General features: G+C 72.1%; 48 protein-coding genes and 1 pseudogene (2 of these 49 running past the window's edge). 20 read left to right on the top strand and 29 right to left on the bottom strand.

Features of this window, described 5'->3' with window-relative positions; genetic code table 11:
• The 3 genes from IF67_RS0103145 to IF67_RS0103135 form a co-directional block, all read right to left on the bottom strand.
• On the bottom strand, nt 1-372 hold the 5' portion of the coding sequence (locus tag IF67_RS0103145) for a DUF742 domain-containing protein (protein WP_030081174.1). It extends 30 nt beyond the left edge of the window; 372 of the gene's 402 nt are visible here — the first part of the coding sequence; it begins with the start codon at nt 370-372; its stop codon lies beyond the left edge, outside the window.
• Nucleotides 373-445: 73 nt separating this feature from the next.
• Nucleotides 446-940: a roadblock/LC7 domain-containing protein gene (locus IF67_RS0103140; protein ID WP_030981823.1), complete on the bottom strand. Its 495-nt coding sequence runs from the start codon at nt 938-940 to the stop codon at nt 446-448.
• Nucleotides 937-3,984, bottom strand: a complete 3,048-nt coding sequence (locus IF67_RS0103135) for a nitrate- and nitrite sensing domain-containing protein (protein ID WP_234340954.1) — start codon at nt 3,982-3,984, stop codon at nt 937-939. The genes IF67_RS0103140 and IF67_RS0103135 overlap by 4 nt, the downstream gene beginning before the upstream one ends.
• Nucleotides 3,985-4,558: 574 nt before the next feature.
• Here IF67_RS0103135 and IF67_RS0103130 point away from each other — a divergent pair.
• The gene (locus IF67_RS0103130; RefSeq protein ID WP_030981820.1) at nt 4,559-5,404 is read left to right on the top strand and encodes a hypothetical protein; all 846 of its coding nucleotides are present in this window, start codon (nt 4,559-4,561) and stop codon (nt 5,402-5,404) included.
• A 108-nt stretch (nt 5,405-5,512) separates the two neighbouring features.
• On the opposite strand, the gene IF67_RS0103125 is transcribed toward IF67_RS0103130, so the two are convergent.
• Nucleotides 5,513-6,016, bottom strand: a complete 504-nt coding sequence (locus IF67_RS0103125) for a MarR family winged helix-turn-helix transcriptional regulator (RefSeq protein ID WP_030981819.1) — start codon at nt 6,014-6,016, stop codon at nt 5,513-5,515.
• A gap of 277 nt (nt 6,017-6,293) precedes the next feature.
• Between IF67_RS0103125 and IF67_RS0103120 the strand changes: the two genes are divergently transcribed.
• Nucleotides 6,294-7,154, top strand: a complete 861-nt coding sequence (locus IF67_RS0103120) for a lysozyme (protein ID WP_030981818.1) — start codon at nt 6,294-6,296, stop codon at nt 7,152-7,154.
• A 79-nt stretch (nt 7,155-7,233) separates the two neighbouring features.
• On the opposite strand, the gene lon is transcribed toward IF67_RS0103120, so the two are convergent.
• Entirely contained in the window at nt 7,234-9,642 is a 2,409-nt protein-coding gene (gene lon, locus IF67_RS0103115) for an endopeptidase La (RefSeq protein ID WP_030981817.1), read from the bottom strand.
• 115 nt (nt 9,643-9,757) lie between these two features.
• On the bottom strand, nt 9,758-10,591 hold the full coding sequence (locus IF67_RS0103110; protein ID WP_051817502.1) for a pentapeptide repeat-containing protein: 834 nt from the start codon (nt 10,589-10,591) through the stop codon (nt 9,758-9,760).
• A 469-nt stretch (nt 10,592-11,060) separates the two neighbouring features.
• Between IF67_RS0103110 and IF67_RS0103105 the strand changes: the two genes are divergently transcribed.
• On the top strand, nt 11,061-11,615 hold the full coding sequence (locus tag IF67_RS0103105) for a hypothetical protein (RefSeq protein ID WP_030981813.1): 555 nt from the start codon (nt 11,061-11,063) through the stop codon (nt 11,613-11,615).
• Between the two features lie 19 nt (nt 11,616-11,634).
• On the opposite strand, the gene IF67_RS0103100 is transcribed toward IF67_RS0103105, so the two are convergent.
• Nucleotides 11,635-12,495, bottom strand: coding sequence for a rhomboid-like protein (locus tag IF67_RS0103100; RefSeq protein ID WP_030981812.1), 861 nt, complete (start codon nt 12,493-12,495; stop codon nt 11,635-11,637).
• 242 nt (nt 12,496-12,737) lie between these two features.
• Here IF67_RS0103100 and IF67_RS0103095 point away from each other — a divergent pair, with 242 nt between their 5' ends.
• From IF67_RS0103095 to IF67_RS0103080, 4 genes are all read left to right on the top strand, one after another.
• Entirely contained in the window at nt 12,738-13,502 is a 765-nt protein-coding gene (locus IF67_RS0103095; protein WP_030981811.1) for a spermidine synthase, read from the top strand.
• 72 nt (nt 13,503-13,574) lie between these two features.
• On the top strand, nt 13,575-14,312 hold the full coding sequence (locus IF67_RS0103090) for a response regulator transcription factor (RefSeq protein ID WP_030981810.1): 738 nt from the start codon (nt 13,575-13,577) through the stop codon (nt 14,310-14,312).
• Nucleotides 14,309-15,436, top strand: coding sequence for an ATP-binding protein (locus tag IF67_RS0103085; RefSeq protein ID WP_030981809.1), 1,128 nt, complete (start codon nt 14,309-14,311; stop codon nt 15,434-15,436). The genes IF67_RS0103090 and IF67_RS0103085 overlap by 4 nt, the downstream gene beginning before the upstream one ends.
• Before the next feature lie 238 nt (nt 15,437-15,674).
• The gene (locus IF67_RS0103080; RefSeq protein ID WP_030981808.1) at nt 15,675-19,478 is read left to right on the top strand and encodes a multifunctional oxoglutarate decarboxylase/oxoglutarate dehydrogenase thiamine pyrophosphate-binding subunit/dihydrolipoyllysine-residue succinyltransferase subunit; all 3,804 of its coding nucleotides are present in this window, start codon (nt 15,675-15,677) and stop codon (nt 19,476-19,478) included.
• A gap of 92 nt (nt 19,479-19,570) precedes the next feature.
• Here the strand turns inward: IF67_RS0103080 and fxsT are convergent, their stop codons facing one another.
• The 7 genes from fxsT to IF67_RS0103045 form a co-directional block, all read right to left on the bottom strand.
• A complete protein-coding gene (fxsT, locus tag IF67_RS0103075) occupies nt 19,571-22,606 on the bottom strand; it encodes an FxSxx-COOH system tetratricopeptide repeat protein (protein WP_030981807.1) in 3,036 nt (1,011 codons plus the stop codon).
• 101 nt (nt 22,607-22,707) lie between these two features.
• Nucleotides 22,708-23,877 (bottom strand): FxsB family cyclophane-forming radical SAM/SPASM peptide maturase, encoded by a 1,170-nt coding sequence (locus IF67_RS0103070; RefSeq protein ID WP_030981806.1) that lies wholly within the window; start codon nt 23,875-23,877, stop codon nt 22,708-22,710.
• Between the two features lie 140 nt (nt 23,878-24,017).
• Complete coding sequence (locus IF67_RS0103065) at nt 24,018-24,248, bottom strand: YxD-tail cyclophane-containing RiPP peptide (RefSeq protein WP_030981805.1); 231 nt, start codon at nt 24,246-24,248, stop codon at nt 24,018-24,020.
• Nucleotides 24,249-24,352: 104 nt separating this feature from the next.
• Nucleotides 24,353-27,718 (bottom strand): SAV_2336 N-terminal domain-related protein, encoded by a 3,366-nt coding sequence (locus IF67_RS0103060; protein ID WP_063754290.1) that lies wholly within the window; start codon nt 27,716-27,718, stop codon nt 24,353-24,355.
• A 5-nt stretch (nt 27,719-27,723) separates the two neighbouring features.
• Nucleotides 27,724-28,779 carry an AAA family ATPase gene (locus tag IF67_RS0103055; RefSeq protein ID WP_030981803.1) on the bottom strand — a complete coding sequence of 352 codons (1,056 nt, stop codon included), beginning with the start codon at nt 28,777-28,779 and terminating at the stop codon, nt 27,724-27,726.
• 352 nt (nt 28,780-29,131) lie between these two features.
• Complete coding sequence (locus IF67_RS0103050; protein WP_030981802.1) at nt 29,132-31,552, bottom strand: trypsin-like peptidase domain-containing protein; 2,421 nt, start codon at nt 31,550-31,552, stop codon at nt 29,132-29,134.
• Entirely contained in the window at nt 31,552-31,980 is a 429-nt protein-coding gene (locus IF67_RS0103045) for a CU044_2847 family protein (RefSeq protein WP_030981801.1), read from the bottom strand. The genes IF67_RS0103050 and IF67_RS0103045 overlap by 1 nt, the downstream gene beginning before the upstream one ends.
• A 153-nt stretch (nt 31,981-32,133) precedes the next feature.
• Between IF67_RS0103045 and IF67_RS0103040 the strand changes: the two genes are divergently transcribed.
• Complete coding sequence (locus IF67_RS0103040) at nt 32,134-32,316, top strand: DUF6104 family protein (protein ID WP_030981799.1); 183 nt, start codon at nt 32,134-32,136, stop codon at nt 32,314-32,316.
• Between the two features lie 156 nt (nt 32,317-32,472).
• On the opposite strand, the gene IF67_RS0103035 is transcribed toward IF67_RS0103040, so the two are convergent.
• Nucleotides 32,473-32,904: a hypothetical protein gene (locus IF67_RS0103035; protein WP_158713030.1), complete on the bottom strand. Its 432-nt coding sequence runs from the start codon at nt 32,902-32,904 to the stop codon at nt 32,473-32,475.
• A gap of 229 nt (nt 32,905-33,133) precedes the next feature.
• On the opposite strand from IF67_RS0103035, the gene IF67_RS0103030 reads away from it, so the two are divergent.
• Both IF67_RS0103030 and IF67_RS0103025 read left to right on the top strand, forming a co-directional pair.
• Nucleotides 33,134-34,066, top strand: a complete 933-nt coding sequence (locus tag IF67_RS0103030; RefSeq protein WP_030981796.1) for a DUF4097 family beta strand repeat-containing protein — start codon at nt 33,134-33,136, stop codon at nt 34,064-34,066.
• A gap of 2 nt (nt 34,067-34,068) precedes the next feature.
• A complete protein-coding gene (locus IF67_RS0103025; RefSeq protein ID WP_030981795.1) occupies nt 34,069-35,226 on the top strand; it encodes a PadR family transcriptional regulator in 1,158 nt (385 codons plus the stop codon).
• A 100-nt stretch (nt 35,227-35,326) separates the two neighbouring features.
• On the opposite strand, the gene IF67_RS0103020 is transcribed toward IF67_RS0103025, so the two are convergent.
• Nucleotides 35,327-36,493, bottom strand: a complete 1,167-nt coding sequence (locus IF67_RS0103020; RefSeq protein ID WP_030981793.1) for a serine hydrolase domain-containing protein — start codon at nt 36,491-36,493, stop codon at nt 35,327-35,329.
• Between the two features lie 352 nt (nt 36,494-36,845).
• On the opposite strand from IF67_RS0103020, the gene IF67_RS0103015 reads away from it, so the two are divergent.
• Nucleotides 36,846-37,727 carry an SCO6745 family protein gene (locus tag IF67_RS0103015; RefSeq protein WP_030981791.1) on the top strand — a complete coding sequence of 294 codons (882 nt, stop codon included), beginning with the start codon at nt 36,846-36,848 and terminating at the stop codon, nt 37,725-37,727.
• Nucleotides 37,728-37,867: 140 nt separating this feature from the next.
• Here IF67_RS0103015 and IF67_RS0103010 read toward each other — a convergent pair whose 3' ends face one another.
• Nucleotides 37,868-38,155, bottom strand: coding sequence for a Clp protease N-terminal domain-containing protein (locus tag IF67_RS0103010; RefSeq protein WP_420708589.1), 288 nt, complete (start codon nt 38,153-38,155; stop codon nt 37,868-37,870).
• 143 nt (nt 38,156-38,298) lie between these two features.
• On the opposite strand from IF67_RS0103010, the gene IF67_RS0103005 reads away from it, so the two are divergent.
• Nucleotides 38,299-38,583 carry a hypothetical protein gene (locus tag IF67_RS0103005; protein ID WP_030981786.1) on the top strand — a complete coding sequence of 95 codons (285 nt, stop codon included), beginning with the start codon at nt 38,299-38,301 and terminating at the stop codon, nt 38,581-38,583.
• A gap of 38 nt (nt 38,584-38,621) precedes the next feature.
• Here IF67_RS0103005 and IF67_RS0103000 read toward each other — a convergent pair whose 3' ends face one another.
• From IF67_RS0103000 to IF67_RS0102990, 3 genes are all read right to left on the bottom strand, one after another.
• Nucleotides 38,622-39,212 (bottom strand): HutD family protein, encoded by a 591-nt coding sequence (locus IF67_RS0103000; protein WP_078889267.1) that lies wholly within the window; start codon nt 39,210-39,212, stop codon nt 38,622-38,624.
• 91 nt (nt 39,213-39,303) lie between these two features.
• Nucleotides 39,304-40,266: a zinc-binding dehydrogenase gene (locus IF67_RS0102995; protein ID WP_030981782.1), complete on the bottom strand. Its 963-nt coding sequence runs from the start codon at nt 40,264-40,266 to the stop codon at nt 39,304-39,306.
• 200 nt (nt 40,267-40,466) lie between these two features.
• Nucleotides 40,467-41,687 carry an NAD(P)-dependent malic enzyme gene (locus IF67_RS0102990; RefSeq protein ID WP_030981781.1) on the bottom strand — a complete coding sequence of 407 codons (1,221 nt, stop codon included), beginning with the start codon at nt 41,685-41,687 and terminating at the stop codon, nt 40,467-40,469.
• 540 nt (nt 41,688-42,227) lie between these two features.
• On the opposite strand from IF67_RS0102990, the gene IF67_RS0102985 reads away from it, so the two are divergent.
• From IF67_RS0102985 to IF67_RS0102975, 3 genes are all read left to right on the top strand, one after another.
• The gene (locus IF67_RS0102985; RefSeq protein WP_030981779.1) at nt 42,228-43,202 is read left to right on the top strand and encodes an ABC transporter substrate-binding protein; all 975 of its coding nucleotides are present in this window, start codon (nt 42,228-42,230) and stop codon (nt 43,200-43,202) included.
• A 62-nt stretch (nt 43,203-43,264) separates the two neighbouring features.
• Nucleotides 43,265-44,197 carry an amino acid ABC transporter permease gene (locus IF67_RS0102980; protein WP_030981776.1) on the top strand — a complete coding sequence of 311 codons (933 nt, stop codon included), beginning with the start codon at nt 43,265-43,267 and terminating at the stop codon, nt 44,195-44,197.
• A 47-nt stretch (nt 44,198-44,244) separates the two neighbouring features.
• Nucleotides 44,245-44,997: an amino acid ABC transporter ATP-binding protein gene (locus IF67_RS0102975; protein ID WP_030981774.1), complete on the top strand. Its 753-nt coding sequence runs from the start codon at nt 44,245-44,247 to the stop codon at nt 44,995-44,997.
• 203 nt (nt 44,998-45,200) lie between these two features.
• On the opposite strand, the gene IF67_RS0102970 is transcribed toward IF67_RS0102975, so the two are convergent.
• Nucleotides 45,201-45,962 (bottom strand): class I SAM-dependent methyltransferase, encoded by a 762-nt coding sequence (locus IF67_RS0102970; RefSeq protein ID WP_030981773.1) that lies wholly within the window; start codon nt 45,960-45,962, stop codon nt 45,201-45,203.
• Between the two features lie 94 nt (nt 45,963-46,056).
• Between IF67_RS0102970 and IF67_RS0102965 the strand changes: the two genes are divergently transcribed.
• A complete protein-coding gene (locus IF67_RS0102965) occupies nt 46,057-46,686 on the top strand; it encodes a CGNR zinc finger domain-containing protein (RefSeq protein WP_030981772.1) in 630 nt (209 codons plus the stop codon).
• Here the strand turns inward: IF67_RS0102965 and sodX are convergent.
• Nucleotides 46,590-47,060 (bottom strand): nickel-type superoxide dismutase maturation protease, encoded by a 471-nt coding sequence (sodX, locus tag IF67_RS0102960; protein ID WP_037838622.1) that lies wholly within the window; start codon nt 47,058-47,060, stop codon nt 46,590-46,592. The two genes, IF67_RS0102965 and sodX, sit on opposite strands and share 97 nt — an antisense overlap.
• Nucleotides 47,061-47,228: 168 nt before the next feature.
• Here sodX and sodN point away from each other — a divergent pair, with 168 nt between their 5' ends.
• Nucleotides 47,229-47,624 (top strand): superoxide dismutase, Ni, encoded by a 396-nt coding sequence (gene sodN / locus IF67_RS0102955; protein ID WP_018087486.1) that lies wholly within the window; start codon nt 47,229-47,231, stop codon nt 47,622-47,624.
• 1,160 nt (nt 47,625-48,784) lie between these two features.
• On the opposite strand, the gene IF67_RS0102940 is transcribed toward sodN, so the two are convergent.
• Both IF67_RS0102940 and IF67_RS0102935 read right to left on the bottom strand, forming a co-directional pair.
• Nucleotides 48,785-50,080 carry a cation:proton antiporter gene (locus IF67_RS0102940; protein ID WP_030981762.1) on the bottom strand — a complete coding sequence of 432 codons (1,296 nt, stop codon included), beginning with the start codon at nt 50,078-50,080 and terminating at the stop codon, nt 48,785-48,787.
• A 274-nt stretch (nt 50,081-50,354) separates the two neighbouring features.
• Nucleotides 50,355-51,314 carry a LysR family transcriptional regulator gene (locus IF67_RS0102935; RefSeq protein WP_030085978.1) on the bottom strand — a complete coding sequence of 320 codons (960 nt, stop codon included), beginning with the start codon at nt 51,312-51,314 and terminating at the stop codon, nt 50,355-50,357.
• Nucleotides 51,315-51,532: 218 nt separating this feature from the next.
• Here IF67_RS0102935 and snpA point away from each other — a divergent pair, with 218 nt between their 5' ends.
• A complete protein-coding gene (gene snpA, locus IF67_RS0102930; RefSeq protein WP_030981759.1) occupies nt 51,533-52,201 on the top strand; it encodes a snapalysin in 669 nt (222 codons plus the stop codon).
• A 245-nt stretch (nt 52,202-52,446) separates the two neighbouring features.
• Here the strand turns inward: snpA and crcB (IF67_RS0102925) are convergent, their stop codons facing one another.
• From crcB (IF67_RS0102925) to crcB (IF67_RS0102915), 3 genes are read right to left on the bottom strand one after another with little or no spacing between them, the layout of a single operon-like run.
• Nucleotides 52,447-52,821, bottom strand: a complete 375-nt coding sequence (crcB, locus tag IF67_RS0102925; RefSeq protein WP_030981756.1) for a fluoride efflux transporter CrcB — start codon at nt 52,819-52,821, stop codon at nt 52,447-52,449.
• Nucleotides 52,818-53,204, bottom strand: coding sequence for a DUF190 domain-containing protein (locus IF67_RS0102920; RefSeq protein ID WP_030981754.1), 387 nt, complete (start codon nt 53,202-53,204; stop codon nt 52,818-52,820). The genes crcB (IF67_RS0102925) and IF67_RS0102920 overlap by 4 nt, the downstream gene beginning before the upstream one ends.
• On the bottom strand, nt 53,201-53,638 hold the full coding sequence (gene crcB, locus IF67_RS0102915) for a fluoride efflux transporter CrcB (RefSeq protein ID WP_030981751.1): 438 nt from the start codon (nt 53,636-53,638) through the stop codon (nt 53,201-53,203). Before crcB (IF67_RS0102915) ends, IF67_RS0102920 begins: the two co-directional genes overlap by 4 nt.
• Before the next feature lie 155 nt (nt 53,639-53,793).
• Between crcB (IF67_RS0102915) and IF67_RS0102910 the strand changes: the two genes are divergently transcribed.
• The gene (locus IF67_RS0102910) at nt 53,794-54,540 is read left to right on the top strand and encodes a FadR/GntR family transcriptional regulator (protein ID WP_051817500.1); all 747 of its coding nucleotides are present in this window, start codon (nt 53,794-53,796) and stop codon (nt 54,538-54,540) included.
• A 73-nt stretch (nt 54,541-54,613) separates the two neighbouring features.
• A complete protein-coding gene (locus tag IF67_RS0102905; protein WP_234340953.1) occupies nt 54,614-55,912 on the top strand; it encodes a CynX/NimT family MFS transporter in 1,299 nt (432 codons plus the stop codon).
• A 136-nt stretch (nt 55,913-56,048) separates the two neighbouring features.
• On the opposite strand, the pseudogene IF67_RS38730 reads toward IF67_RS0102905, so the two are convergent.
• Both IF67_RS38730 and IF67_RS0102895 read right to left on the bottom strand, forming a co-directional pair.
• Nucleotides 56,049-56,555: pseudogene (locus IF67_RS38730) on the bottom strand (isocitrate lyase/phosphoenolpyruvate mutase family protein); the annotation flags it as partial.
• Nucleotides 56,556-56,745: 190 nt separating this feature from the next.
• Nucleotides 56,746-56,780, bottom strand: the 3' portion of a protein-coding gene (locus IF67_RS0102895) for a magnesium and cobalt transport protein CorA (RefSeq protein WP_030981746.1). It continues 1,051 nt past the right edge of the window; the window shows 35 of its 1,086 coding nt (coding positions 1,052-1,086); its start codon lies beyond the right edge, outside the window; its stop codon occupies nt 56,746-56,748.

The following is a 56,780-nucleotide window of genomic DNA, read 5'->3' as shown; positions in this document are numbered from 1 at the left end:
TTCGAGCAGCGCGCGGTCGGGCCGGCCGGAGCCGTGCCCGGTGCCGTAGACGCGAATCTTTCCCTGGTCGGCGAGGTCGCTGAGCAGTACGCGGACCACACCCAGCGGCATCTTGAGGAGCGCGGAGATCTCCGCGACCGAGCGCATCCGGCGGCACAGCTCGACGATCGCGCGCATCTCCGGCATCACGCGGTCGCCCCAGCCGCCGGACGTCAGCTCACGCCGCTCCTCGGGCGCCTCCAGCGCGGCCACGAACGTCTCGACGAGCAGGACATGGCCGAATCGCGTGCGGCCGCCGGTGAGCGAGTACGGCCGCACGCGCGAGGGTTTCCGGTCCCCGCCGCGTACCGGGAGTTTGCGGGTGCTGCTCATGCCGAAACCTCGCTTCGCCCGCCCTCGCACGCGCGCGACGCGCACCTCTCAAGGGCTCGCTCACTACGTTCGTTCACTGGGCGCTCTCCATCGACTTGCGCAATTCACTGCGGAGTTCGGGGGTGAGGACGTGGCCGGCCCGGCCGACGAACAGCGCCATGTGGTAGGCGATGACGCTCATATCGCAATCCGGAGTGGCATGCACCCCGAGCAGCGAGCCGTCGCTGATCGACATGACGAACAGACTGCCCTCGTCCATCGTGATCATCGTCTGCTTGACCGCTCCGCCGTCCATCAGCTTCGCGGCACCGTTGGTGAGGCTGCCCAGCCCGGAGACGATGGTGGCCAGGTCGGCGCTGGAGCCGCGCGGACCGTCACTCCCGCCCGCCCGTGCCGCTTCTTCCGCCCGGTCCGGGTCGGAGGACAGCAGCAGCAGGCCGTCGGAGGAGACCACCGCGACCGAGCGGATGCCGGGCACCTCTTCGACCAGGTTGGTCAGCAGCCAATGCAGATTTTGAGCCTGACTGCTCAGTCCTTGACCGTAAGCAGTGGGCGCTTGCGCCTTCAATCGCGTGCCTCCTCGACAACGTGGCTCTCTCCCGGGGCCCCCGCTCCGTCGGTGTCCGTCTGTGGGATGGTCAGCTCCGCTGTACGTTCCGCGATCTCGGCTTCGACCTCGCGCCGGCCGTCTCGCGCTCCCGACTGAAATCCGCCGAGCCTGCGCCGCAGCGCCTCGGCGTTGGCCGCACCGCTCTTGCGCGGAGCGGCCGGCGCCTCTTGCTGCGCCACGACCTTGGGGGTGCGCTTGGGCAGCCCCATGGAGGTCGTCCGCCGCTCCCCCGCGGACGGGGCGGCGGCGGTCTGTGGGTCGGCCGGTGCCTCGGCCGGGGACGCGTCGGTGGGTGCCGCGTCGGTGGGTGCCGCGTCGGTGGGTGCCGCGTCCGTCCCGGCGTGCGTGTGCGCGTCCGGGCCGATGGCGTACGGGTCGGACGAGGACGCGCCGGCGGGCTCGGGGTCCGGAGCGGCAGGCCGGCCGCTGCCGGCGGGCGCCGGGTCCGGGGCCGGGCGGACGTCGTCCTCGGTCCTGAGGTGCTCGCCGGTGCCGCTGGTGGTGGCGGCGTAGGGGCCGGGCGACTGCGGGCCGTACGGGCTCGGTTCGGACGCGGAGTGCGTGGTGGGGCCGGCCGGCTGCGCGTCGCCCGGTGCCGGAACGCCGAGGCCGGCCGCGTCGATCGCGCGCTCCGCGGCGGCGACGAGCGGGTCGGCGGCGGGTGCCGGGTCCGCGTCCGCGTCCGGGGTGCCGTCGGGTGCGGGACCCGGTGCGGCTCCGTGGCCGGCGGGCGGCCCGGCGGGCGCGGGGGTGTCCTGGGACGGGCCCTGGCCGGTCTCCTGGGCCGGGATCGCGGCGGGGGCGGGGGTGCCGCCCACCGCTGCCGGGTCCCTGCGGGCGGCCCGCGTCGGCAGTGCGTTGGAGTTCGCCTCGGCGACCGAGCCGGGCAGGACCGGGGTGTGCGCCGCGCTCTGGGGCGCACTGGCCGGGGAGCCCGTCGGGGCGGGGCGGGTGGGCAGGATCGAGCCGGGCAGCACGATGACGGCGGTGACGCCGCCCTGCTTGGCGTCCCGCAGCTGGACCCGGACACCGTGCCGGGCGGCCAGCCGCACCACCACGTACAGCCCCAGCCCCAGCGCCTCGTCGACGGTCTCGGAGAAGGAGGCGGCTTCGACGTCCGTCAGCCGCTCGTTGAGCTCGGCCATCCGCTCCGAGGTCATTCCTATGCCCTCGTCCTGGACCGAGAGCATGACCTCGCCGCTCTCCAGCAGCCAGCCGGACAGCTCGACATGGGCGTCCGGCGGCGAGAACGCGGTGGCGTTCTCCAGGAGTTCGGCGACGAGGTGGCTGATGTCGTCGGCGGCGAACCCGGCGACCTGGGAGTGCGGCGGCAGCGACTGGATGCGCACCCGCTCGTAGCGCTCGATCTCACTGATCGCGGCGCGCATCACGTCCAGCAGCGGTACCGGACCCTGGTGGTTGGTGCCGTACTGTTCCGCGCCCGCCAGGACGAGGAGGTTCTCGCTGTTGCGGCGCATCCGCGCGGCGAAGTGGTCCAGCTTGAAGAAGGTTTCCAGCCGCTCCGGGTCGTGCTCGCTCTCCTCCAGCGACTCGATGACCCCGAGCTGCCGCTCCACGAGGCCGAGGGTGCGCAGCGAGAGGTTGACGAACCGGCCGTGCACACCGGCGTGCAGGGCGGCCAGCCGCTCGGTGAGATCGGCGATCTCCTCCTTGAGCGCCTCGCCCTGCTCCTGGAGCACCTCGCGCTCGGCGACCAGCCGCTGGCGGCCGCCGACCAGCCGCTTGCGCTCGCCCTCCAGTTCGGCGGTGCGCCGCGCCAGCTCGCCGACCTGGGTGTGCAGTGCGTTGACCGACTGCACGGCGGTGGCGAATTCGTCGTTGCGGCCCTTGTAGGTGATGGGCTCCTCGTGCGCGGGGTCGGCGGCCAGCCGCCTGGCGCCGATCCGCAGCGCGGCGAGCGGCTGGGTCATGGAGCGGGCGGCCCAGATGCCGGCGCCGACGGCCAGCAGCAGGCACAGCCCCTCCAGGCCGATGCGGATCTCCAGCTCCGTGACCTCGTCGTCGCGCAGCACGCCGAGGCGCTGGATGTCGGCGGTGGCCATGGCGGATTCGACGCCGCGCATCAGCGAGATGCGGCTGGTGAGGGTTTCCTGGACCCGCCGGCGGTTGAGCCGCAGATCGGTGGCGTCCAGACGGGGCTGGTCGGTCAGCCGGGTCAGATAACGCTCGGCGGTGTTGACGTCCGCGCCGTTGACGGTGCGGACATAACGGTCCCGGGCGCCCTGGCTCGCGGCCTGCTGGAAGTCGCCCAGCGCGCCCTGTTCGCGCAGATGGGAGACCTGGGCGAGGGCCGTCAGCCGGGGCTGGCTGCCGCCCGCCCTGAGCCCGGCGAGCAGCAGGGCGCGGGTGCCGGCGGCCTGTTCGATGGCGCGGCCGAGGGCGGGCAGCGCGCGGGTGTCGGCTCCGGTGGACTCCGCGCGGGCGGGCAGTCCACGGGCGATGTCGTCGCCGATCGCACCGAGTGCCTGGAGGGCCTGGGTGTAGGCGCTATGGATCTGCTCGGCCGATCCGGCCCCGGACAGCGCCTTTTGACGGGTTTGCGGGAGGGTGTCCAGGAGTTTGGCTGCGGCCTTGTACGCGGTGGTGCCGCCCGAGCCGTCCCGGGCCTCGGTGTGCAGCTCGTCGATCTGCCGGTCCACGCGGGCGCGCTGGGCCTTGGAGGCCGTGGCGTCGTCGGCCCGCGCGGCGTTGGTGGCGGCGTTGCCCAGCCCCGCGGCCGTATGACTGCCGCGCCCCGTGGCGACGTATGCGGTCATACCGTCGCGTTCGTCGGCGAGCGAGTGCGCCAGTGCGATGGCGCGGGCGTTCAGCTCGGCGAGACCGACCAGTTGCTGGCTGTTGGTGGCGTTGTCGGCCGTGGCCATCAGTCCGGGGGCACCGGCACCCAGCACGGCGGCGGCGACAACGGCCACCGCCCCGACGAGTCGGTTGCGCACCCGCGCGGGGCGCCCTCCCGGGCGGTCCTCGCCGCCCTCCGTCATGCCCGGTCCCTTACCAGGACCCGAGCCCGTGGTCGGTCCCGCGACCGAACCGGCCGGTGATCCCGGCTTCCTTGCGCCGCCTCGAAGCCGCATCTTCCGCACCGCTGCTCGCATTCCTGTCTCGCCTGTCCACGCCATCTGGCGTCGCGGACCCGGCTCGCTCTCCGCTCACGGGGCGGACCTGCGCGAAGACCGCAGCAGCACACACTTCCGCGAGGGGAAACAGCCCGGCTCTGCGCGTCGCGACGAACGTCCTGGCCTCACCCCATGATCCGGGCAACGACCATTCCACCGGCGCCGCGCAGTGGCTCGGCAACACATGCCCGGCCACCTGAAGGAGTGAACATCAATCGGAGTTTGGCCATCAACTTCCGTGCGCCGACGTTTTCGGCCGCAACCGTGCGCAGCCCCGAACGGGTTTGGAGATGCGGACGGCTCCTGGAAGGATGCGCGCCCGCATGCCGTCGGCCCCGCGGTCCTTACCTCCGGTACGCCGCCGCCCGGCCACCCTCCGGCGCCACCGCGGCCTCCCTCCACCGGGGGCGGGAGCGGTGCCTCCGGCAGACTTGCGGCCATGCGCATCGAACTCGCCACCGAGCCGGGCGACCCCCAACGCCCAAACGAGGACTACGCATCGGTCGCTCTGCCGGCCTCCGGCCAGGGCGGCGCCCTCGTTCTGCTGGACGGCGTGACGCCTCCCGAGGGGGACTACGGCTGCGTCCACTCGGTGCCGTGGTTCACCGCACGGCTCGGGGGCGCAATGCTGGAACTGTCGGTTTCACACCGGGATATGACACTCCCTGAGGTTCTCGCCGCGGCCATCTCCCGGACGGCTGATATCCATCGGGCCACCTGTGACCTTTCTCACCCTCGCACTCCGCAGGCAACCGTGGTCGCCGCACGGTGGTCCGGGGCCACGGTCGAACACCTCGTCCTGTCCGATTCGGTGCTGCTCCTGGAACGGCCGGACGGCTCGGTGCACCCGGTGCTCGACCCGCGGCTGGACGACATGCCCCCCGCGGTCCGGGAACGGCGCGCCGCCGTACGGGCGCTGCCGCGCGGCTCGGCGGAACGGGCCGCCGCGGTCCGGAAGTACGTCCGCGCGGTCGAGGCGCTGCGCAATGCGGAGGGCGGGTTCTTCACCGCGGCCGCCGACCCGGCGGTGGCCGCCCGTGCGGTGTCCGGCAGCACCCCGCGCTCCGGTCTGCGCTCCCTGACGGCGCTCAGCGACGGGGCGGGCCGCTGGGCGGAGGTCTTCCACGAGGGCTCCTGGGCCGACTGCGTGGCCCTGGTGACCGCACAGGGCCCCCAGGCGCTGATCGACCGGGTGCGGGCGTCGGAGGCGGCGGACCCGGAGGGTGCGGAGTATCCGCGCGGCAAGGCGCGGGATGACGCGGCGGTGATCTTTGTGGCTCCGTGACAATCGCCGGCGGGCGGAGAAATTCTCCCGCCGCGACGGAACGGCACCACGACGGCGGCGGTCCGGGGCCATGACGGCGCCGGCCGCTGCGCCCTGCCCGGACACCCCCTACACCTCGTCCCCCTCCTGCTCCGCGTTCAGCCGGTGCAGCAGACGGGCCAGTTCGGCGACCTCGGCGCGGTCCCAGGAGGCGAGACGGCGGGCGTACTGGGCGCGGCGGCCGGTGCGGACGCGGGTGAAGCGCTCGCGGCCCTCGTCGGTGATGCGGACCAGGACCGCGCGGCCGTCCGCCGGGTCCGGCTCACGGGCGACGAGTCCGAGCTTCTCCAGGGCGTGCAGCTGACGGCTCATCGTGGCCTTGCCGACGCCGAAGAAGCCGGCGAGGGCGGTGGCCCGCTGGGTGCCGGCGTCGGCCAGCCGGACGAGGAGGCCGTATGCGGCGGGCTCCAGATCGGGATGCACCTCTCGTGCCAATTCGCCGGAAGAGGCACGGGCCCGGCGGAGAAATACCGCCAATTCGCGTTCCAGGGCGAGAAATACGTGGTCCACACCAATCGGTTCGCCGTCCGCCGTCGAACCGTCGGCTCCGGTGTCGTGCACGTCAGCGCCCATTCCCGCTTTCCCTCACCTGAAAGTTTCCGCCATCGGCGGCCGAAGCCGCAGCTCGGCCAGTATTTCGCAGGATTAGACCAACGGCAGCCCCGTGACCCTCTTTTGTCACGTCGTTCTACGCGCGTATCGTCATTTCTGGCATGGCCATACCAAGCGGCCCCCGCTGTCAGCAGTTCCGCCGCGCGTCATGCACGTCGCACTTCCGTGCCCACACGCCTGCGTCATGCCGTCAGCTCCTCCCCCCTCAGGTCATCCACCGAGATCTTCGGAGGCACGTATGTCCGTGCTCAGATCCGGCTCCCCCCACCGACCCGCACGCTCACTCGCGAGCGTGGCCGGGGTCCTTCTCGCGGTCCTCTCCCTCCTCCTCGGGCTGGCGGGCACCGCCGGCGCCGCGGCCACGCGGTACGCACCGGAGCCCAGCCACCCCGGCCAGGACTGGGCCGGTTCCCAGATCGCCCGGCACGAAGGCACCGCGGCCGGCATCGCACCGCCGGCGTCCTCGCTCGCCGCGTCCGTCGAGGGCGTGGACGTCAGCAGTCACAACGGCAATGTGGCCTGGCCGACACTCTGGAACAGCGGCGTCCGCTTCGCCTATGTGAAGGCGACGGAGTCCACCAGCTACACCAACCCGTACTTCGCGCAGCAGTACAACGGCTCGTACAGCGCAGGGATGATCCGCGGCGCGTACCACTTCGCCACGCCCAACACCTCCAGCGGTGCCGCCCAGGCCAGGTACTTCGTCGACCACGGCGGCGGCTGGTCCAAGGACGGCAGGACCCTGCCCGGCGCACTCGACATGGAGTACAACCCCTACGGGGCGACCTGTTACGGGCTGAGCGCGGCGGGGCTGGTCAACTGGATGAAGGACTGGTTCGCCACCTACAAGGCCCGTACCGGCCGGGATGCCGTCCTCTACACCTCCACGAGCTGGTGGAAGCAGTGCACCGGCAACTCCGCCGCCTTCGGCTCCGTCAACCCGCTGTGGATACCGCGCTACGGCTCCTCGGCCGGCGAACTCCCGGCCGGCTGGGGCTTCCACACCATCTGGCAGTACACCTCGACCGGCCCGACGGTCGGTGACCACAACCGCTTCAACGGCGCGATGGACCGCCTGCGGGCGCTCGCCAACGGCTAGGGGCTGTCTTCGAAGTCGCCTCTGCCACGCGGCGGCCGGCCCGGCCCCTCTGCGGGAGCCGGACCGGCCGCCGTTGCCCTCACGCCGCGACCGGTACCTCGGGAGCGGCCCCGTTCGACGCCGGGGTCAGCGCCAGCTCCAGCACCTGGCGGACATCCGCGACGGGGTGGACCTCCAGGGCTTCGAGGATCTCGGCCGGCACATCGTCCAGGTCCGGTTCATTGCGCTGGGGGATGACCACTGTGGTGATCCCCGCCCGGTGTGCCGCCAGCAGCTTCTGCTTGACGCCGCCGATCGGCAGCACCCGCCCGGTCAGCGAGACCTCGCCGGTCATCGCCACGTCCGGCCGGACCTGGCGGCCCGACAGCAGCGAGGCCAGTGCCGTCGTCATCGTCACGCCCGCGCTCGGCCCGTCCTTGGGGACGGCGCCCGCCGGTACGTGCAGATGCACTCCGCGCTCCTTCAGGTCGGCGACCGGAAGTTCCAGTTCCGCGCCGTGCGAGCGCAGGAAGGACAGCGCGATGTGTGCGGACTCCTTCATGACGTCGCCGAGCTGGCCGGTCAGCCGGAGCCCGGACGCCCCGGTCTCCGGATCGGCGAGCGAGGCCTCCACGTAGAGCACATCGCCGCCGGCGCCGGTGACCGCGAGGCCGGTGACCACACCGGGCACCGCGGTGCGCCGCTCGGCCGGATCCTGCGCCGACTCGGGGGTGTGGTGCGGCCGCCCGATCAGCGGGCGCAGCTGCTCCGCACCGACCGTGAACGGCAGCTCCTGCTGCCCCAGTTCGTGCTGTGCGGCGACCTTGCGCAGCAGCCTGGCGACCGCACGCTCCAGATTCCGTACGCCCGCCTCGCGGGTGTACTCGCCCGCCAGCCTGCGCAGCGCGTCGTCTTCCAGGGTCACCTCGCCGGGCTCCAGACCGGCCCGCTCCAGCTGGCGCGGCAGCAGGTGGTCCCGGGCGATGACGACCTTCTCGTCCTCGGTGTAGCCGTCCAGCCGGACCAGCTCCATCCGGTCGAGCAGCGGCTCGGGGATGGCTTCGAGGACGTTGGCGGTGGCCAGGAAGACCACATCGCTGAGGTCGAGTTCGACCTCCAGGTAGTGGTCGCGGAAGGTGTGGTTCTGCGCCGGGTCCAGGACCTCCAGGAGGGCGGCGGCCGGGTCGCCCCGGAAGTCGGAGCCCACCTTGTCGATCTCGTCGAGCAGCACCACCGGGTTCATCGACCCGGCCTCCTTGACGGCCCGGACGATCCGGCCGGGCAGCGCGCCGACGTACGTCCGGCGGTGGCCGCGGATCTCCGCCTCGTCCCGGACGCCGCCGAGCGCGACGCGGACGAACTTGCGTCCCATGGCCCGCGCGACGGACTCACCGAGCGAGGTCTTGCCGACACCGGGCGGTCCGACGAGCGCCAGCACGGCTCCCCCGCGGCGGCCGCCGACCAGGCCGAGCCCGCGCTCGCCCCGCCGCTTGCGGACGGCCAGGTATTCGGTGATCCGCTCCTTGACGTCCTCCAGGCCGGAGTGGTCGGCGTCCAGGATCTCCTTGGCGCCGGCGATGTCGTAGGCGTCCTCGGTCCGTTCGTTCCACGGCAGTTCCAGGACGGTGTCCAGCCAGGTGCGGATCCAGGAGCCCTCGGGGTTCTGGTCGCTGGACCGCTCCAGCTTGTCGACCTCCTTGAGGGCGGCCTTGCGGACGTCCTCGGGCAGATCGGCGGCCTCGACCCGGGCGCGGTAGTCGTCGCCCTCGTCCTCCGGATCGCCGTTGAGCCCGGCGAGTTCCTTGCGGACCGCCTCCAGCTGCCGCCGCAGCAGGAACTCCCGCTGCTGCTTGTCGACGCCTTCCTGGACGTCCTTGGCGATGGATTCGGCGACATCCTGCTCGGCGAGGTGCTCGCGCAGCGCCTCGGTGGCGGCCTTCAGCCGGGCGACCGGGTCGACGGTCTCCAGCAGCTGGACCTTCTGTTCGGTGGTCAGGAACGGCGAGTAGCCGGAGTTGTCGGCCAGCGTCGGTACGTCCTCGATCTGCTGGACGCGGTCGACGACCTGCCAGGCACCCCGCTTGCGCAGCCAGCTGGTGGCCAGCGCCTTGTACTCCGTGACGAGTTCGGCCACCGCGCCGGGCAGCGGATCGGGGACCGTCTCCTCGACGGTCGTGCCCTCCACCCAGAGCGCGGCACCGGGCCCGGTCGTGCCGGAACCGATCCGTACCCGGCCCAGGCCCCGGATCAGCGCCCCGGGGTCGCCGTCGGACAGCCGCCCGACCTGCTCGATCCGCCCTAGCGTGCCGATACCGGCGTACGTCCCGTCGACGCGGGGAACGAGCAGCACCCGCGGCTTGTTACCCGTGGTGGCGGCGGCCTGCGCGGCCTCCACCGCGGCCCGGACGTCCGTGTCGGACAGGTCCAGGGGCACCACCATGCCGGGGAGCACGACCTCGTCATCGAGGGGCAGCACGGGCAGAGTGAGCGATGTGGACGTCGAAGCCATGATCTCCCCTTCGGCAAACAAGTTGAGCTTTACCCACTCAATGCAGCCGGGCCGGAAGATGTTCCCCCACGTGCGTTCGCTGTCAGCGATCGGCTGGCAGCGAGCGAAGGCGGCGCTACCAGTGGGCGGGTCGGGACAGGGCCTCCGGCAGCCTGGTGGCGGCGTCGCCCTTGGCCGCGTTGAGCTGTGACTGGGTGAGGAAGAGGGCGCCGGTGAGGTCGGCGCCGCGCAGGTCCGCGTCCCGCAGATCGGCACCGATCAGGTCCGCCGTGCGCAGATCGGCGCCCTTGAGGTCGGCGGCGATGAGGCAGGCCCCGCGGAGGTTGGCGCCCCGGAGGCCGGCGCCCTTGAGGCGGGCCCCCATGAGATCGGCGCCCCGCCGCTCCTTCTTGCGGCCCGGCACCGCGGCCCGTACGAGTTCGCTGGTGCGCAGCAGCAGGGCGTTGACCTCGCCCCGGTGGGCCGGAACGTCGAGTTCCGTGAGCTCCTGGGCGCTGCCGCGGGTGAAGCGCTCGGTCTTCTCCAGCGCGGTGCGCAGGTCGGCGTGCACCGGGCGGGCCGCCGGCAGGGTCAGCGCCTCGGCCAGGTACCAGAGGAGTTCGTGCAGCTGCCGCATGACGGGAAAGACGTCGAACATCTGCCGGGCGGTCCCCGGGGCCTGCCGCCAGTCCTGTCCGCCGAAGGTGACCTGGGAGACCTTCTGTCCGGCGCCGAAGCAGTCGAAGACGGTGCAGCCGGGGAAGCCCCGCGTGCGGAGGTCGCTGTGGATGCCGCAGCGGAAGTCCGTCCGAAGGTTCGGGCAGGGGCGCCCGGCATCCTTGTCGAGCGCGAAGTCCGCCGAGGCCGCGAACGGCAGCGCGACACAGCAGAGCCCGAAACAGCTGCCGCAGTCGGACTGGAGCCCGAGATCGACGGTGTCCGGAATCGATTGCTTGCGGTCTGAGGACAAGATGCGTGCACTCCTGCGGCCGGCGAGCACCGCACCAGGCCGCACTCGGAACGAGCCCCCATTCTCCCAGGCGGCCGAGGCCCCCCCGCCCCTGGCCGGATCCGCTCGCCGCGGGAGGGCATCGGGCCGTCGGGCGCCGGGAGTTGTCAGTGCCCGCCCCTGAGGGCTGTCCCGTAATCCCTGGCGGGGCGCCGGCGGAGATCTCCGGTGAACGCCTGACGGCAGCGTCGGCCCGGAAGACCTCGCCGAGGCGGAGGTGCACCCGACGGTCGTCTGGGAGCGGGGCGAGCCCCTGGACTGCGTGAGCGGGCATGACGAGCTGCTGCGGCCGTTCTTCCGCGCGGCGGCGGACGAGGGGGACGGCGTGCCGATATGGCTCGGACAGCGGCGCGACGCGGTCCGGCGAGCCGGGCGGAAAAGCCCTGCCGCTTCCCCCCTCACGCCTCGTCATGACTGCTACCTTCACGGCATGTTGCAGCGGATGTCCGGAGTTTTCATCGGCGCTCTCTTCGGGACGATCTTCGTGGTCGCCAACGCGCACGACCCGCTGAATCCCGGCGTCGGTATCGCCCTGCGGGTGCTCGCGGTGCTCACCTTCGCCGGGCTGCTGGCGCTCGCGCTGCGGGCCGGGCGCCACGGCCGGCCCGCCGAGGCGGACGCCGAGGGTCCGCAAGCCGACTGGTTCCGGGGGCGGTTCGCGTTCGTCGTAGGGGCCGAGGTGGTGCTGCTGATCGGCGGCAATCTCGCGCTGCGGGCGGCGGGCGCCCCGCAGGAGACCGCCGTGGCCTGGATCGCGCTGATCGTCGGCCTGCACTTCGTCGCACTGATGGCGGTCTGGAAGCGGCGCAGCATCGCCGTCCCCGGCGTCGCGCTGACCGCGCTCGGCGTGATCGGGCTGGGCATGGCGGCGACCTCCGCCGTGGCCTGGGTGCCGTTCGTCAGCGGCGTGCTGTCCGGTGTGGCGCTGCTGGGCGGCTGCGCCTACGCCGTCGCCCATACATACCGGGCGACCGTCCGGCCGTAGGCGCGCGGCCCCGGAACGCTCAGTAGGTCCGCACGCCCCGCAGCGCCGGGTGGCCCAGGTCGCCCAGGAGCGGGGCGGGGCGGGCACGGCGGGCGCGCCAGTGGCGCAGCAGCGGCCAGCTCGCCGCGCCCAGGGCGAGCGAGAGCAGATGGCCCCAGTCGGTCACCGGGTCGACGTAGGCGAGCAGATCGGTCACGGCCAGGTAGCCGGCGCCGGCCAGCAGCGGCCAGCGCAACCAGGCCGGCAGCAGGCCCGCAAGGGCTCCGATGCAGGTCATCACGCCGAAGCTGATGCCGTAGTCGAGGCGGTGCAGCGAGCTCTCCGGCAGCCGTCCTGCGGCGACCGAGAAGGCGACGGGCAGTTCGGTGGCGAGGGTCGCCAGCGCATGGCCGCCGAAGAAGACGGCGGCGGTCCACAGCCCGCCGATCCGCCGTTCCAGCGCCGTCAGGACGAAGAGAAAGCCGATGGCGTACGCGGAGGTCATGCCGCCCGCGATCCACAGGGCGCTGGCGACCAGCACCAGCAGCGGGGCCTGGGCGAGATGGACGACGTCCGTACTGGAGCCCTGGAGCAGTTCGGAGACCAGTGCCGGGTCGGCGTACTCGGTGACGAGCGAGGTGGCCACGAGAAGGAGGGCGTAGCCGAAGGTGAAGGGGGTGCCGGCGGGAGTGGGCAGCAGCCGCCACGGCCGCACCCGGGGGGACATCCGAGGGCCTCTGGGCACCGCCTCCGCCGCGACACCCCCGGCCTGCCGGGGCTCACGCGGCCGCGGAATCCCCGGCAGCAGGTCCGGCACCGCGCCCGTCCCGTTACCCGGCCCCGGTATGACGGACGGCGCACGGCCGGCCCGTCCCTTCTCGGCGGTTCCCAGCCAGCTCACTTGTCCGAGACCCCTTCCGTCCATGGCACATCCGGTCAGCCACGCCCGTCCCCCCGGCCGTGATTCCTCTGCCTCGCCCTACGTTCCGGACCACCCTGCATGCTCAACCCATGAAGAAGCTGTGTGAGTGACATCCCTCACACCAGGCAACCGTCGTCACAGGAGACACGTCCGTGCCACCGGCAGCGGAATCCTGCCCAAAGCGTTGGACCGGCACGGCCCGTATTGGCCACCATGACGCCATGGCTCCCGTTACTCCGACGCAGGCAACGACCGGGCTCTCCGAGGCCCCGCGCACGCTCGACCGCCGCGAGGGCCCGTACGGCGAGGTGGTGCTGCGACAACGGGGCGGACCCCTCGAAGGCCCGGGAACGGACGGCTCCGGGACCCCCGGCGCGCCCGTGGTCTACGAGATCATCGCCAACGGCTGCTTCCTGATGGACACCTCCGACGGCCGCTCCGAACGGCTGCTGGTCGACGCCGCGCTGGCCGCGCTGCCGCCCGGCCGCGCACGGCCTTCCGTACTGATCGGGGGCCTCGGCGTCGGCTTCTCGCTGGCCCGAGCGGCCGGGCAGCCGCGCTGGGGCCGGATCGTCGTCGTCGAGCGCGAGGAAGCCGTCATCGACTGGCACCGCACGGGCCCGCTGTCGGCGGTCTCGGCGGCCGCGCTGGCCGATCCGCGCAGCGAGATCCTGCACACCGACCTGGTCGCGCACCTGCGGACGGACGCGGGCCAAGTCGCCTACGACGCCCTGTGCCTGGACATCGACAACGGCCCCGACTGGACCGTCACCGAGGACAACGACAGCCTCTACTCCCCCACCGGACTCGCCGCCTGCCGTGACCGTCTGACACCCGGCGGAGTGCTCGCCGTCTGGTCCGCGCAGCCCTCGCCGGCATTCGAGGAAGCACTGCGAAATGCCGGTTTCAACGGGGTACATACGGAAGAGATCCCCGTTGTCCGAGGCGTCCCTGACGTGGTCCATCTTGCGCGGAAGGGCGCGTAGCCGACAGTCACACCATGCCCGTACGCTGCTGCCCAGCAATACGCGACCACGCAGGGGATGCAGGGGCGGGCGATGGACCAGACTCAGACAACGCAGGGCGGCACCGCCGCCACGCCGGGCGCCCAGCGCCGGGTACTGGTCGTGGAGGACGACCCGACGATCGTCGAGGCCATCGCGGCCCGGCTACGCGCCGAGGGCTTCCAGGTGCAGACGGCCACCGACGGCCCGGCCGCGGTGGAGACCGCCGAGGCCTGGCAGCCGGATCTGCTGGTCCTCGATGTGATGCTGCCGGGCTTCGACGGCCTGGAGGTGTGCCGCCGGGTCCAGGCCCAGCGGCCGGTGCCGGTGATGATGCTCACCGCCCGGGACGACGAGACCGACATGCTGGTCGGCCTCGGCGTCGGCGCGGACGACTACATGACCAAGCCGTTCTCGATGCGGGAGCTGGCCGCCCGGGTGCATGTGCTGCTGCGCCGGGTCGAGCGCGCCGCGCTGGCCGCGCACACCCCGCGCACCGGCATTCTGCGGCTGGGCGAGCTGGAGATCGACCACGCCCAGCGCCGGGTGCGGGTGCGCGGCTCGGACGTCCATCTGACCCCCACCGAGTTCGATCTGCTGGTCTGCCTGGCGAACACCCCGCGCGCGGTGCTCTCCCGTGAGCAGCTGCTGGCCGAGGTGTGGGACTGGGCGGACGCCTCCGGGACCCGTACGGTCGACAGCCACATCAAGGCGCTGCGCCGCAAGATCGGCGCCGAGCGCATCCGTACGGTCCATGGTGTCGGCTACGCCCTGGAGACCCCGGCCGCATGACGCGGCGGTGGTGGCGGACGCCCGCGAAGGCACTGTGGCAGCGGGTCTGGGAGGGCCTGCGCCCGCTGGACCCGTACCGCTCGGTGAAGGCCGCGCTCGGGGCGCTGGTCAGCGTCTCGGTGATCATCACCACGCTGCTGGTGTTCGTCGCCATGCACTCGGCGACCGAGCTGCGGGTGATCACGATCTTCTCGATCATCGCCTCGCTGCTGATCACCCAGTTCGTGGCCAACAGCCTGACCGCTCCGCTCGACGAGATGACGGATGTCACCCGCTCGATGGCGCACGGCAACTACAGCCGCCGGGTCCGCTCGGAGCGCCGTGACGAGTTCGGTGACCTGGCGAACGCCTTCAACCGGATGGCGGCCGACCTGGAGGCGGTGGACACCCACCGCAAGGAGCTGGTCGCCAATGTCTCGCACGAGCTGCGCACCCCGATCGCGGCGCTCCGGGCCGTCCTGGAGAACGTCGTCGACGGGGTCAGCGAGCCGGACCCGGAGACGATGCGGACGGCGCTGAAGCAGACGGAGCGGCTGGGCCGGCTCGTCGAGCATCTCCTGGACCTGTCCCGGCTGGACAACGGGGTGGTGCCGCTGCACGCCCGGCGCTTCGAGGTCTGGCCGTACCTGTCCGGGGTGCTCAAGGAGGCCAATATGAGCCGCGGCGCCTCCACGCTGGCCGGGGTGGCCGGCTCCGGCACCCACACCCGTACGGACGTCCACCTCCACCTCGACGTCTCGCCGCCGGAGCTGACCGCGCACGCGGACGCGGAGCGGCTGCACCAGGTCGTGGCCAATCTCATCGACAACGCGATCAAGCACAGTCCGCGGCACGGCCGGGTCACGGTGCATGCGCGGCGCGGCGAGGGTCCCGAGAGCCTGGAGCTGGACGTACAGGACGAGGGGCCCGGCATCCCCGAGTCGGAGCGCTACCGGGTCTTCGAACGGTTCAACCGCGGCGGCCCGGCCCCCTCGGGCCCTGGCTCCGACGGCGGGACGGGTCTGGGCCTGGCCATCGCGCGCTGGGCGGTGGATCTGCACGGCGGACGCATCGGCGTGGCCGAATCTGCACGTGGTTGCCGGATCCGGGTCACTCTTCCGGGGCTGGAGTCAGCTCGAAGCTGACGGCCGCTGACGTAGGGTCGGTAGTGGAAGCACTCACTCCGCGGGTGCCACGGCGATGCCCCGTACCCGCGTGCAGGCAAACATCGTGTGTTTCCCGCCAAGTCATGCCCCGAAACCCCTCCGGGAATGTGACGTACACGACGAGTGCCCCTCCCGGCCTGCATCCGGGGTCACAACAGGCGTAGCCTTTATTCCCGCTGTCCACCACCTTAGGAAGCGGAAGAGGGCGGTTGCCGCCGTGTCGCTACAGTCCCCCAACAGCTCGAGCATCTCGACCGACCAAGAGGGGCAGGGAAAGAACCCTGCTGCCGCGTTCGGTCCCAATGAGTGGCTCGTCGACGAGATCTACCAGCAGTACCTCCAGGACCCGAACTCGGTAGACCGAGCCTGGTGGGACTTCTTCGCCGACTACAAGCCGGGCGGCGCCACCGCGCCGAGCCAGCCGGCGGAGGGCTCCGCCCCCGCTCCGGCCGCGCCGGCACAGTCGTCCCCGGCGGCGCCCGCCGCCGCCGAGCCGAAGCCGTCCTCCGCCGCCGAGCCGGCCACCCCGGCGAAGCCGGCCGCGAGCGCCCCGGCTCCGGCCAAGGCCGCGCCGGCGAAGTCCGCGCCGGCCAAGCCGGCCGCCAAGGCCCCTCAGAAGGCCGACGGCGAGGTCACTGCCGGTCCTGAGTTCGTCACCCTGCGCGGCCCCTCGGCCGCTGTTGCGAAGAACATGAACGCCTCCCTGGAGCTGCCGACGGCCACGTCCGTCCGCGCGGTGCCGGTGAAGCTGCTCTTCGACAACCGCATCGTGATCAACAACCACCTCAAGCGGGCCCGTGGCGGGAAGGTCTCCTTCACCCACCTCATCGGGTACGCGATGGTGCAGGCCCTCAAGGCCATGCCGTCGATGAACCACTCCTTCGCGGAGAAGGACGGCAAGCCGACGCTGGTCAAGCCCGAGCACATCAACCTCGGTCTGGCCATCGACCTGGTGAAGCCGAACGGCGACCGCCAGCTCGTCGTCGCCGCCATCAAGAAGGCCGAGACGCTGACCTTCTTCGAGTTCTGGCAGGCCTACGAGGACATCGTCCGCCGGGCCCGCGACAACAAGCTGACGATGGACGACTTCACCGGAGTCACCGCGTCGCTGACGAACCCGGGCGGCATCGGCACCGTGCACTCCGTGCCGCGTCTGATGCCGGGCCAGTCCATGATCATGGGCGTCGGCGCGATGGACTACCCCGCGGAGTTCCAGGGCACCTCCCAGGACGCCCTGAACAAGCTGGGTGTCTCCAAGGTCATGACGCTGACCAGCACCTACGACCACCGCGTGATCCAGGGCGCCGCCTCCGGCGAGTTCCTGCGCATCATGAGCCAGCTGCTGCTCGGCGGCAACGAATTCTTCGACGACATCTTCAAGTCGCTGCGGATTCCGTACGAGCCGGTCCGCTGGCTGCGCGACATCGACGCCTCGCACGACGACGACGTCACCAAGGCCGCGCGGGTCTTCGAGCTGATCCACTCCTACCGGGTCCGCGGCCACGTCATGGCCGACACCGACCCGCTGGAGTACCACCAGCGCAAGCACCCCGACCTCGACATCACCGAGCACGGGCTCACCCTGTGGGACCTGGAGCGCGAGTTCGCGGTCGGCGGCTTCTCCGGCAAGTCCATGATGAAGCTGCGCGACATCCTGGGCGTGCTGCGCGACTCGTACTGCCGCACCACCGGCATCGAGTTCATGCACATCCAGGACCCCAAGCAGCGCCAGTGGATCCAGGACCGGGTCGAGCGCTCGCACAAGTCGCCCGAGCGCGAGGAGCAGCTGCGCATCCTGCGCCGGCTGAACTCCGCCGAGGCGTTCGAGACGTTCCTCCAGACGAAGTACGTCGGCCAGAAGCGTTTCTCGCTGGAGGGCGGCGAGTCCGTCATCCCGCTGCTGGACGCGGTCATCGACTCCGCGGCCGAGTCGCGCCTGGACGAGGTCGTCATCGGCATGGCCCACCGCGGCCGCCTCAACGTCCTCGCCAACATCGTCGGCAAGTCGTACGCGCAGATCTTCCGCGAGTTCGAGGGCAACCTCGACCCGAAGTCGATGCACGGCTCCGGCGACGTGAAGTACCACCTGGGCGCCGAGGGCACCTTCACCGGTCTCGACGGCGAGCAGATCAAGGTCTCGCTGGCCGCGAACCCCTCCCACCTGGAGGCCGTCGACCCGATCGTCGAGGGCATCGCGCGCGCCAAGCAGGACATCATCAACAAGGGCGGCACGGACTTCACGGTCCTGCCGATCCAGCTGCACGGTGACGCGGCGTTCGCCGGCCAGGGCGTGGTCGCGGAGACGCTGAACATGTCCCAGCTGCGCGGCTACCGCACCGGCGGCACGGTGCACGTCGTCATCAACAACCAGGTCGGCTTCACCGCCGCCCCGGAGTCGTCGCGTTCGTCCATGTACGCCACCGACGTGGCCCGCATGATCGAGGCGCCGATCTTCCACGTGAACGGCGACGACCCCGAGGCCGTCGTCCGCGTTGCCCGTCTGGCCTTCGAGTTCCGCCAGGCGTTCAACAAGGACGTCGTCATCGACCTGATCTGCTACCGCCGCCGCGGTCACAACGAGTCCGACAACCCGGCCTTCACCCAGCCGTTGATGTACGACCTGATCGACAAGAAGCGCTCGGTGCGCAAGCTCTACACCGAGTCCCTCATCGGTCGCGGCGACATCACGCTGGAGGAGGCCGAGCAGGCGCTCCAGGACTTCCAGGGCCAGCTGGAGAAGGTCTTCACCGAGGTCCGCGACGCCACGACGGCCCCGGTGGCCCCCGAGGTGCCGCAGCCCAAGGCCGAGTTCCCGGTCTACGTGGACACCGCGATCTCCCAGGAGGTCGTCAAGCGGATCGCCGAGTCGCAGGTCAACATCCCCGAGCGGGTCACCGTCCACCCGCGGCTGCTGCCCCAGCTCCAGCGCCGCGCCGCCCAGGTCGAGGACAACACCATCGACTGGGGCATGGGCGAGACCCTCGCCGTCGGCTCGCTGCTGATGGAGGGCACCCCGGTCCGGCTCGCCGGCCAGGACTCCCGCCGCGGCACGTTCGGCCAGCGCCACGCGGTCCTCATCGACCGCGCGACCGGCGACGACTACACCCCGCTGCTCTACCTCTCCGAGGACCAGGCCCGCTTCAACGTCTACGACTCGCTGCTCAGCGAGTACGCGGCGATGGGCTTCGAGTACGGCTACTCGCTGGCCCGCCCGGAGGCGCTGGTCATGTGGGAGGCGCAGTTCGGTGACTTCGTCAACGGCGCCCAGACGGTCGTCGACGAGTTCATCTCCTCGGCGGAGCAGAAGTGGGGCCAGACGTCCGGCGTCACCCTGCTGCTCCCGCACGGCTACGAGGGCCAGGGCCCGGACCACTCCTCGGCCCGGATCGAGCGCTTCCTCCAGCTGTGCGCGCAGAACAACATGACGGTCGCCGCGCCGACCCTGCCGTCGAACTACTTCCACCTGCTGCGCTGGCAGGTCCACAACCCGCACCACAAGCCGCTGGTCGTCTTCACCCCGAAGTCGATGCTGCGTCTGAAGGCCGCGGCGTCGAAGACGGAAGAGTTCACGACGGGCGGCTTCCGCCCCGTCATCGGCGACTCCACGGTCAAGGCCGAGGATGTCCGCAAGGTCATCTTCTGCTCCGGCAAGGTCTACTACGACCTGGAGGCCGAGCGCGAGAAGCGCGGCGCGAACGACGCTGCGGCTGCTGCCACAGCGATTGTCCGCATCGAGCGCCTCTACCCCCTTCCCGGCAAGGAGCTCCAGGCGGAGATCGCCAAGTTCCCGAACGCCGAGAAGTACCTGTGGACCCAGGAAGAGCCGGCGAACCAGGGTGCGTGGCCGTTCCTCGGCCTCAACCTGATCGACCACCTCGACCTGGCCGTCGGCGCCGATGTCCCGCACGGCGAGCGCCTGCGCCGCATCTCGCGGCCGCACTCCTCGTCGCCGGCCGTCGGCTCCGCCAAGCGTCACCAGGCAGAGCAGGCACAGCTGGTCGCGGAGGCCTTCGACGCGTAGGCGTCCGGGCCGCCGGAGCACCGGTGGGCAGTTGAGTGAAGGGCCTGTTCCCGCGGCTGCGGGGACAGGCCCTTCACCGTGCCGGTGGCAGCTCACACGGGTTGCGGCTCGAAGTCCCAGTAGGGGCGGCGTCGGCGGCGGGCCGAGACCGTATGCGGATGCTCGGCTCCGAGGGTGTCGGTGAGCTGCTGTACGGCCTCCTGCTCCAGCTTCGAGGCGTCCCTGGCCCGGCGCAGCGCCCGCAGGTCGTCGGCGAGCGCGGTCTTCGCCGACAGGGTCAGCGGATGCGTGCCGCCCAGCACCTCGGCGGCGCGCTGCATGGTCTCCCGGCCCAGTTCGACGGCGCCTTCCTCGTCGTCGGCGCGGTTGCGGGCCGCGGCGGCGTTCAGCGCACAGCCCAGTGTCCAGGGGTGACCGGCGCCCACGGCCGTGGTCATCCCTTCGAGCGCCTGCGTCGCCAGGGCCAGCGCCTGTGCGTGCTCGCCGAATTCCGAGCGCACCAGGCCCGCGTTGGCGAGCGTCCCCAGGGCGTACGGATGCTTCTCCCCGACCAGCGTGCGGTAGCGCTCGGCGACCTCTTCGGCGAGTTCGCGGGCGCGGCCGAGGTCGCCGTGTTCGCGCAGGAACGTGGCGTGGTCGGCCTGCATCATGAAGGTGTCCGGGTGCCGCACCCCCAGCACCCGCTTGCTGCGCTCGACGACATCCGCCATCAGCGCGCCCGCCTGTGCGGTGTCGCCCATGCGGCGCATGCACAGCGCGAGATTGTGCTCGGCGCGCAGGGTCTGCGGGGTGTGCAGGCCCATCACCTGGCGGTGCAGCCGCGCGTTCAGCTCCTGGCGCGAGAGGGCGTCGCGGTACTCGCCGGTCAGCCGCAGCATCCGGGCGTAGCCCGTGCCGGTGCCGAGAGTCAGGTGGTGGCGGGCGCGCAGCTCCCGCTCCCGGATCGTGACCACCTCGCGCAGCAGGGCCAGCGCTTGCGGGTACCGTCCGAGCAGCCCCAGCGCGATGGCAAGGTTGTTGCGTGACGCCACGGTGCGCGGGGCTTCCGGGCCGAGCAGTTCGGTGTAGTGCGCGGCGACCTCTTCGAACAGGTCACACGCCCGTTGGTAGGCCCCCAGCGTCATCAGGGTCCCGGCCAGTCCGTCCTTGGCCCGCAGCAGATCCGCGTCGGCCTCGACGCGTCCCGTCTCGCCGTCCCCCGCGCGCTCGGCGCGCTCGGACTCCAGCTCGTCCACGATGGCGCTGCCGACCGCCTCCGCCTCGCGGTAACGGCCCAGCCGCCGCAGCATGTTGGCGTGCTGGTGGGTCAGCACCAGCATCGTGCGCTGTGTCGGTGCCAGCCTGGTCTTCCACCGGAACATGAACTGTTCGCACAGCCGCAGCCCCATGCGGTACTCGCCGCGCACCCGGAGGTACTCGACGCAGTTGACGACCAGCCCCTGCACCGACGGGTCCGCGCTGTCCAGCGCACCGGCCGGCTCCAGATGCGGGATGAGCTCGGCGTAGCGGTCCCACTCCCGGGTGTCGAAGGGGTTCTGCGGATCGGCGGAGACCAGCACCCGGCAGGCCGCCGCGGACAGCGCGTCCCGCTCCTCCTCGGTCATGTCGCTGCGCAGGAAGCGGTGGTAGAGCCGGTGCATCTGGGCGGTTTCGACGGCCGGGTCCTGTCCCGAGGAGACCTGGTAGTCCAGGCGTACCGCGGTGGATTCGGTCAGCCGCCGCAGGGCCGTATTCCAGCTGATCGGCTCGGCCGCGAGATCGGCGAGGTGCTCGGGCAGGTCACCGCGGCGGGCTTTGGCCAGCTTGGGAACGGGGATCGCGTCGGGGGCGAAGAAGGCGAACAGCTTGAGCAGTTCGACGGCGGCGGGGCTGCGCTCGCGCAGGGTGTTGAGGGTTATGGCCCAACTGGTCTGGAAGGCCATCGGGTAGTCGGTGGAGATGCGGATCCCGACGAGGCTGGGCTCGCCCCGGCGGATCAACTCGATGTACTCCCGCGGCGGCATCGGGTTGGCGTCCAGCCAGGCCGCGGTCTGGGCCAGCAGCAGCGGCAGGTCCTGCACGGCGTCGGAGAGGTCGTCCGCGTCCCTCGACGTCAGCCGCGGGGCCCGCCGCCGCGCGTAGGCGACGCTCTCGATGCGGGTGAAGGGGAGGACCTCGATCTCCTGGGCGCTGCCGGAGCCCGACCAGTCGCGGGTGAGGGTGGTGATGAGGACATGGCCGCGGCCGTCGGGGACCAGGTCCTCGATCTGCTCCATGTCGTCGGCGCTGTCGAAGATCAGCAGCCAGCGGCGGTAGGGGCGGCCGGTACGCAGCGCCTCGTGCACCGCCCGGATCCGGTCGCCGATCTCCTGCCCCACGGGCAGGCCGAGCCGGGAGGCCAGCTCCGCCAGCTGCTCGCGCGCCGCACCGCGGTTCGTGGCACTGATCCACCACACCACGTCGTAGTCGTTGCCGAAACGGTGGGCGTACTCGGCGGCGATCTGGCTCTTGCCGACACCGGAGATGCCGTACAGCGCCAGACGGGTCTCCAGGGGCGGACCGGAGTTCCCCCCGGAGCCCGCCAGATTGCCGTACAGCTCTTCCAGTGCGTCGTCGCGGCCGGTGAAGCGGTTGTTGCGGCGGGGGATGTTCCAGATCTCGGGGGGATCGTTGGGGAAGCGCGGTGCGCCGGGCGCGTCCTCGTTCCCGGCCGGGCCGGTCACCGGGATGCCCAGCCGGTTCAGCACCCGGCGGTTGGCTTCGGTCGCGTCCAGGTCGCGCAGGTCGGCGGGGCGCAGCAGGGAGGCCGTGGCGGGCAGGCTCTGGGTGGCCACGCTCACCGCCGCGAACCGGTCGGCGTGCGGGGAGACCACCTCGCGCAGTGCGGCCGTCCACTCCTCCTGCGTCTTGGGGCCCAGCCGGAAATACCAGTCGTCCAGCACCATCAGCAGCCGGCCCTCGGCGGTGAGGAGTCCCGACAGCTCCTCGGCCAGGGCGGTGTCCGCCTGCGGATCCCAGCGGAGCATCGTCGTGTGGTGCCCCAGCTGCTCCAGCTGATGGGAGAGCCAGGCCGCCCACGGCCTGGCGAAGCCCGCATAGCTGATCGTGATGTGGTCGGCGGCGCCGGCGGAACTGGACTGATCGGCCATGCGACCGTCTCCCTGCGATGCGGTGGGTCAAGCGTGCTCAGCTGCCTGGCTGGCTGGCACGATAACCCAAGTGTGCCCCGATATGACGACAGTGCGTCAGGTCATCTCGGGAGCCGTCCGGTTGGGCCCAGGGACGCCTTCAGGCGTCGTGCGATGTGCCGGATCAGTCTCTCCAGATCCCCGCAGTACACGGACGGGTTACGGAAACCGCTGCCGGCGTCGCGGTAGCGGTGGGCGTAGTTCCCGCCGCCGCAGACCTCCACCAGCGCACAGGCGCGGCACCGGTCGCCGAGCCCGTCCCTGCCCTGTCTGCGCGCGGCCATGCCCGGGTGCGCGAGGGCTTCGTCGAAGCTGTGCCGGAAGACGTCCAGGCCGGTTGCGGCCGCTCCGTCGTAGGCGGACTTGAGCGAGTCCACCTGCTCGATGGCGCCGTCGGTGTCCACCACCAGGGCGACGACGGGTGAGAGCCCGACCGCTTCCGTGGAACTGGGCCGCCCCAGGAGCAGGCCGATGATCTCGGTGAACAGCCGGACCCGCAGCCCCTGTCCCGGACCGTCCCACCAGAGGTCGAACGCGGTGCACAGCCAGTCTCCGTACGGGGCGGGGCTCGCCGCACCGGCGAGGGCCGGGGGCGGGCTGGACCAGTTGGCGTGCGGGAGGAGGAAGTCGAGCATGGGAGGGCCCATCGCCCGCAGGCTCCGGTAGACCTGTGCCGGATCGGCGGTGAGATCGATGGTGCACAGGATGCCCGCGAACGTTCCGGGGTGCCCGGCCAGCAGCCGTGCGGCGCGGGAGGCCGCGGGCCAGGAGGACCGGCCCGCGTGATCGGTCCGGCGGCGGTTGAGCCCGGCGGTGCCGCCGTCCAGGCTCAGCCCGATCCGGAACCCCGCGTCGGCCAGCGCCCCGAGCGACGCGGCGGTGAGGAGGGTGCCGTTGGTCTGCACCCCGAAGTGCACCGCGCACTGCGCGGGGACCGCCGCCCGGATGGCCTGCGCCTGGTCGAGAAGCGGGCCGGGCCCGGTGAGCAGGGGCTCTCCGCCATGCAGGTCGATGCGGATCTCATGGAGCCGGTGGGCGCTGACGTGTTCGGCGATGCGCAGGGCGGTCTGGCGTACGGTGCCCGGCGGGGCGGCCCGCGGGCGGTGGCGCCAACTGCGGTCCGGGCTGGTGTAGATGTAGCAGTAGGTGCAGGCGAGGTTGCAGCGGCTGTGCAGCTTCAGGACGAACTGCCGGAAGGGGACCGCGGTGGCCCGGTCGGTCTCGCACACCACGACGCCGCCCCCCGCCTCCGTCGACGTCCGGACACCCGGTCGACGCCCGCTGCTCCATACATGGCTCGCCCCTCGACAAGGCAACCGAAGTCGGTCGACAGCTGGCCGAATTCATTAACCTATTGCCCAAATTCAGTCGTTCAGGACGGGTCGGCGGAAACCCACATGCCCGGTCCGTCGTCGTAGTAGGCCACCGCTTCGCCCGCCGGCACCCAATTGCGCACCAGCAGCGCCGCCACCTCCCGGAGCATCGGATGCCCCGTCCTCTCGGCCAGCGCAGCCACATCGACCCCGTCGAAGACCGGCAGCCGCTCGGCCGACGGCACCGGCGGGTCGGCGACCACCGGTTCGGTGCGGGGGGTAGTCGCCACGCTGCTCTCCTCTGGCCGGCTGGACGTGTGTGTTCCCGAACTCCCGTCCACAGAAACACGTTCCGGTGTGGACTGCCAGGCAGCCGGACGGGGGCGCGGGGCGGTCAGGTGGTGGTTTCGAGGGCGCGCATGCGGGCGCGGGTGCGCTGGGCCTCGTCGCCGGTGTCCTCGGCGGCGCGCTGCCACTGTTCCCAGCTCTCGCGGTAGGCGTGCAGCGCGGAACGGGGGCCTGCGGTGACCTCCAGGACCTCGCCGCGGCGATGGTGGGCACGGGCGGCCAGCAGCGGACTGTCGGCCCGCCGGGCGGCCGCGGCGGCGCGGCGGAAGCAGGCGGCGGCCCGGTCGTGGCGCTCACGGGAGTCGAAGCGGCGGTCCAACAGCAGCTGGACATCGCCCACTTCGAGCCAGGCCTCGGCCGAGACCGCGTCCGGTACGTCCACACCGCGGGCGGCCAGCTCCAGGATCCAGTCGGCCTCGTGCAGATCGGCGAGCGAGGGCTGGCGTTCGTAGCGCAGCCGCAGGGCGCGGCCGAACAGCAGGCGGTGGTTGCCGAGGTCGGGGTCCTGCGGCCCGACCCGGCCCAGTGCCTCGCGCAGGACGTGCACCGCCTCGTTGGCCAGCCGTTTGCCCGGTCCGTCGGCCGGTTCCAGCCGGGCACGCAGCAGCAGCGCCGCGCCGCGTTCGGCGAGCAGCGAGCTGTGCTCGGGCGAATCGGGGGTGGTCAGACGCAGCGCGGCGGCCAGCGCGGCAATGGCGGCGTCCAGGGCGGTCAGCGAACCGGTGCGGGTGTGCACGGCGCGCTGCACGGCGGCCGTACGGCGCAGACCGGCCGCTTCCAGCGCCCGGTCGTCGAGTTCACGGGCCATCGCACGGGCGCGTTCGAGGGTGGGCAGCACGGACGGCAGTCCCGCGCCGCCGTTCAGCTGGCGGGCCGCCGCGAGGTCGAGCAGCGTCTCGCAGACCAGCCGGTCGGCGGTGCTGCCGCGGCGGCGCAGCAGGACGGTGGCGGTGTCGAGGTCGTCGGCGGCGCGGACGGCGAGCGCCTCGACGGGGCGCGGCCCTTCCCCCTGGCCACTGGCGGCCCGGCGGGCCTGGTCGAGCAGGACGCCGCCCCGGGCCGCATAGACCTCGCCGGGCACCTGCTCGCCGCTGGGCCATTGGTCGAGGAGCGTGGTGAGGGAGCGCTCCGCCTCGTCCAGGGGGTCGTCGGCCGCCATGTCGCCGTCCTGCGGAGGGGCGGCGGCGGGCAGGGCGGCCAGTCGGCGCAGGACCTCGGTGCGGAGCACGATGCTCTCCAGGACGCGGGGGTCGAGCAGGCTCATCAGCCCGCAGGCGGCGTGCAGATGGCGGGCGGCGTCGGCGAGCGCGGTGCGCTCCTCGGCGGGCGCGCCGGCGCTGCGGCGTTCCTGGGCGCGGGCGTGGCCGACCCGGCCGAGCACGATCAGCGCCCGGGTGCGCTCGGCCTCCCGGCCGGTGGCGGCCTCCTGGTCGTCGGCGGCGCCCTGGGCCGTGGCCCGTTCCGCGGCGCGTCCCGCGCGCTCCGCCTCCTCCAGGGCGTCCGGCTGGCGCCACTTCGCCCAGGCGTGCAGCAGGGCGCGGGCGAGGTCCGTACCGGCCACGGGCAGCCGTTCGGTGGCGGCGCGCAGCAGCCGGACGGCCTCGATCAGGTCCCGGACGGCGCGGTCCTGTTCGTAGCGCTCCAGGAGGGCCGCGCCCTCCGCGGCGGGGCCGTCGGACACATACGGCTGCCGGGCGGGCGGGCGCAGGGCCGGTTCGAAGCGGCGCAGCACACGTTCCGAGACCCGGGCGAAGGGTTCGGGGACGGCGCGCTGGCCGGTCTCCGGCTCACGGCCGCTGCCGGAGAGCATGGCGACCGCGACGGCCGGGAAGTTGCGGGCGCTGCGGCCGAAGGTGCGCTCGACGTAGAGCGAGCAGTGCTTGAGGACCAGGGCGGCCTCGCCCGCACTGAGCCGGCCGAGGAGTTCGTCGCGCACGCCGGGCACGAAGTCGTACCAGGGGCCGCTCACCCCGGCCTGCTCGCCCGACGGCCGTTCGTCCACGGGGAGTTGGGCGACCAGGCCGCTGAGCAGCACCTCGGCCAGCTCGGCCGGGCCGGTCTGCGGCAGCATCGCGCGCTGGACGAGCTGGATGACGGGGAGGGCGAGCGGGACGGCCGAGAGGTGGACGGCGAGCAGCCGGGCGGCGGGGGAGGCCTGCTGGTCGAACTCGCGGACCATACGGGCCGGTGCGGCGGGCCCGGGCACCGGCGGCGGTCCGGCCGGATGCCCTTCGCCGTGGTCGGCCCGGACGACGGAGGCCGCGCCGCGCAGCGAGAGACCGGCGTCGGCGGCGGCCAGCCGGGCCCAGGAGCCGAGGGCGGAGGGGGTGGCGGAGAGGACCGGAATGGCGCGTTCGCGGGGCGTTTCGGACGGGGCGCCCGGTGCCCCTGCGGGACGCCGGCGCCGGCGGGCCGGCCGGAAGTCGAGGGCCTGGTAGGGGCCCTGGCGGCGGACGAGGGTGCCGGCGGCGGCGGGCAGCAGGGTGCGCGCCCACATCCGCTGCGGCAGCGGCTGGACCACGGCGAGCGGGGCGTCGGCCGCCCAGCGGTAGAGCAGCCGCTGCATCCGCCCGTCCCGCCACAGGGGGCCTGCGCAGTCGCTGACGACGAGGGTGAGGTGGTGGCCCGTCGGGTCGTGCAGCTGGTCGGCGGGGCGCAGCGGGCGGCCGGGGCCGGGGGCCGCCGCGACGCCGATGTCCGCGCCGTGCGGGTGGAGGTAATGCACCGTCACATCGCGGAAGGCGCCGACCCGTTCACAGACCTGGCGCAGGTCGTGCAGCATCTGCTCCCAGACGGCCATCGAGGACGAGCCGTCCATCAGCAGCCGCAGCCCGGCCGCCCGGCGGTGCACCCCGCGCAGCACCGGGATGATCATTTCGGCGTGGGCGGAGAGCTCGGCGGTGGCGGGCTCGTCGAGTGTGCGCCGGACCGGGGCGACCGGGGGACGGTAGCGCTGGATGGGCCGCAGCGCGCGCTGGAGCGGCAGCAGCCCGGGGAACGCGGAGGCGATCGGGACGGCGACCTCGCCCAGGCGCTGCCGGTCCGGGTCGGGGAGCCGCTCGTCCCGGGTGGGCAGCAGCTCCGCGACGCGGCGCCGGGCGCTGTCCCGGAGGGCGGACGAGGACGGGTCGGCATCGGAGGGACCGGCGCCGCTGCCCGCCGGCAGTGCACCACCGGGAGCCACGGATACGGCCGAACCCACCCGGAAAGTGGCCGGATCTGTACTGTCGTGGCCCTTCGCACGGAGGGGCCCGGCGTCCGCGGGGCCCTCCGCCCGTGACCCGCCCGGGGTGATCCACTGGGCGAGCCAGAGGGCATCGGCCATCCCGCGGGCATCGGCCGGCAGCCCCGCCGCCGTCAGCCGGGCGACGAGTTCGTCGAGGGGGCCTGGGCCGGGCTCCCCGAGGGGCACCGCACTCACCTCGTCCGATCAAGAGGCCGCATCAGCTCCGCCGTCAGACGACGTCGGGTCTCCTCCTCGTCCTCGTCCGTCCAGCCCGCCTTCTGTGTGAGGTGGATGGCGTTGAACAGCTGGTCGACGGCGCGCACATCGCCGGGCTCGCGGTCCAGGAAGCGGTCGATCACCGCTTCGTAGCGCTCGGCGGCCCCCTCACCGAAGTGGGCCCGCACCATGGCCGCGAGCCGCTCCTTGTCGGGAGCCGGGATGTGCAGGTGGATACAGCGGCGCAACAGGGGTGCCGGGAAGTCGCGCTCGCCGTTGCTGGTGAGCACGATGAAGGGGAAGGCATGGCAGCGCACCCGGCCGTCGCGCACCGTCACCCGCGCGCCGTCGTCGCTGAGCACCTCCACCTCGGGGGCGGATCCGGCCAGCCGCTCCAGCTCCGGAATCCGGAACTCCCCTTCCTCCAGCACGTTCAGGAGGTCGTTGGGCAGATCGATATCGCTCTTGTCGAGCTCGTCGACGAGCAGCACGCGGGGCCGGGCGGCGGGCAGCAGGGCCGTACCGAGCGGGCCGAGGCGGATATAGCGGCCGATGCCGCCGCCGGGTTCGTCGGTGGGATCCGCGTCCGCCACCGTCGCGCCGTCCCCGGCGGCCGGGTCGGCGCGGGCGATCTGGAGGTCCTGGAGGCGGCCGATGGCGTCGTAGTCGTACAGGCCGTCGCGGAGCGTGCTGCGGCTGACGACCGGCCAGCCGAGCACCCGGCCGAGGCCGAGTTCATAGGCGACCGAATGCGCCAGGGTGCTCTTGCCGCTGCCCGGAGCGCCGGTCACCAGCAGCGGCCGGCGCAGATAGAGGGCGGCATTGACCAGCTCGCGCTCGGTCTCGCCGGGGCGGTGGTGGCTGGCTTCCCGGTGCTGCACACCGAGCCTGCGCTCGGAGGAGGGGTCGAGGGCGGCCGGCGGCGCCACGAGGGGGCCGCCGTCGAAATCACGCCATGGTGGTGGCGGCGGAAGGTGCTCAATTCCGTCGTGCGGTGCCCCCGCGCCACGGTAGATGAGCCAGTCGCTCACGTCGGAACTCCTCGTCGCCGGCCAGGCCTCGGTCAGGAGCGATGGTCATGGCGGATCGCCGGAGACGTCGGCATCGTCCACCCCGGCCTCCCCCACGTCCGCCACCCACGATCACGCACGTGCGCAATCACGAACTCGTCTTCCACGACGCTATGACAGTACCCAGCCGGACGGAAGCGCACGGGGCGGTTTCCGGTCTCCCCTGAGGGCATCACAGGCGGCCAAGTGCCCTGTCCGGGGCGCGACTTGCCGCACGAGGGGCGGAAACGGCCGGGGCGGGCACCGGGCGCGTGCGAGGTGTAGGGGGCGTGCGCGGCGCCCGGACCGCTCCGGGGGCGGCTCCCCGGTCCGCTCATCGCGGAGAGAGCTGCGGGCGGTCCGTGAAGAGGGGCGGAATCGGGTCCTCCGGGTCGTCGTAGAGAAGCACCAGATCGCGGGCCCAGTGCGCGCCCTCCTCCGCGGCCTCGGCGGCCTTGGCCCGCAGCTGCCGGACCAGCTCGGGGAGCCGGGCCACCCCGCCCGAACCCTGGAGCAGCTCCCGCACCCCGCGGTGGAACTCCTCGCAGCCGGCATCGCAGTCCCGCTCCTCGCCGTGGCCGGCAGCCGGCCACAGACCGGCCGGGAAGCCGGTGTCCAGGGCGACGCCGACCGCGTCCCGGCCGAACCCGTCGGCGACCGCATGGCACAGCGCGGGCAGCACGCCCTCGCCGGCCGTCTCCAGCAGCCGCCAGATCGCCTCCACGGAGCCGGGCCGTGCGCCGTCGCCCGTGCGCGGCGCGAGGCGCAGCGCACGGAGTTCCCGGGCCGCGGCCAGGCCCTGCCAACGGCGCAGCCACGCCGGGTCGACCTGCTCGCGCCGTCCCTGGTCGCGCAGGATCACGGCGCGCCCGGGGCCCACCGGCCGCAGCCTGGCGGTGCGCCGGGTCGAGGCCGCGACCTCCCACTGGCCGGCGGCGGTGTGCCAGTGGCCTTCGGGGACGGCGACCTCCAGCCGTACCCGGGCGCCCGGCCCGGCGTCGCTGTCGGCCCGCAGCAGCCGCCCGCCGAGCCGTCGCAGCACCTGCTCCCGCGCCTGCTCGAAGGGCACCCCGCCGGCCGACTCCTGGACGTCCACCCGCAGCCACTGCCCTTGGCCGTAGCCCTCGCTGACCGACCAGTTGAACAGCTCCTGTCCGCCCTCGTCGTAGAACAGCGGCTCGAACTCGACGAGCACGGAGCGCGGGCGGCGCCGTACCGGACCTATCCTGCGGCGGTCCTGCGGCAGCAGCACCACCGCCTTGGCCTGCACGAACTCCGCGAGGCGGGTGGCCTGCTCGCGTACCGCAGCGGCCTGTTCGCCCGGTACGTCGCGCACCTCGTCGGCGGTCAGCTGCGCCACGATCCGCAGGTAGTGCACAAAGGCGCGCAGCTCCGTGTACGGGTCGCTGCCCTGGTAGAGCGCGCCATGGCCGTCCCGCCAGGTGCGCAGCGACCAGGCCCCGGGCCGGTCCCCACGGTCCAGCACCTCGCCGACCGCGGCCTCCACGACCAGCGGATCGCGCGGTGCGGGCAGGTGGGCGAGCAGGTCCAGCGCCTGTAGCCGCTCCTGTACGCCCCACAGGCGGCCACGGCCCGCCATGATCGCGTGCTGGGCATCGAACCAGGTGGGCCCGACGGCACGGCCGAGGTCCTGACCGGCCCAGTGCCAGCGGTCGTGCAGGCTCATCAGCGCGTGATACGGGTCGGGGCCGAGGCCCTCGGCGCCCGGGACCAGGTGTTCAGGGCCCAGCCCGCGCAGCGCGGTGACCGGCACCGCGAGCCCGACGTGGTCCTGTTGGTGGCGGCCCTTGACGATGCCGACCACCTCGCCGCGGTCACAGTCGATCAGCGGCCCGCCCGAGGCGCCGGGCATGACCCGGACATCGCTGCCGAACTGAAGTCCCCGGGCGTCGCGGGCCCCGAAGCGGACCGCGATGAAGGTGTCGACGGGGGTGACGGGAGCGCGCGGGGCGGCGAGCGTGCCGTGCCCGTCGCCCGGCCCGCGCACACCACGGCCTCCGTCGGGCCCGTGCAGGCCGTGCCCGCCGTCCGAGCCGCTCCGGCCGGGCCCGCCGTCCGCCTCAGGGACACCGCGGCCCTCGCCCGCCCCGTGGCCGCGGCGTCCGTCGCGTGGCTTTCCTGCGCCACCCGTGTCACCCGTGTCGCCTGTGTCGCCTGTGTCGCCTGCGTCACGTATGACGCGTTCCCGGGACCGGCCCGCGTCCGCGCCCCCGTCCCCACCACCGCTCCCGCCGCCCCGCCCGGCGGCGTCCGCATCCTCGCGTCCTTCCCCGCCCCCGCCCCCGCCCCCGCCCGCCTGATCGTGCCCGCGGAAGATGTACGCGTCCTCCAGGAGCGTCGCCGGCTGATCGCTGAGCCAGGCGCAGGGGTGGTCGGTCTCCGGGTCGAGCAACCGGACCAGTGCGAGGTCCGCGCGGGCGGCGGCGGGGCCGGCTTCCGGGGCGGGGCGGCTCAGGTCGTATGCCAGCCGCGCGGGCACCACCCGGCCGCCGAACACGACCCCGAAGACACCGTCCGGGCCCGTGTCACGGCGTCGCCCATCGCTCGCCGCCAGCACATGGGCGCAGGTCAGCACCCATCCCGGAGCGATCAGCACCCCGCTGCCCCATGACCGGGTGGCGGTCGCGCCCGGTGCGGCGCGCAGTCCGACGGTGGTGCGTCCGGCGTGGTCGAGGAGCTGTGCGTAGTGGGCGCGGTCACCGCGGACGGCGGACCGGCCCTCGGATGTCGTCATCAGCGGCTCGCATCATCCGGCTCCGGGCGGACGGCCGCGGATCCCCCGTGCGCCTCCTCCGGTAACGACGTCCCGTCCCCGCGCCGCCAGGTGAGCGTGACGGAGAGGTTGGCCTTGGCCTCGCCGTCCGCGAGCAGGGCGACGGCCTTGCCCGGCTTGGCCGAGAACTCCACGCCGAAGGTCACGCTCGTCTCGTGCGGGGCGACCCGCTCGGTCGCCCGGCGGACGCTGGCGGCGACCCCGCCGATCACCTCGCGGAGCCCCTCGACCCGGGCGCCGAGCGCGTCCCAGGCGCCGACGTCCTCGAATTCGCCGTCGGTCCCGTCCATGTCGTCCGGGCCGTCGAGCCCCGGGGCGTCGAGCCGGGAGACCCGGGCCCAGACTTCCGTACCGTCGGGCAGCTCGATCCGCTGCGCGCGATCTTGCATCACGGCCTCCTGCTCCCCGTGGGCGGCAATTCCCCCATTGCCGCAGGACCGTTGACAGGTGATCAGGCTAGCCTTCGGGCGCCTGTGGCGCGAGAGGTCCGTGAGCCTGCCTATCCTGGCCGGGAATAGCCCATGACCCCTGGTGGAGAGCGCGTGTATTTCACTGACCGTGGCATCGAGGAGCTGGAGAACCGACGCGGCGAGGAGGAGGTCACCCTCGGGTGGGTGGCCGAGCAGCTGCGTACGTTCGTCGATCTCAACCCGGACTTCGAGGTACCGGTGGAGCGGCTGGCCACCTGGCTGGCCCGGCTGGACGACGAGGACGAGGACGAGTAGCGGGCCGGGCCTGCCCCGGCATACGGCGGGGCAGGGGCCGGCCCGGGCCCCGGCCCCGGGCGGCAGGTGGCGCACGGTCCGTGCGGCGTTCCCGGAGCGTGAACGGCCCGCCGCGCGGGCGGCGGACCGTTCACGGAGGGACCTGGATCAGGAGTATCAGGAGTAGTGGAGCGCGATGCGCAGCCGCGCCTTCACGTTGCGTTCGGCGTGGGCCGCCGCGCGCCCGGCCCGGGAGTCGTGCTCGGCGTAGGCCCTCTTGTTGTGGTGCTCGGCCGCCTCCACTCCGTCCCCCGCACCATCGAGCGCGTGCCGGATCTCCGCAGCGTGCCGCGCGCGCCGGCAGGCCCCTTTCGCCTGGACGACGTACTTCTGGGTCGCCTTGTTGTGGCCGATGGCCTTCTTGTAGCTGTGGCGGTTGTCGGCCGACAGTGCCTTGTTGTTCGACGCGTTCGCCTTGACGACCAGGCGATGACAGGCGGAGGCCGCGGAGGCGGAAGCGGTGGCGGGCGCGGCGTGTGCCGACGCGACCGGCCCGGCCACTGCGGCACCGAGCACCAGAACCGAGAGCAACCCCGTTGTGTTACGCATGTGTTCGACTCCTTCATGGCATGCGCCACGACGTCAAATGACACCGCTGAAGACTGCGCCACGGCATTGGACGGTTCCCCTTTTCACGCCTGAGACGACCGAGGACGCAAAGGAACGGCGCACCCCGGACACGCTCCCCGAACGAGGCACTTGACTTCACCCATCCGCGATATATCGTGTCTGGAATAGACGCGATATGTTGCGTTGCAGCAAGGCAGGGGAGGCAGGCATGTCAGCCGGGACCGAGTGGTCGCACCAACCGACGCAGGTGACCTCACCACGCACTCTGGAGGTCACCGAACCCGTCGGCGCCGTGAACGTGCGCGTGGTCAACGGCACCGTCAACGTCGTCGGCACCACGGACGGCGGTCCGGCCCGCCTGGAGATCAGCGAGCTGCACGGCCCGCCGCTGACCGTCTCATGCACAGACGGCACACTCTCGATCGCCTACGAGGACCTCCCCTGGAAGGGCTTCTTGAAGCTCCTCGACCGCAAGGGGTGGAACCGCAGCGCGGTGGTGTCGGTGACGGTGCCGGCCGGCACCCGCGTAGAGGTCGGCGTGGTCGGCGCCGGCGCGGTGGTCTCCGGCATCTCGGGGCGTACGGACGTCCGCGGCGTCTCCGGTGACAGCACGCTCGTCGGCCTGACCGGCGGGGTGCGGGCCGACACCGTTTCCGGCAACGTCGAGGTGCAGTCGGTCAGCGGCGATCTGCGCTTCCACTCCGTCTCGGGGGATCTGACGGTCATCGACGGTGCGGGCGGCGCGGTGCGTGCCGACTCCGTCAGTGGCGACATGGTCCTCGACCTGGCCCCCGCGAAGGGCGCCGACATCACCTTGACGACGGTCTCCGGGGAGGTCGCCATCCGGCTGCCCGATCCGGCGGACGCCACGGTCGACGCCAACACCGCGAGCGGCACGGTCTCCAACGCCTTCGACGATCTGCGGGTCAGCGGCCAGTGGGGCGCGAAGAAGATCACCGGCTCATTGGGCGCGGGCACCGGCAGACTCAAGGTCACCACCGTCTCCGGCGGTCTGGCCCTGCTGCGCCGCCCCTCCTTCGGGGACGAGGACGGTCGGCACGGCGCCCCCGGCGGCGGCCCGGCCCCCGGTCCGCACGAGGACTCCCCCACCGACCCGCCCGCCGAGAAGAAGGTGCTCTGAGCATGCCCCCCGTCTTCGCCCATGGCCGCCTGCGTCTCTACCTCCTCAAGCTGCTGGACGAGGCCCCGCGGCACGGCTACGAGATCATCCGCCTCCTGGAGGAACGCTTCCAGGGCCTCTACGCCCCCTCCGCCGGCACCGTCTACCCCCGGCTGGCCAAGCTGGAGGCCGAGGGCCTGGTGACCCACGCGACCGAGGGCGGCCGCAAGGTCTACTCCATCACCGATGCCGGACGGGCCGAACTCGCCGACCGTGGCGGCGAGTTGGCGGACCTGGAAGTGGAGATCCGGGAGTCGGTCGCCGCGCTCGCCTCCGACATCCGGGAGGACGTGAGCGGTTCGGCGCGGGACCTGCGCCGCGAGATCCGGGAGGCCGCCCAGCAGGCCCGCAAGGACGCGCGAGGAAGCGGGAAGACCGGGCGGAGCGGCGCCGGGACGACGGACGCCCAGGACGACGCGGCCGGGCGGCCCTTCCCGGAGGCCTCCGACTACTTCGACGCCGCGTTCGGCGACAAGGAGTCCTGGCGGCAGGCGAAGGAGGAGTTCCGGCGCGCCAAGGAGGAGTGGAAGGAGCAGGCCCGGCGGGCCAAGGAGGAGAGCCGGCGCGCCCGGCAGGACGCCCAGCGGGCCCGTAAGCAGGCCAGGGACGCCCAGGTGTTCGCGCGCGAGGAGGTCCAGCGGGTCATCAAGCGCGTACAGGAGCAGACCCAGGGGGCGGTGCGGTCGGGCGACTGGTCGGGCGCGGTGCGCGAGGCACTGTCCGAGGTGTCCCGCGAGGTCGGCCGCTTCACCGGCGGCCAGTCCGGGGCCGGGCACGGCGGCGCACCGGACGGCTCCGGGCACGGCGGCGCGGAGAACGGGACCCGGGTCACGGTCGAGCGCGTCGACCTGACCGAGGAGGGCGCCGAGGAGGGCCCGGCGGCCGGGGCTCCGCCGGCCCCGGAGTGGGCACAGGAACCGGCCGGCGACAACCCGGCCCGCGACTTCGACCGGCTGCTGGATCGTTTCCGCGACGATCTGCGGGACGCGGCACGCGACCACGGCGTCACCGCCGAGCAGCTGAAGGAGTCCCGCCGCAGGCTGTCGACGGCCGCCGCCCATATCGGCGCACTGCTGCGTCATCCGGAGCAGTACGCGTCCTCCGCGGACCGGGACGACTGAGCGGTACGCGTCCCCCGCGGACCGGGACGAACGGAGCGGTCCGGGGCCGTGCCGGGGTGGGTGCACCGCATGTGCGCCCGCCCCGGCACGGCCGCCCCGTTCAGCCCCCGGCGCCCGGGATCTCCGGGGCCCCGACGCACTTCCGCAGCGCCCCGATGAGCCGCTCGGCCCGCTGGTCACCACTGACGCCCATCCGGTTGGCGGTATAGGCGAAGCCGACGCCGAACTCGTCGTCCCCGAAGGCGAATTGGCCGCCCGACCCGCTGTGCGCGAAGGAGCGCGGGCCGAGCAGCCGGCGGAACGCCGAGTCGAGGAGGACGCCGGTACCCCAGCGCGCGCCGAGGTCCGGGAAGCCGGACCACGAGGGGCCGCCCGACAGCGGGGCGAGCGCGTCGGTGACGGTGTCCTCGGACAGCAGTCGCGGCCCGCCGTCCACGCCGGTCGCGACCGCCGCGTACAGGGTCGCCAGCCCGCACGCCGACGACACCGCGCCCGCACCGGGGAATTCGGCGGTCAGCAGGGCAGGTGAGTTGTAGCCGTGCGGATCGTCGAGTCCGGGGAAGGGCAGTACGCCGTTCATCGTCAGGGCCCGTATGGGCAGCAGGTCGAGGTTCGTCATCGGGGCCCGTCCCTCGGCCTCCACGAGCCGGGCCAGCCGCGGCACTTCCTCCTGCGGCATCCCGATCCAGCTCCGGAGCCCCAGGGCGTCGCCGATGGCCGCACGGAAGTAGGCACCGGGCGTGTGGCCGGTCAGACGCCGGATCACCTCGCCGACGAGGAAACCGAAGACGTGGGCGTGGTACTCGTGTGCGGTCCCGGGCTCCCAGAGGGGCTTCAGCTCCTCCAGGGCACGGATCACCGGCGTCCAGGCGGTCAGTTCCCCGAACGTCAACTGCCGCTCGACGAGCGGGATTCCGGCGGTGTGGGCGAGCACCATCCGGGTGGTGATCCCCTCCTTGCCGTGCCGGGCGAACTCCGGCCAGTAACGGGCCACGGGGGCGTCGAGGTCCAGCTTCCCCTGCTGTGCGAGGAGATGGGCCGAGAAGCTGACGACGGCCTTGGCGAGGGACATGACGGGAAGGACGGTGTCCTCCTGCCACTCCCGCCCGGTCCGGTCGTCGGCGATCCCGCCCCACAGGTCGACGACCTTGCACCCGCCCACGAACACGGCTGCGGCGGCGCCGAGTTCACCGCGCTCGGTGAAGTTGCGGGCGAATTCGTCCGCGAAGGCTCCGTACCCCTCGTCGGCCCATCCGTGGTACGTCATCCGGCGCTTCCTATCCATGGTCACCTCGCCCCCCCCGTGGGCCGTCGGCCGGGTCACCCTACGTACGGGGCCACCCGGACACGATCGAATCCGGGGCCCGGAGGAATCCGGCCACCGGGCCGCGACGGCCGAAAGCGGTGCGGCCCCAACCCGGCCCCGGCTACGCACAGTTGGCATCCGCGGCCTGGATTCACGCGGCGTAATCGGGGAAGTCACTACTTCGCACGGCTTTTCGCCCGGCGCCGGGTTCCAGGGAGCCCCGACTGCCCGATTCCGCGGACCGACAGCCGTGTTCCCGACCCCGGTCTCCCCTCTGTCTGCGCACGCATCGTGAAGGCCATGAGGTAAAGCGATGTCGGAATACCTTTCGGTCGCCCGCCGGATGTGGCACCTGCTGGAGCCACTGCACGCCACGCTGTACTTCGCCCCCGAGGCCCGTCAGGTCGCCGCCGACCTCGGCCATGACGTGTCCTCCCGCTGGCCCAGCTATTTCGCCTGGCGTACGGCTCCGCTGGGCGCCGCCGGGCCCGAGCTGGTGGCCGCGACGTACTACACCTTCAGCCCGCGGATGATCGCCCGCCACCTCCCGCGGATCTGGACCGTCGCGGACCCGGCCAAGGTGCTGGACGCGCGGCTGCTGGCCATGGACCGTGCGCTGACCGCCCTGACCGACGGCCGGCTGAGCGCCGCGCAGCTCGCCGAGGCCGCCCGGCTCGCCCGCCAGGCCGCCGAGAACGCCGGGACGGCCGCCCGCCCGCTGGCCGCCGCCAATCGCGATCTGCCCTGGCCGGACGCACCGCATCTGGTGCTCTGGCAGGCCGCGACGGTCCTCCGCGAACACCGCGGCGACGGTCATCTGGCGGCCCTGCTGACCTGCGAACTCGACCCCTGTGAGGCCCTGGTGTCGTTCGCCGCGATCGGCGCCGCGCCGGCCGCCGACTTCGTGGGGCGCGGCTGGAGCGCTCAGGAGTGGAGCGACGCCCGGCACCGCCTCGCCGCCCGCGGCTGGATCGCTCCGGACGGCACCGCCACCGAGCGCGCCCGCAAGGAACGCGAGGCGATCGAGCGGACGACGGACCGGCTGGCGGCCGGCCCGTGGCGGGCACTGGGCCACTCCCGCGCCGAACGGCTGGCGCAGCTGCTCCACCCCGTCCTCGGCGCGGTCTTCGAGGCCGGATATCTGCCCCGGCACGGCACGCTGGGAATCGGGACGGTGAAGGTCGGCTACCCGTAGGGGCGCGCCTTGCCGGGACAGCCGTAGGGGCACACGCTGCCGGGGCGGCCGCAGGGGGCACCTACCGGACAGGCCTGCCTCAGGGGGACACTGCCGGACAGGCCGGGCGCGCCCTTGCCTACGGCCCGCCCCCGGCCGCCTCAACTCGCGCGCCTGCCCCGGGCCTCGTCGAGCACCCGCACCACGTCGCCGTACGTCACCCCGTGATCGGCGAGCACCGCGGCGGCCGGTCCGGGCCTGGCGGTCAGCGCCATCAGCAGATGCTCAGCGCCGATGCAGCGCTCGCTGCGGCCGACCGCGATCCGCAGGGCACGCTCCAGCACCGACTTCGCCTCCGCGGTGAACGGCCGACGCGTCCGCTTCCGGCGCCCGGCCCGCCCGTCGTCGGCCAGCGCGCCCTCCCCGTGCGCCTCCTCCACCCGCGCCACAACCGCACTTGACGACGCAGACTCCCGCACACCGCCCTCCCCGCACGGAACGGAGCCCCGATGCCCCGCACCACCGACTTCCCCGACGCCCGCCGGCGGGGCTGCTCGGCGTCCATGTGCACCTGAGCCAGGACGGTGCACGGGTGCTCCTCCACCAGGAGTGGGCCGGCACTTCGGCGTGGCGGGAGTCCACCGGCCATGGAGCGTCCGCGCGCCTGAGCGCGACGATCGAGGCTCTGGAGGGCGTATCGCCCACTCCGGCCGTATGCGCTGCGCCCGCGGCGGCGGATCCTCCAACGGGCGAACACCCTGACGCGCCCGAGGCGCGCGACGTGCCCGACGTACCGCAGTATCGCCTGCACGCCTCCCTGCTCAACATCCCCGCAGCGGCCGCCGGGACCGCAGCCGCAGACGGGCAGCAGCCCTAGAGGGGCGCCCCTCCCCTCAGGGCTGGAGGCGCCTCCCCCTAGAGGGGGTCTGGACCGGCGGCCGACAAGGCGATCACCGCCGCGGTGCCGTCCGTCCACAGGTCGGCGGCGGCCGCGTCCGGCCCCGTCAGCAGCGCCGCGTCGAACCGCTCCAGCTGCGCCCGGTGTGCACCGTCCTCCGCGAGCCGGGTACGCCCCTCGGCCGCCACCACCAGGACGTCCTGCGGACCGTCGGCGCCCTCGGCACCGCCGTCAGCCGGCTGCCGCCGCGACCACACCACCCGGCTTCCCCGCACCATCTCCACGGTCGCCGCCGCCCGCCCCTCCCGGAGCATCACATTGAGGTTGACCACGGGGCCGTCCAGCAGACGGGAGTCGGTGGCGGCAGCGCCGGGGAAGGCGAACGGCCGGCAGCGGTCCGGGAGCAGCCACGGGGCGCCGTCCACCGTCAGCTCCAGCCCGGCGCCGTCGACGACGGTGAGGATCCGGCGGACGCCGGGCAGCGGCGAGTACGGCCCGTCCCGGGTGACGTCCGCCAGACTGACCCGCCAGGCGAAGTCGTCCCAGCCGGCGCCCGGCGGATGGACGGCGATCTCGCGGGTCACCCCGCCACCGTTGCTCCATGGCATGGCGGAGCGCCCTTCCGCCCGCAGGATCCGCACCGTTCCGCCCCCTCAAGAATTGACGAACCGTCAGTCGCCGGCCGTCACCCGCCAGTCGTCAGACCGTCAGTACGACCTTGCCGAACAGCTCGCCCGCCGCCATCTTCGTGAAGCCCTCTCGCGCCCGGTCCAGCGGCAGCGTCGAGTCGATGACCGGCCGGATGCCCTTGGCCGCGCAGAAGCTGAGCAGCGACGCCAGCTCCTCCTTGCTGCCCATCGTGGAGCCGACGATCTTCAGCTCCAGGAAGAAGATCCGGTTGAGCTCCCCGCTCTTCGGGGTGAAGCCGCTGGTGGCGCCCGAGATGACCAGAGTGCCGCCGGGGCGCAACGACTTGATGGAGTGCGACCAGGTGGCGGCACCGACCGTCTCGATCACCGCGTCCACCCGCTGCGGCAGCCGCTCGCCGGTCGCGAACACCGCCTCGGCGCCCAGCTCCAGCGCCCGCTTGCGCTTGGCCTCGTCCCGGCTGGTGGCGAAGATCCGCAGCCCCGCGGCCGCGCCCAGCACGATGGCGGCGGTCGCAACGCCGCCGCCGGCGCCCTGCACCAGCACGCTGTCCCCGGGCCGTACGCCCGCGTTGGTGAACAGCATCCGGTACGCGGTCAGCCAGGCGGTCGGCAGACAGGCGGCCTCCTCGAAGGACAGCTCCTTCGGCTTGGGCAGCACATTCCAGGCCGGGACGGTGACCTGCTCCGCGAAGGTGCCCTGGTAGCGCTCGGTGAGGATGGAGGGCTTCTCCTTGGGGCCGACGCCGTGGCCGGTCTGCCCGATGACGGAGTGCAGGACGACCTCGTTGCCGTCCGCGTCCACCCCGGCGGCATCGCAGCCGAGGATCATCGGCAGGCTGTCCTCGGTGATCCCCACTCCGCGCAGCGACCACAGGTCGTGGTGGTTGAGGGAGGCGGCCTTGACGTTGACGGTCGTCCAGCCGGGGCGTACGTCGGGGGCGGGGCGCTCCCCCAATTCGAGGCCGTTCAGCGGCTGGTCAGGGTCGATGCGGGCGGCATAGGCAGCAAACATGATCCCAACGTAGGCCGCGGACGGGCGCTGCGGTACCGCGTACGGGTGTGACACGCACCGCGCCCTCGGCCACCGGCACCCGGCACCCGGCACCCGGCACCCGGCACCCGGCACCCGGCACCCGGCACCCCAAACGGGCCGGGCCCGCACCGGTGAGGGTGCGGGCCCGGCCCGTTGGCGTACGACACCTGGCGCCGCGGTCAGCGGCGCGCCACGCCCTCCGCACGGGCGGCGGCCGCGACGGCGGCGGTGACGGCCGGGGCGACCCGCTCGTCGAACGGCGAGGGGATGACCCGGTCGGCGCTGAGTTCATCGGCGACGACGGCGGCCAGCGCCTCGGCGGCGGCGAGCTTCATGCCCTCCGTGATCCGCGTGGCCCGCACCTGCATGGCGCCGGCGAAGATGCCCGGGAAGGCCAGCACGTTGTTGATCTGGTTCGGGTAGTCGCTGCGCCCGGTGGCGACCACGGCCGCGTACTTGTGCGCGACATCCGGGTGGATCTCCGGGGTCGGGTTGGCCATCGCGAAGATCAGCGAGTCCTTCGCCATCTTCGCCACCGCCTCCTCCGGCACCGTGCCGCCGGAGACACCGATGAAGACATCGGCGCCCTCCAGTGCCTCCTCCAGCGAGCCGGTCAGCCGGCCCTTGTTGGTGAAGCCGGCCACCTCGCGCTTGACGTCCGTGAGGTCGCTGCGGTCGGCGGAGACGACGCCCTTGCGGTCGCAGACCGCGACATCTCCGATGCCCGCCTCGATGAGGATCTTGGCGATGGCGACCCCGGCCGCGCCGGCACCCGAGATGACCGCCCGCAGCTGGCCGAGCGACCGGTCGGTGAGCTTGGCCGCGTTGCGCAGCGCGGCCAGCGTGACCACGGCGGTGCCGTGCTGGTCGTCGTGGAAGACCGGGATGTCCAGCTGCTCCTGGAGCCGGCGCTCGATCTCGAAGCACCGGGGCGCCGAGATGTCCTCCAGATTGACTCCGCCGAAGGACGGGGCCATCCGGACCACGGTCTCGATGATCTCGTCGGTGTCGGTGGTGCCGAGCGCGATCGGCACGGCGTCCACACCACCGAACTGCTTGAAGAGAATGGCCTTGCCCTCCATCACGGGGAGGGAGGCCTCCGGGCCGATGTCACCCAGGCCCAGCACCGCGGTGCCGTCCGTGACCACGGCGACGACCTGGGACTTCCAGGTGTAGTCGTAGACCAGCTCGGGCTGTTCGGCGATGGCGCTGCACACCTTGGCGACGCCCGGTGTGTACGCGAGGGACAGGTCGTCCTTGTCGCGGACCGGCACCGTCGCCTGGATGGCCATCTTGCCGCCGCGATGCAGCGCGAAAGCCGGATCGAAGGCGTCGGGCGCACTGCCCGCACCCGCACCGGTATTGCTGTCGCTGCGAGGATTGACGATCTCCGCTGCCACTTGTCTTACCCCTTTAATCGTAAATCTGCTGAGGGTGGCCACTCCCTGGTTGAGGGGTGGGCGGGCACCGCGTCCGCGCCGTGCGCAGCAGATGACCGCCGCGCGCGGGGAGGTACGGACGCCGGGCGCGCCGCACACGCGCCCTGAGCCCCGGATGAGGGGTGTAACGCACCTTTCTACCGGACGGGCGCGGGACCCGACGAGTCAGATTCCCCACCCTCGGCTTCAGAGTTCCGACAATAACCGCGAAATGCGCAAAAAACTCAGAAGAGCTATCCCTCACCAGTCCGGACTTCGAGACACCCGGAGCCGCCGGGCGGCCCGGGACATACCGCGGCACGGGGGCTCCCCTTGCGGCACAAGGCCGCCGCCCCCGCCGCTCCGTCCGTTATCCGATTTTGACCATTACGACAGTCCGCATTCCGGAGTACGGATGGCAGGATTCCGTCACCAACCGAGGTCACGACGCTCGAAGGTGTGCCTCCGGCCCTTTTGTCGCGTCTTTGTCACGTCGGCTTCTCCATCCGCAGGAGGATCAGCATGACCGCAAGCACCACCCGTCGCTCGGCCGTCGGCAGGTCTCGCACAGCCGTGGCCGCGGCGACCGCGGTCGCCGCCTCGCTGCTGTTGCTCAGCGCCTGCGGCGACCAGACGGACGCGGCCATCGCCAAACGTGAAGCGAAGAAGAACCGCAACGTCAATGCGCCGCTGTTCAAGAAGCTGCCCAAGGACGTCCAGGAAAAGGCCATGCTCCAGGTCGGTTCGGACATCACGTATAAGCCGGTGGAATTCCGCTCCAACGGCAAGGTCGAGGGCATCGATCCGGATCTCGCCGAGGCGATGAGCAAGGAGCTGGGCATCAAGCTCAACTTCAACAACGCCACCTTCGACACCCTCATGGGCGGCCTGAAGTCCAAGCGCTACGACATCGCGATGTCGGCGATGACGGACACCAAGGAGCGCCAGGAGGGCATCGACAGCAACACCGGCAAGAAGATCGGCCAGGGCGTCGACTTCATCGACTACCTCAACGTCGGCGTCTCGCTCTACGTCCAGAAGGGCAAGGCCAACGGCGTCGACGGCTGGGAAACCCTGTGCGGCAAGAAGATCGCGGTGCAGCGCGGCACCGTCTCGCACGACCTGGCCAAGGACAAGTCGAAGGCCTGTGAGAAGAACGGCGAGCAGCCGATCTCGATCGAGGCGTTCGACAACGACTCCGAGGCCCAGACCCGGCTGCGCACCGCCGGTGTGGACGCCGTCTCCAGCGACTACCCGGTCGCGGCGTACGCGGTGAAGGTCTCCGGTGGCGGCAAGGATTTCGAGATGGTCGGCGGCGCGCCGCTCAAGGCGGCCCCCTACGGCATCGCGGTTCCCAAGGGCAAGCAGCAGCTGCGTGATGCGCTCCAGGCCGCGCTGGAACTCGCGATCAAGAACGGCTCGTACGCCAAGGTCCTGGACAAGTGGGACGTCAAGGATGCCGCGGTCAAGAAGGTGGAGCTCAATGGCGGCTCCTGAGCCGCCGGAAGTCGTCCCGTCCCCTCCGCGCCCCTCCCGCCGAATGCTGAAAGGCAACACCCGTGTCAGTTGACGTCGACAAGTCGCCGGCGGACGCTCCGCCGCCCCAGCCCGAGCCGATCAAAGCCATCCCCGTCCGCCATTACGGCCGGTGGGTGGCGGCGATCGTCGTCATCGGGCTGGTCGCCCTGCTCGGCCGGGCCTTCGCCTCCGGGAACGTCAACTGGGACGCCATCCCCGAGTACATGTTCAATGCGGACATCCTCAAGGGCCTGCGCAACACCCTGCTGATCACCGTGCTGTCGATGATCATCGGTGTCGTCCTCGGTGTGATCCTGGCCGTGATGCGCCAGTCCAAGAACCCGGTGACCTCGACCGTCGCCTGGTTCTACGTCTGGTTCTTCCGCGGTACGCCGGTCTATGTCCAGCTGTTCCTGTGGTTCAACCTGGGCCTCGTCTTCCAGTACATCGACATCATGCCGATCTACAAGGACGAGTGGTCGGACTTCATGACCCCGTTCCTGTGCGCGCTGCTGGGCCTCGGCCTCAACGAGGCGGCGTACATGGCGGAGATCTGCCGGGCCGGTCTCAACGCCGTCGACGAGGGCCAGACCGAGGCGGCGCACGCGCTGGGCATGAGCCATGCCAAGACGCTGCGCCGGATCGTGGTGCCGCAGGCGATGCGGGTGATCGTGCCGCCGACCGGCAACGAGGTCATCAACATGCTCAAGACGTCCTCGCTGGTCATCGCCGTCCAGTACTACGATTTGCTACAGGCCGCGCAGAACGTCGGACGGGACTCCGGCGTCGTCGTGGAGATGCTGATCCTCGCCGCCGTCTGGTACCTGATCGCCACCACGGTGCTGAGCATCGGCCAGTACTACCTCGAGCGCTACTACGCCCGCGGCTCCAGCCGCCAGCTCCCGCTCACCCCGCTCCAGAAAGCCAAGGCGAAGCTGTCCGGCGGCTTCAACCGCCCCGGAGGTGTCGGATGACCAGCAAGATCACGACGAGCAAGGCCGCCGGCACGAGCGGCGGTCCGATGGTCAAGGCCGAGGGCGTCCACAAGTCCTTCGGCGCGGCCCACATCCTCAAGGGCATCGACCTGGAGGTCGCACCGCGGGAGGTCTTCTGCCTGATCGGCCCGTCCGGCTCCGGCAAGTCGACGTTCCTGCGCTGCATCAACCACCTGGAGAAGGTCAACGCCGGCCGGCTGTCCGTCGACGGCGAACTGGTCGGCTACCGCGAGCACCACGGCAAGCTCTACGAGCTGCGCGACAGGGAGGTCGCCGCCCGCCGCCGCGATATCGGCATGGTCTTCCAGCGCTTCAACCTCTTCCCGCACATGACCGCGGTGGAGAACATCATGGAGGCGCCGATCCAGGTCAAGGGCGAGTCGAAGTCCGCCGCCCGGGAGCGGGCGGTCAAGCTCCTGGACCGCGTCGGACTGTCCGACAAGGCCGCGAACTACCCCTCGCAGCTCTCCGGCGGCCAGCAGCAGCGCGTCGCCATCGCCCGTGCGCTGGCGATGGAGCCCAAGCTGATGCTCTTCGACGAGCCGACCTCGGCCCTCGACCCGGAGCTGGTCGGTGACGTCCTGGACGTCATGAAGGATCTGGCCGCGGACGGTATGACGATGATCGTCGTGACCCATGAGATGGGCTTCGCCCGTGAGGTCGGCGACTCGCTGGTCTTCATGGACGACGGTGTGGTCGTCGAATCCGGCCACCCGCGCGAGGTCCTCGGCAATCCGCAGCACGACCGGACGAAGTCGTTCCTGTCGAAGGTGCTGTAGCAACACGACGGCCCCGGGACGCGACGGCCCGGCGCGGGCCGCGGCGGCTTCGGCCGGTGCGGCACCGCCGGCCGCCGCCGCGGGGGCACCCGCCCTCGCGGCGGATTCTTCCTCCCGCGGCGGGACCTTCTCCTTCCGGAGAGCGTCCCGCCGCGGTTCGTCGTTTCCCGTTCCGCCCCGACGCCGCTGCGGCGCGTCAGGCCCTACTTCAGGCCCAGCACCAGCGCATCCGTGGGCGAGGCCCATACCGGCCGGGCCTCCGCGAAGCCGGATTCGCGCAGGACGGCCGCGTGCCATGCCGCCGAGGGGGTGTCGCCGTCCGCGTGCTCGCCGTAGATCTCGAAGCGCTCGGCGGTCGGCGCGGCCAGCCGCGGGTCGGCAGCGGCCAGCTGCCACCACTCGGCCCAGTCGACGGCGCCGGACGCCTTCGCCTCTTCCATGCGCGCATGCCGGAAGGCCCGCTCGGCGGCGTTGATCCGCGGGGTGCCCTCCTCGGGCATGTGGTCGGCGTTCATGAAGACCCCGCCGTCCCGCACCAGGGTGCCGAGCTGCCCGTACAGCCCCCGGAGGTCCTCGGTGTACAGCCAGTGCAGCGCGGTGGCGGTGAGCACCGCGTCGTACGAGTCGTGCGGCAGCTTCTCCGTCCACCGGGGGTCCTTGAGATCGGCCCGTACGAAGCGGACCCGGGACTCGCCTTCGAAGTACCCTTCCGCGATGGCCAGCAGCGCGGGATCCAGATCGACGCCCACACTCTCGGCCTTGGGGAACCGCTTCAGCAGCCGGTCGGAGATACTTCCCGTACCGCACGCGAGGTCCAGAACCCGGGGCTCGGAGCCCACCAGCGCCTCGACCATGTCCAGCATCACCCGGAACCGCTCCTCGCGGTCGGGGAGATACCACTCCTGCTGGCGGTCCCAACTGTTCTGCCACGCCTGCCAATCGGCGCCGACGACGGTCTCGGTCATCGCTTCCCCTTCAGGCCGTAATACCCTCGCACTAAGGACACCCCTTACTACGAGCAAGTACCCGCACCTTAGCCCCCGCCCGTAAGGACTACAAGTGGAACTGGCCTATTACTCGGACTATGCCGTGCGACTGGTCAACACCGAGCAGCCCGAGCGCGGCACCGACAGCCTCACCTCGGTCGAGGTCGTACGGGAACTCTTCGGCCCCGCCCAGCAGGCCGCCCGGCGCGCGACCGAGAGCGACGTGACCCGGCTGCGCACGGTCCGCGCCCGGCTGCGCGCCGTCTTCGAGGCCGCCGACGCCGGCGACGAGGTGCTGGCCGTGGACCTGCTCAACGCCCTGATGATGGAGTTCCCCGTCAGCCCGCAGATTTCCGGCCATGAATACCGGGACGACAACGGCCGCCCCGACTGGCACATGCACATCGCCGACCACGCCGCCAACGCGACCGCCGGCTTCACCGCGACCGCCTGCATGGGCCTGGCCTTCCACCTCACCGAGCTGGGCGTGGACCGGCTGGGCATCTGCGAGGCACGGCCGTGCCGCAACGTCTACCTGGACACCTCGACCAACCGCTCCCGGCGCTACTGCTCCGACCGCTGCGCGACCCGCGCCAATGTCGCCGCCTACCGCGCCCGCAAGCGCCTGGAGAGCGAGCGCTCGGCCCTCACCGGCCGGACCGCCGACACCACCCAGGACAGCACCCCGGCGACCGACCGCTGAATCCCCCGCGGCGGCCGCACCCGCACCCAGGCGCGGGCGAGGACCAGTTCGTCCGGAACCACCCCGAATTCCCGGCTGTCGTTCTCGACGAACGGATTGTCCCCCTGCACCCACCAGCCGCCGTCGCACCGCTGCACGGCCCGCTTGACGATCAGCAGATCCTGCCGGAACGGATGCCGCAGCACGACCACGGCACCGGGCCGCACCGCCGCCCCGTACTGCACCACCAGCTGATCGCCGGGCCGCAGTGTCGGCACCATCGACGGGTTGTAGACCTCGGCCAGCCCGAAGGCGCGAAGGAGCCCGCCCCGCTCGTGCCCCGTCTCCGGGTCCTCGCCCCGCTCCGGCCCACGCTCATGTACCCGCTCCGGCATCCCGTACCTCCCGGCCCAGCCCCGGTCCGACCCGCTCACCGGTCCATCCTCCATCAGTCCCGCTCCGGCCCCGGACTTTTGCCCTAAGACCCCCGGGCCGACCACGAAAAGCCTTCCCGCACCGAGTAATCTCGCACCTGAGAAGACGATCACGAGGAAGGACTGAACATGCTTTCCCGCCTGTTCGCCCCCAAGGTGAAGGTCAGCGCCCACTGCGACCTGCCCTGCGGCGTGTACGACCCTGCCCAGGCCCGCATCGAGGCCGAGTCCGTCAAGGCCGTCCAGGAGAAGTACCAGGCCAACGAGGACGCGGACTTCCGCACCCGCGCCGTCCTGATCAAGGAGCAGCGCGCCGAGCTGGCCAAGCACCACGTCTCGGTGCTGTGGAGCGACTACTTCAAGCCCCCGCACTTCGAGAAGTACCCGGAGCTGCACCAGCTGATCAACGACACCCTCAAGGCCCTCAGCGCCGCCAAGGGTTCCCACGACCCGGCGACCGGCCAGAAGGCCCTGGACTACATCGCCCAGATCGACAAGATCTTCTGGGAGACCAAGAAGGCCTGATCTCCGGCTAGGCCGTACGACCTGCGATTTCGCCGGTCACGCCGCCTACCTGTCCGCACCCGGTCCGCACGCCGCCCCACAGGGCGTCCGTGGTGGAGCGGGTGCGGTCTTCTTTTGCGGCATGGGTGCGAAGGCGAGGTACTCGGGCCTGGCGGTTCCTCGAACGGCGACTCGGGGCCGAGGCGGCTGCCGGAACTGCTTGCCGCGGCAGAGGATGATGACGGAGCGTTTGAAGAGCTGATCGCTTTCCGCGCGGCACACTGGCTCGCCGCCTTCGACATCATCGACGCGGACCGGGGGTCTTTGACCGGTCAGAAGACCGACGACGAGGGGACGCAGGCCGCCCGAGTGCGGCGAACGGTCAAAAACAACCTGATGGCCATGCGGAACCACCGGCGGAAGGCCGTCGGCGTACTGCGGGAGCTGGCATCCGCGATGGACGAGGGCGACCGGAGGCCGCGAAAGGTAGCGGAGTCCGGGGAGCCTCTCGTCGAGCCGATGAACCGCGCCTGGTTCAACCGCGAGTTCCCGAAGGAATCGGGCGCACGAACCCGAGGATCCTCCGTGCCGCGCACACGGGGCAGCGGCTCGGGCGGCCCTGCGCCCACAGCGTCGACCGGCAGCTCGCCGTCGTCTGGGACATCTGCCGGCGCCGGGAGAGACGGGGCGGGGGGGGCCACGAAACAGCGGGCCAGAATGCCTCGGTCACGGGGAAGGGCAGCGGACCCCACACGTCCGGGGGGTCGATTGACCTCGCCGCTGCCGACCACCCGTCCGGGGATGCCCCTTCTGCGGAGAGCCCTGGCGCGCACGGTTCCGCTCCCCAGGGCGACGGCGTCTCGGGCCTTCCTGCATTGACCGAGGAACTCGAGCAGAAGGTCAGGCTCCTGGTCGAGGAGGTATCCGCGCTTCGGACGGTCACGGAGCGTCTCGCAGACCGTGCCCGAGAGGAGTCCGTGGCTCACCCCCTCAGCCGCCAGGAAGCGGACGGGGCGGGACTGGGGATGATGACGGCCGAAGTCGAACTGCGTCGGCTGCGATCCGTGCTGGACGGTATGGCCGAGCCTCTCTGACACTTCTGGCGGGTGGGCGGCGGAGCGGTGCGGTCTTCCTCCGCCCGCAAACGGGCGGGAGCAGAGGGAGCAGCGGGTGGGGAACGCTCACGACGGCGCCGGGCCGCCGCCCCGTCGCCACCCCCGGTGCAGACCCCCCGCCGCCATCCCCCTCACTGGCAGCTCGTCCGCCGTGGTGCCGGCCGGGCCGACGCCCTTGGTTGCCGTTGCTTTGCCGTAGCGGTTCGCCAGGGGGGCGGAGGTGAGGCCGTGGGCGAGGACGCTGAGCAGGACGGTGCAGGCGACTACCGGGACCACCGCCTGGGTGTCGGGGGTCTTGAGTTCCTCGACCGCCAGCAGGCCGAAGATGATCGAGGCCAGGCCGCGGGGGCCGAACCAGCCCACGAACAGCACCGTTCTGGCGTCCAGACCGCTTCCGATCAGACACAGCGCGACGGGCAGCATGCGGATCACCGTGAGGCTCAGTACGGCGTAGACCACGGTATGCCAGGTGAAGTGGCCGAATGCCTCCGGAAGCAGGAGGGCGCCGAAGACCAGCCAGACCAGCACGGAGAACAGCGAGGCAGTCTGCTCGACGTAGAGCAGCACCCGCTGGGAGGCACCGTGCGTCGATCCGAAGGCCAGGCCGGCGACGAAGGCGGCGACAAAGCCGTTGCCGCCGATCGCGAGGGCGGAGGTGTAGCCGAGGAGGGCCAGGGCCAGTACGCCCGCGCCGGCGAAGTCCTCGGCCGCCCAGCCGTTGCGGAGGGTGGTCCGCAGCAGCCATCCGGCGGCCAGTCCGACCACCGCCCCGTATGCCGCACCGACGGCGAGCTGCACCAAGGCATGGCCGGTGGCATCCGGTCCGGCGGCACCCTCGGCCGCGGACACTCCGGCCAGGGCGAGCACCACCAGGGGTGTGGCGATGCCGTCGTTGAGGCCGCTCTCCACGTTGATGAGCCGGCGGATCCTCGCGGGCACCACGGGGTTGACCATCATCGTGGCGCCGAGCGCGGCGTCCGTCGGGGCGAGCGCGGCCCCGACGTACAGCGCGGCCCATCCCGAGACGCCGGGGAGCAGAACGGCCGCCAGCAGCGTGCCCAGGCACACGCACAGGGGCAGCCCGATTCCCAGCAGCCGCAGGTAGAGGCCGAGTTCCGGGCGCAGGGCGCGGAAGGAGAGCCGGGAGGCATCGGTGAAGAGCACCCAGACCAGGGTGATCTCCGCGAGTACCTTCACGGTCTCGTGCGGGAGCGGCAGGTCGAGGACGCCGGTGCCCTCGCCCAGCAGCAGCCCCAGCAGGACGAACGCGGCCGGAGCGGTCAGCTCGAAGCGCTCCATCCGCCGTGAACACAGGCACCACAGGAACAGCAGGAGCAGGACCAGGGAAAAGGTGCCATCCACACGGGTCTCCAGGGGCTCGGCCGCACCGGCTTTCGGGCACCCCCACTCTCGGCCCTCGGCCCCTCGGCCGACCGGTCCCCGAGGGGCACGACGGCGGCTTTCACACGGTTGGTGGAGGACCCGGCCGCCGCTGCCCGCACGCCCGCCGCACCGACCCGTCGGTCCCGTGAGCGGGCGGGCTCGGAAGCCCCCTGGGGCCTGTCTCAAAAGTCCCGTCCGCCTCGCGACGCCTGGCACGCCCTACAAGCGAACGACCAGACTTTGACGACAGGCCCTAGCTCCCCACCGGCAGCCTTCCGTTGTGCCGCACGAGCCACGTCCGGTAGGCCTCGCTCGCCCAGGCGGTCTCCATGTACGAGGCGGTCAGATCGGCGAACAGGTCGTCGGACGAGGCGGCCAGGGTGTCGTCCTGGCGGCAGGCCATGAAGAGGCGGACGGCCAGCGGGTCGCCGTACAGGGGGCGGATCGCCATGCCGTGCCGGGGGCGGGCGGTCGGCTGGCAGGGGGTGACCACCTCGCCGGCCGTGACGAGGTCCACGGTGGTGAGGTAGTCGCCGTGCACGACACGGGGGTTGATACCGGCCGCGGTCCAGATGCGGCGCAGTCCCGCCCATTCACCGTCCACAGTCGGGTCGACCATCCACTGGTCGTCGGCGAGGTCCGCCACCCTGATGACCGTCCTGGCGGCCGCGGGATGGGTGTCCGCCACGGCGATGAACTGCGGTTCCCTGGCGATGAGTTCGTGCTCCACCAGGCCCTCGGGGACCCGTAGGGGAGCGCCCTCGACCTCGTGGACGAAGGCGGCGTCGAGCTGTCCCGTCGCGACCATGTGGAGCAGCGCATTGGCGGACACATCGGTTCTTATCGTGGTGTCGGTCTCCGGCAGCCGGCGCCGGAGCCGGCGCAGCCATCCGGCGACGGCAGGGCTGTTGGTGCTGCCGATGTGCAGCCGTGCCCCCTGGTCGCGGTGCGAGGCCGACGCAACCTCGTCAATAAGTGCTCGCATTTCGGCCACTATCGGCCGGGCCCGGCACAGGACAGAATGCCCCAGTGGCGTGGGCCGGCTGCCGGTCGGCTCCCGGAAGAAGAGCTGGCCGCCGAGGGCCTTCTCGATGCGGTGCAGCTGGGTCGTCAGGGAAGGCTGGGTCATGCCGAGCTGCCGGGCCGCCTTGCGTACGCTGCCGGAGTCCGCGATGGCGCACAATGCGCGAAGATGCCTTACCTCGAGCTCCACGTCCGGAGCATAACGACGTAGGCATACGTCACACCAGACTCTCAAACCTGTCGGAACGCGCTCTTTTTTCCGGGGTATTGGCTGGTGCTATCGCCACCTGGCATCTCTGTCTTCCAGGTGAACTCCGTCCAGACTCAACGGCACCAAGAAATCCGCAGGGCCCCGGTCGCCGCCCCACACGGCGACCGTACGGCCCTCGGAAATAAAGGAGCCCCCACATGAGATCTCCCAAGACGGCGCTGTCGGCGGCGCTCGGTCTGGGCCTCGTCGCCGCGCTCGCAGCCGCGGCGCCGGTTTCGGCAGCCTCCCCCTCCTCCCCCACCAACTCCCCCCGCAGCACCTCCGCTTCGATCGCGGCCTATAACGGCTCGGCGGCCGAGAAGGCCGACACCAAGGCATTCTTCGAGGCCGTACTGAAGTCGGCCAAGGCCAAGATGAAGGCCCACCCGGACGCCGCCTCGGTGACCGTCACCTATGACGCCAGTGCGGCCCCGACGTTCGCGAACCAGATAGCCCAGAGCGCGTCGATCTGGAACAGCGCCGTCTCGAACGTGAAGCTCCAGGAAGGCAGCGGCGGCGACTTCCAGTACCGCGAGGGCAATGACGCGCGCGGCTCGTACGCCAGCACCGACGGTCACGGGAAGGGCTATGTCTTCCTGGACTACGCGCAGAACCAGGAGTACAACTCCACCCGCGTGACCGCGCACGAGACCGGCCATGTGCTGGGCCTGCCGGACCACTACGAGGGCCCGTGCAGCGAGCTGATGTCCGGCGGCGGCCCCGGCACGTCCTGCCAGAACTCCCAGCCGGACGCGAACGAGCGCGCCCAGGTGAACCAGCTCTGGGCCAACGGCCTGGCGGGCGTTCACTTCGGCAAGGCCTCCTGACGTACCTCACAGGGCCTGGTTACCTCACAGGCCCTGTGAGGTAACGAAGTTCGGCGGTGGCCGGCGGATCCGACCGTGCTCACGGTGGTCGGAGCCGCGCAACGGCCGGGGGCTGTCGAGAGCCGGGACCTGGCGGCCGGCGCTCGTACCCCACCAGCCCTCGCACCTCCTGCACCGCCCGTGCGGTGGGGCTCTCCCGGGAGCCCCACCGCTTTCGTCTGCCCATTGGGGCCGTGCGGCAGGAGTCAGCCCCAGAGCGCCTGCCCGGCGGCCACCCCGGCGAAGGCCGCCGCCAGTCCGGCCAGCACGGTCCCCACGACATTGGCCGCCGCACTCCCCCGTGCCCGGTCCGCGGCCAGCCGGAGCGTCTCGTAGGAGAAGGTCGAATACGTCGTCAGGGCACCGCACAGGCCCGTGCCGATCAGCAGCTGGAGGTGCGAGGAGGTGGCGCCGACGGTGGCGGCGCCGGTCAGCAGGCCGAGGACCAGGGAGCCGACGACATTGACGGTGAAGGTCCCCCAGGGGAAGAGCGCGTCGTGCCGGGACTGCACATAGCGGTCGGTGAGGAAGCGCAGCGGCGCCCCGACCATGGCACCGGCCACCACCAGCAGCCAGTTCACCCGCGCCCGCCCTCACCGGGGCCCGTGCCATCCGTGCGCCGGTAGGAGAGCGTCTCGCACGGGTCGAGCGTCACCAGCCCGCCGTCCGCGAGGAGTTCCTCCAGCCGCGGCAGGAAGCCCCGCACCCGCTCCTCCGTGTCGACGACGACGATCGCCACCGGCAGCTCCTCGCTCAGGGACAGCAGGCGCTGGGTGTGGACGATGCCGGAGGAGCCGAAGCCCTCGACGCCCCGGAAGACGCTGGCCCCGGCCAGACCCGCGTCGTATGCGCGGTGCACGATCTCCGCGTAGAGCGGCTTGTGGTGCCACACGTCCTCTTCGCTGACGAGGACCGTGAGCCGTAGCGCCGGGGTGCCGCCCGGGTGTGCCGTGCCGAGTGTCATGCCGTCCGCCGCCTCAGTTGGAGAAGTGCACGGGTGCCGGTCACCGCGGCCTCTACGGCGGCGAGCGCGGCGAGCACGGTGCCCGCCAGACAGGCCAGGGCCTCGGCCGGCCGGCCGGCGCCGACCAGCCGCTGGATATCGACGGCGTAGGTGGAGAAGGTGGTGAAGCCGCCGAGGATGCCGGTGCCGAGGAAGGGGCGCACCAGCCGGTGGGCCGGCCGGACCTCGGTGATCACGACCATCAGGATGCCCATCAGCGCACAGCCGACGGCGTTGACGGTCAGGGTCGTCCAGGGGAAGGCGCCCTTCCCGGTGGGCCACAGGAGCGCGGCGCCGTAACGGGCCAGGGCGCCGATCGCGCCGCCCACGGCCACCACGCCGATCACCGGCCACTGCCCCTGCCAGGGCGCCGCCCGGCGGCCTCGCTCGTCCATGTGTCTCCCGAAATCATCGCCGTCTTCAGGCTAACCCTGCGCGTTTGACACCGCTAAACATGGGATGTTCCCATCACCGGTGGAATCGCCGGTGATGGGAACAGGCCGACGGAAACTCCGGAAGAAGGCTTCCGCGAAGAGGGAGGACGGCGTCGATGCCGCTGCGCAGCACCGCCCGCACCAGCCTGGTCGATCTGGTCATCGAGCAGATGGAGCGGCTGATCGCCGAGGGCGAGTGGGAGGTCGGGGCGAAGATCCCCGCCGAGCCCGTGCTGGTGGAGCAGCTCGACGTCGGGCGCAACACCGTCCGCGAGGCGGTCCGCGCACTGGTGCACACCGGGATGCTGGAACCGCGGCAGGGCGACGGGACCTATGTCCGCGCCAACAGCGATTTCGGCGCGGCCGTACAGCGGCGGCTGCGGCGGGCCGAGAACCTGGAGGCGTACGAGGTGCGCGCCTGCCTGGAGCGGGATGCCGCGCGCTATGCCGCCGAGCGCCGCACCGACGAGGACCTCGCCGCGCTGCGCGGCGCGCTGGCCGAGCGCGGGCGGGCCTGGGAGAGCGGCGATGTGGCCGCCTTCATCGACGCGGACGTGCGCTTCCACCGCACGGTGGCGGCTGCCGCGCACAACAGCGTGCTGGCCGAGCTGTACGAGCACCTCAGCGACGCGCTGCGCGGCACGCTGGAGGCCGTGCTGGGCACCCCGCTGCCCGAGGCGGTACGCCATCAGCTCGATGAGCACACCGCCATCGTCGACGCCATCGAGGCACGGGACGCCGATGCCGCCGAACGGGCCGCACTGGCGCACCTCACCGAGGCGATGAACGCCCTGCGCGAGCCGCCCGCGAAGGACCGGGGCCGCACCCGCACCACCCACCACGGAGACGACGCGCATGCGTGACGCAGGAGGACCGGCAGCCGTGGCGGACGCAGGAGGACCGGCAGCCGTGGCGGACGCAGGAGGACCGGCAGCCGTGGCGGAAGAGCCCGCCGCCGGCATGCCCGAAGGGTCCGGGGCGGCGGCGCCCGGTACCGGCATACCCGAGGGGCGCCTCGCCGCGGCGGCCGCACCCGCCGAAGCCTCCCGCGGCGTCGCCGGGCGCCGCGCCCTGTACCTCGGCCTCGGCGTCGTCCTGCTGGCCCTGAACCTGCGCCCGGCCCTGGTCGCCGTCTCCCCGCTCGTCGGCACCATCCGCGACGACAGCGGGATGTCGGCCGCCGCCACCAGCCTGCTCACCGCGCTGCCGCTGCTCTGCTTCGGCCTGCTGGCGCCGGTCGCGCCGCGGCTGGGACGGCGGTTCGGCATGGAGCGGTCGCTGCTCGGCACGATGGCGCTGATCTGCGGGGGCACCGCGCTGCGGCTGCTGGACTCGGCCGTGGCGCTGTTCGCCGGAACGGTCGTGATCGGCGCGGGGATCGCCGTCGCCAATGTGCTGCTGCCCGGCCTGATCAAGCGGGACTTCCCGGCCAGGGCCGGGCTGATGACCGGCCTGTACTCGATGTCGCTGTTCGGCGGCGCCGCGCTCGCGGCCGGGATCACGGTTCCCTTCCAGCAGGCCGTCGGCCTGAACTGGCGTGCCACGCTGGCCTGCTGGGGCGCCCTCGCGGTGCTTGCGCTGGTCTGCTGGCTGCCGCAGATCCGTACCCGTACGCGGGTGCCGGCGGCCGCTGCCCGCGCGGCGGCACACCCCGTACGCGGACTGTGGCGCGATCCGCTGGCCTGGCAGGTCACCGGCTATATGGGCTTGCAGTCGCTGAGTTACTACGCGGCCGCCGCCTGGCTGCCGACGATGCTCACGGAGGCCGGCCTGAGCGCGGGCGACGCCGGCTGGATGCTCTCCTTCTCCTCGCTGCTGGGCATCACGGGTTCGTTCCTCGCGCCGGTGCTCGTCGGCCGCCGGCTGCGGGCCGGCGTCCTGGCCACCGTCGGCGCGCTGCTGTGCGCGGCCGGTTTCACGGGGGTGCTTCTCGTACCGGCCGCCGGCGCCTACCTGTGGATGGTGCTGCTGGGCCTGGGCCAGGGCGCGGCGATCAGCCTCGCGCTGCTGTTCATCGTGCAGCGTGCGCCGGACGCCCGGCACGCCGCCCAACTCTCCAGCATGGCCCAGTGCTTCGGCTACGTCCTGGCCGCCACCGGCCCGGCCGTCCTGGGCGCCGTGCACGATCTCTCCGGCGGCTGGACGGTTCCGCTCGCGGTCCTGCTGGCGCTGCTGCTGCCGCAGATCGCGGCGGGGTGGTGCGCGGCCCGGCCCCGGCAGGTGGCGGGGCGGTAGCGGGGTCCGGCGGCTCCCGTGAAGCGGGGCCCGGGACCGGCGGATCCCCGTGAAGCGAGGAACGGGGAACCGCCGGACCTGCGCCGGGCTTCTTCCGGCGGTGGGGCGGGCATCCGGCGGGCGCCCCTCCCGAGGGTCATGCCAGGACGGGCTCCGGTACGGGGCGGGGCCGGCTGATGTTCCGGGCCAGCAGCTCGGTGGCCTCCTCGACCCCGATCTCGCCGCCGCTGTCCCCGGTGGCCGGCAGCCGTCCGTCCGCGTACTTCAGCTCGGCCATCGCGGTCTCCATCGCGCGGTGCGCGGCGAACAGACAGGGGGTGCTGTAGATGGCCACGTCGATGCCCAGTGCGGTCAGTTCGGTCAGCGAGAGCCGCGGCGACTTCCCGCCAGCGATCTGGTTGAACAGCAGCGGCTTGGCGCCGGTGACCTGGCGGATGCGGCGGATCCGGTCGACGCTGCGCACCCCGTCGACCAGCACCACGTCCGCGTCGGTCTCGGCCAGCGCCGCCGCCCGCCGCAGGATGTCGTCCTACTCCGTGGCGTCCGTACGGGCCACGACGAGCAGATCGCCACGGGCGGCCGGCACCAGATTCAGCTTCTCCAGGTACTCCTCCAGCGGCAGCAGCAGCTTGCCGTCCGCGTGAATGTGCTCTCCTCACAGAACCGGCGGGGACCGCGGTCCGGCGTCCGGGGCGTGCCCGGGAGCACGCCGAAGATCCCGGCGCCGCGGCCACCCGGCCGCTGGGGAACTGGTCACGGCATATTTATCCGGCGTATCGGCAAAATGCCTTTAACACGCCATGACCTTCCATGGCTTTCTCTTGGGACAGTCCCTAGAGCCAGCCGTTCCGCTTGAAGCCTCGGTGGA

This window comes from Streptomyces sp. NRRL S-1813, from assembly GCF_000719605.1.
GTDB classification, from domain to species: domain Bacteria; phylum Actinomycetota; class Actinomycetes; order Streptomycetales; family Streptomycetaceae; genus Streptomyces; species Streptomyces decoyicus.
Note: the sequence above shows the minus strand (reverse complement) of the source record. Positions and strands in the feature narration are given on the sequence as shown.

Bases quoted from the DNA above. Each gene is read 5' to 3' on its own strand.
- IF67_RS0103020 (WP_030981793.1), bottom strand. From the start codon at position 36,493: ATGACGTACCACGGATGGGCCGACGAGGGGTACGGAGCCTTCGCGGAC.
- IF67_RS0103030 (WP_030981796.1), top strand. From the start codon at position 33,134: ATGTCAGCCGGGACCGAGTGGTCGCACCAACCGACGCAGGTGACCTCA.
- lon (WP_030981817.1), bottom strand. From the start codon at position 9,642: ATGGCTTCGACGTCCACATCGCTCACTCTGCCCGTGCTGCCCCTCGAT.
- snpA (WP_030981759.1), top strand. From the start codon at position 51,533: ATGAGATCTCCCAAGACGGCGCTGTCGGCGGCGCTCGGTCTGGGCCTC.
- IF67_RS0103090 (WP_030981810.1), top strand. From the start codon at position 13,575: ATGGACCAGACTCAGACAACGCAGGGCGGCACCGCCGCCACGCCGGGC.
- IF67_RS0102920 (WP_030981754.1), bottom strand. From the start codon at position 53,204: ATGACACTCGGCACGGCACACCCGGGCGGCACCCCGGCGCTACGGCTC.
- IF67_RS0103035 (WP_158713030.1), bottom strand. From the start codon at position 32,904: ATGCGTAACACAACGGGGTTGCTCTCGGTTCTGGTGCTCGGTGCCGCA.
- IF67_RS0103015 (WP_030981791.1), top strand. From the start codon at position 36,846: ATGTCGGAATACCTTTCGGTCGCCCGCCGGATGTGGCACCTGCTGGAG.
- IF67_RS0102985 (WP_030981779.1), top strand. From the start codon at position 42,228: ATGACCGCAAGCACCACCCGTCGCTCGGCCGTCGGCAGGTCTCGCACA.
- IF67_RS0103085 (WP_030981809.1), top strand. From the start codon at position 14,309: ATGACGCGGCGGTGGTGGCGGACGCCCGCGAAGGCACTGTGGCAGCGG.
- IF67_RS0103125 (WP_030981819.1), bottom strand. From the start codon at position 6,016: ATGGGCGCTGACGTGCACGACACCGGAGCCGACGGTTCGACGGCGGAC.
- IF67_RS0102970 (WP_030981773.1), bottom strand. From the start codon at position 45,962: ATGACCGAGACCGTCGTCGGCGCCGATTGGCAGGCGTGGCAGAACAGT.
- IF67_RS0103045 (WP_030981801.1), bottom strand. From the start codon at position 31,980: ATGCAAGATCGCGCGCAGCGGATCGAGCTGCCCGACGGTACGGAAGTC.
- IF67_RS0102910 (WP_051817500.1), top strand. From the start codon at position 53,794: ATGCCGCTGCGCAGCACCGCCCGCACCAGCCTGGTCGATCTGGTCATC.
- IF67_RS0103105 (WP_030981813.1), top strand. From the start codon at position 11,061: ATGTTGCAGCGGATGTCCGGAGTTTTCATCGGCGCTCTCTTCGGGACG.
- sodN (WP_018087486.1), top strand. From the start codon at position 47,229: ATGCTTTCCCGCCTGTTCGCCCCCAAGGTGAAGGTCAGCGCCCACTGC.
- IF67_RS0103095 (WP_030981811.1), top strand. From the start codon at position 12,738: ATGGCTCCCGTTACTCCGACGCAGGCAACGACCGGGCTCTCCGAGGCC.
- IF67_RS0103025 (WP_030981795.1), top strand. From the start codon at position 34,069: ATGCCCCCCGTCTTCGCCCATGGCCGCCTGCGTCTCTACCTCCTCAAG.
- IF67_RS0103050 (WP_030981802.1), bottom strand. From the start codon at position 31,552: ATGACGACATCCGAGGGCCGGTCCGCCGTCCGCGGTGACCGCGCCCAC.
- IF67_RS0103130 (WP_030981820.1), top strand. From the start codon at position 4,559: ATGCGCATCGAACTCGCCACCGAGCCGGGCGACCCCCAACGCCCAAAC.
- sodX (WP_037838622.1), bottom strand. From the start codon at position 47,060: ATGCCGGAGCGGGTACATGAGCGTGGGCCGGAGCGGGGCGAGGACCCG.
- IF67_RS0103135 (WP_234340954.1), bottom strand. From the start codon at position 3,984: ATGACGGAGGGCGGCGAGGACCGCCCGGGAGGGCGCCCCGCGCGGGTG.
- crcB (WP_030981751.1), bottom strand. From the start codon at position 53,638: ATGGACGAGCGAGGCCGCCGGGCGGCGCCCTGGCAGGGGCAGTGGCCG.
- fxsT (WP_030981807.1), bottom strand. From the start codon at position 22,606: ATGGCCGATCAGTCCAGTTCCGCCGGCGCCGCCGACCACATCACGATC.
- IF67_RS0103120 (WP_030981818.1), top strand. From the start codon at position 6,294: ATGTCCGTGCTCAGATCCGGCTCCCCCCACCGACCCGCACGCTCACTC.
- IF67_RS0102995 (WP_030981782.1), bottom strand. From the start codon at position 40,266: ATGTTTGCTGCCTATGCCGCCCGCATCGACCCTGACCAGCCGCTGAAC.
- IF67_RS0102975 (WP_030981774.1), top strand. From the start codon at position 44,245: ATGGTCAAGGCCGAGGGCGTCCACAAGTCCTTCGGCGCGGCCCACATC.
- IF67_RS0103000 (WP_078889267.1), bottom strand. From the start codon at position 39,212: ATGCCATGGAGCAACGGTGGCGGGGTGACCCGCGAGATCGCCGTCCAT.